Origin of the sequence: Kitasatospora sp. NPDC006697 (assembly GCF_042869935.1) — a bacterium.
Lineage (GTDB): Bacteria > Actinomycetota > Actinomycetes > Streptomycetales > Streptomycetaceae > Kitasatospora.
The window spans coordinates 1-55,460 of sequence record NZ_JBIAGU010000032.1 but is presented as its reverse complement, the minus strand read 5'-3'; the positions used below and the strand labels follow the sequence as shown (position 1 = coordinate 55,460).

Below are 55,460 nucleotides of genomic sequence, written 5' to 3'. Positions count from 1 at the left end.
TTCATCCAGTCGGGCAGCAGGTCGCCGCGTCGGTCGTGGAGCATGGCGGCGAAGTCCCGGACGTGCCGGGCCGCGGCGTCGAGGTGTGGGCAGGCGGCCCGGATCTCCTTGAGTTCCTGGGCATCGTCGGCACGAAGGCGGGCCGGGTCGGTCATGATCCAGCGGACCACTCGGCGGGGCCGCGGGGCGGGTCGGGGTGCCACAGGGGGCGTGTGCTGCTTTGCGTGCCGTAGGTAGCGGCGGACGGTCTGGACGCCCCCGCGAAAACCGAGTTCTTCATCCCGCTGCGAGCACTCGACCTGCCGGTCGGCCACATCGTCACGGTCCTGGAGGAGATGGGGATCTACGAGGACAACAGCGAGCCCTCCTTCGAGCGCTGGCTCGCCGAGCGACTGGAGGGTCTCGCGCCCGGCATCCGCTCGGAGGCCGAACGCTGGACCCGCGTCCTGCACGACGGCGGCCCGCGCAGCCTCCCGCGACGAGAGGGAACGGTCTGGCTCTACCTCAACCGGGTCCGTCCGGCACTGCTGGAGTGGTCGGATCGCTACGACCACTTGCGGGAGGTAACCCGCGGCGACGTCCACACCTACCTCAAGGCTCTTCACGGCCATCACCGCCGCGATCAACTCGTCGCTCTGCGTTCGCTGTTCAGCTGGGCCAAGCGGAACGGGGTCGTCTTCTGCAACCCCACCAGCCGGATCAAGGTCGGTCAGTACGAGTACGCCGTGCTGCAACCACTCGTCCCCGAACAGGTCGACCGGGCGGTCGCAGCGGCCACGACGCCGGCGACACGGCTCATCCTCGTTCTCGCCGCGGTCCACGCGGCCAGGGTCGCCCAGATCGGCACCCTCATGCTCGACGACGTCGACATCGGCAACCGGCGGCTGACCGTCGCCGGCCGCGTGCGGCCGCTCGACGACCTCACCCTGAAGCTGCTGCTGGACTGGCTGGAGCACCGGCGCAGCCGCTGGCCGAACACGGCGAACCTCCACCTACTGATCAACAACCAAACCGCGAACAGGACCACCCGGGCTAGCAACCACTGGATCAGCGCGGCGATGCGCGGACAGGCCGCAACGCTGGAGCGGCTCCGCGTCGACCGACAGCTCGAAGAAGCGATGACCCAGGGCCCGGACCCGCTTCACCTCGCCGAGGTCTTCGGACTCGCCGAGAAGACCGCCATGCGTTACGCAGACTCCGCACGCACCCTGCTGGAAACAGCCGCTGAGCAGCAACCGTAGTGAAACCTGCTCGACCCGACCGCCCCATGCGGAGATCATGGGCAGATGTCGTCCACCGAATCAGCAGCCCACGAGCTTCAGGACCGCGCCGTTCTCTGGAGTATCGGCGAGATCCGTGCAGGCGATGTGGTCACCGCAGCCTGTGATGCACTCGTTGCCGGACTCGACAGTCCTGCCCTGCGGGCCCTGGCAGCCTGCACACGCGCTGAAGCGGACTACGACGTCCCCGAGATTCTCCCCTCCGCGCTCGACGAGCTCGGCCTCGCCTTCTACGCAGTCGGCAGCGTCGCCGGCCAGGAAGCCGCCGCGCGGGCACTCGCGGGCCAGATGCTGGCCGGCGAACTGACTCCTCCGGAGCTTGCCTTCCGGATCCACCAGCGTTTTGGACATGAGCTGCCTCTTGCGGAACGGCTCGCCGAGCTCGACGACGAGTACGACATGCTCGACTACGGGGGCGGCCGGGCACCGTCGGAGGTCGACGCAGAGGTCACGGCCGAAGCTCGCCGACTGGCTCAGCAGCCTCGTGTTTCACTCGAACCCATGGATGCACCAATCTGAGGCACACCGCTCGACCCGCGAGTTCACGCTGAACGAGCTTCAGTTTCCCTGAACCCACGGGGCTCTTGGGAGTTGAGGAACATCTGTGCCTGATCGTGCACCCGTTGCCAGTGGGGATGATCAGGTCGGGGGGGGGGGATCGGCTCGACGGACTCGCCGGCCGCCCGGCGCCGCAGCACGGTGGCAGCATGTCGTCGGTGTCAGTTGGCCCTTCGCCGGAGTGCGCGGATGCCGAGGTCGTAGGCCATGGAGCCGAGGGCCAGGACCACCAGCGGCCACACCAGCGGCGAGGTCGGCGGCACCGCGCCGGAGAGCAGCGCGGTGCCGACCGTGCCGGTGCTCAGCACAGCGGTACAGGTCTGCGCGGTCGGCGTCCGGACCAGCAGGCCGGGCTCGGGGTCCTGGACGGGCGCGGTGGTCATCGAGTCACCGCCACTGCGTGGGCGCGGGCGGTATGCCGCTCGCCGAGGCGCTTGAGCTTGCGGCGCACCCGATCCCCGAAGGCCTCGGGCGCCGGGTGACCGGCCGCGGCCGCGGCCTCGGTCCAGCTGGCCTTCGGGTCCGCCGCATACGCCGCGGCGACCGCGGCCTCGACCGGCGCGAGGCCGCTGAGCACGGCGGCCAAGCGACTGTCGGCCAGCTCGGCGGCGAAGATCGTGTCTTCGAAACGCCGAGGGTCGGCGATCAGATCGGCGAGGACCAGGCCCTCCGCGACCGGGTCCTGCAGCAGCCGCAGCCGGCGGCCGCGCACCCGCCGCTCCCAGAGCGGCTGCAGGTGCCGGTGCTCGATCCGCGTGTGGCGGTGCAGCAGCCCGAGCAGATCCGGGTCGCGGAGCAGACCCCGGCCCAGGTGCTGGACCCAGTCGCCGAGAAGGGCGTTCTCCACCGCCTCGCGCCACCGGGCGGGGTCCGACAGCCCAAGCCAGTCCCGGCTGAACGCGTCCACGGTCGCGGTGTCGCCCTCGATGGCCGCATTCCGGGCGGTGAGCACGGCCATCAGCGCCAAGCGCTGCGGACCGCGGGGTTCCCGGGCGGTGTGGATGAAATATTTCGCGAGGTCAAGAAGGAGGGAGCTGAGGCGTTCGACTGCGCCGCCGACGGGCCTGGGGCCGCCATATTCCAGCGCCCTGAGGAGCCTCCCGATCAGGTCCCTGGTGAAATCACCTGCGTCGACCACCTCAGCGGGCCGGGGCCCCTCGATGTTGGGGTCGGCGAAGACGAGAAGGAACGCCCGCGGGGCCTCGGACCGTTCTCCGCAGCGCAGGGCCTGGTCCGGCGGCCACCAGGTGACGCAGGCACCGATGAGGAGCCCCGGGCAGCGGGCGGTCCCGAGTGTGTCGGGGAGCGTGGTCCTGGCGGACGTCATCGTGGCCTCTCCTTGCCTTCGTGGTTAGAGGGTCTTTCACCTCCGGGCGTGGGAGAGACCCTGACCGACAAAGAATCTTGAAACCTATCCTGTGACGGCTGTCACATCTGCGTCCTGGTGGCGGACCTCGTGCCCGTCGGCGCGCAGCCGCTCCAGGGCGGCGTCCATGTAGCGGGTGTTGAAGAGCACCAGGGCGTTGAGGACCAGGCCGAGCGCGCCGATCTGGTCCTCCATGCGCCGGTGTGTCGGATGTCGAGCCGGGCGCGCTCGCCGATCCGGGTGATGATCCGGCTGCAGCTGTCCGGGGTGAGCCGGGCGGTGCCCAGGTGCCCCCACTGGTCGACCTCGCAGAAGGCCGGCCTGTCAGCGATGCCGGACGCCGCCTCCAGGCGAGCCAGCACCGCACCGGGCAGCTGTCCTCGTGCTCGCCGTATACGACGACCACGGTCCGCTCCTCCTCCCCCTTGACCGGGGGAACGACCACCCGCAGCCCCCGGGACTCCAGCGTGATGCCGAGGACGTCCAAGGCGCTCACGTGCGAGGCCCGGCCGGCGATGGCGAACGACAGGGTGCTCAGCGCGCGGTCGCGTAGCCGGTCCAGCTCCGGCTGCTCGTACTCGCGGCGCCGGCGGCGCGACCCGGGCGCCGCGCGGAACGAGTCGCGGGGCGGTGTTCATCGCCCGCAGGTGCTCGGGCGTGGTGGCAGGCGCCTTGCCACGGCCCCGGGCCCGGCGGGCCGCGCCGAGCTCGGGGTCGGTGCGCAGCTGCTTCAGCCTCTCCCGAGCGGCGGTGGTAGCCACCTTCGGGACCTCGACCTGGTGCTCCCATCGGCAGGTGACGGTGACTCCGGTGATCCGGCGGTCGATGCTGGACATCGCAGCCTGCTTCTCCGCGTCCAGCCAGATGACGAAGCCAACCAGGGTGCCGATGGTGACCGCGGTGTCGGGCAGCCGGTGACCTGTGCGTGGCACCAGCCAGTCCAGGTACTCCTGCCACAGGGCCCAGTCCCGGGCGTACCCGGTGCGGGTCTTCTTCGGCCGTGCTCGGCGAGGTGTTCCTCGGCGGCCTGGTCGAGCGCCTCCAGCACCGCCGTGGTGACCGGGTCCGGCCCGGCCGGCTGCGGCAGCGCGACAGCCGGGTCATCACCAGGGGGCAGGACCTCGGCCCCCAGCACCGGCGCGGTCTCGATCGCCTCGGCGGTCATCGCGGAGGTCCTCCTCTACGCCGCCGGTCAGTTCCCGCTACGGATCATGTCGTACTCGCAGCTGGCACAGGAGACGTCGCCGTTGGTCGGGTCGAACTGCGTGCCGCAGCGCCCGCACTCCTCCAGGTCCGAGAATGCCTCGCCGCAGTGGAAGCACAGGTCGACCGGGCTGTCGGGGGCCGCAGCGGTGAGCGCACCGGTGACCAGGGTGTTGAGGTCGCAGGTCGGGCAGCATGCGACCGGATCCGGTCCGCCCTGGGCCACCGAGTGCCAGTTGCGACCAAGGACATCCTCCGCGTAGGACATCGCCGCCTCATCGGCCTCCCGCTGGTAGTGGCAGTACAGGCAGTGGGCGGCCTCTTCGTCCCCGACGACCAGGGCGAGCTGGTCGCAGGACGGGCACTGGACGGTACGGGGCCTCACCAAATCCAGCTGGGGGCGGAGTCGGCGCATCCGGCCTGTCACGTAGCCGCGGACCTCGTTGAGCCCCTCCTCCAGCGCTGCCATGTCCAGGAGAGTGTCCGCGTCGGGAAGCGGGATGCGGGGCACCAGCTCCGTGTTCAGGAAGTGGATCAGGAACTCCAGCACATACGCGGCGTTCGCCTCGATCACGTACCGGTTGACCTTGGCGTCGTGGTGCCGGCCGTAGTGCTGGAGCCGGTTGCGGAGTTCGGCGAGCTGCGCGAGCTTGGTCTTCTCCAACTCGCTGATGGTGACGCCGGCGATGTCGGTGAGCCGGGTGAGGGTCTGGTCCACTGTGCAGGTGGTCAGGCTGCCGTCGTCCAGCTCGCTGCACCTGGCCTCGCCCGGGTTCTTGAACACCAGGGTCCAGTGCTCCAGTTCGAGCCGATACTTGAGCAGGCACTCGACGGCGGCCTGGAGGTGCACCACGGCGTACTTGAGGTTCCGGCGGCCGACCTTGTCGCCGCGCACGGCTGGACGCTCGGCACCGCAGGCGGAGGCCTGCGCGACCGGTGGCCCACGATCGTCGGACGCGATGCTGCCGCCCGCTGGCACCTGGCCTAGGCAGCCTGGACGAGTGCGCAAATGTTCAGCAGGTCGGCGGCATCGGTCAGACGGTAGAGCGGCATCCGCTTCCAGTCCCGGGAGTGGGGTTGGGAGTGGCTCAGGACTTCTTGCAGGTTGTCCATGGCCTCGGAAACCAGGTCACGGATGGCGCGGCGCAGGGGCTCGGGCATCAGGTCGTTCTCGAACATGGCTGGACTGTGCCGCACCCAGGAGCTGCGGGCGCAGGCCGCGCCGCCACGCAGGCCGGCGGGTTCCCCGAACGGGTGAGCCGCGCCCGCTGCGGCGGCGGCCTGGGCGAGTCGCCTTGATCCAGCCCACGACACTGCGATTCCATCGGCTTGGGCCCCATGGGCGCCCGGCCGCGCAACCGAGGAAACCCCCGTATCCGGTTGCCGAGGACCGGCCAGAAGCTCAGCATCATCCAGCGCAACAGCGCAGCGGCACGTGACTCACACAGCGTCGGCATTCCGGGGGCCTGGCCAACGCGGAGAAGTCGACGATGCGCGATGCGACCAGCGAACTCTTCCCGACGGGCCGTCGGAAGTGCACCGGGGAGTCCCACCAGGCGCTGCGGTCCTTGCAACGCGAGGGCGTGGACGCGAGCGGGATCCCGGCCGCCGACTCACCAGAGCAGGAAGCCCTGGAGGCTGCGGTCTTCTACCGCGTTTGCAAGATGGGCGGACTGTCCGCCCACCCCCTCGGAATCATGAAGGTGTCCCCCGAGCCCGAGCGCCTGACCGTCCGACTGCTCGACGAGCCATACGTCGTGCGGCACTGGGCCGAACGGCTCCTGCCGCAGCAGGCCGACGAGCTGACCGGCGACAGGGATCCACGTGACTGCATCCACGGCGTGCCGGGTCTGCGTAGCCGCGTCGGCGCGGGCGGCGTCGCGCTCTACCGACCGGGCACGTCCGCACAGGTGCTGTTGACCGGATTCAACACCCGCTGGTGGGAACGCATCACCGCGCTGCTGAACGGCAGCAGGCCGCAGCTGTTCACCAACACCGCATGGGCTCCACTGGAACGCGCCGCCCACGTGGCCGGGCACAAGAGCGAACTCGAGGAATCTCTGATCGGATCGGCCATCCTGCGGCGCATCCGCGCGACCGCAGGGCCCGGAGAGATCAACAGCACCGACGCCTGGTCCTGCGGCGCGGAGGGCTTGCGGCTGGAGACCACCGACGGCCCACCGTGCCCGGAGCTGATCAGGTCACTGTGCGAGCGCCCCTGGGGCCTGGGCTGGCGGGTGGAACACGCCTGGTGCACCTGCCGCCAGCCAGTACCGGAGGGCTGCACGATCGACTTCCGCCTGCCCACCGGCCAGCAGCGCGTGTACTACTCCAACCTTCACTGGGGCCGGACCAGCGACGAACGGCGCCAGGCCACGGTCAGGGAACTGAACCAGTCCGCGTTCGCCGTCTGACCGCGCCGGACGGGTCGGCGGCCGACCGTTCCGAGACGGCTGGCCCAGCAACCGGTGGGGGAGCCCCGCCGGGATGGCTAGCTGTGATGTCTCAGGACGTTGGTTCCACGGCGTCCTCGAACGTGAGCTGCTGCGGGACGATCAGCAGTGGTGCGGGTGGTTGGTCGGCGGTGACGCGGTAGTCGCTACCGGAGGTGCGGCTGACCGGTGGCCGGCCGTCTAGGGCTGAGTGCGGGCGCTCGTGGTTGTAGTAGTTGAGGAAGTCGGCGAGCGCCGCGCGGCGCTCGTGCTCGGAGGTGTAGTCGCGGATGTACGCCCACTCGCGGGCGAGCGTGCACTTGTACCGCTCGACCTTCCCGTTGGTCTTCGGGGTGTAGGGCCGGGTGCGTTTGTGCCTGGTGTTGGTGGTGGTGAGCGCGTCGGCCCAGGTCTGGGAGCGGTAGCAGGCCCCGTTGTCGGTGAGGACGCGGTGGATCGGGGTGATGCCGTGTTCGGCGAAGAACGCCATCGCGCGGTTCCAGCATGATCCACCATCACCAGATCAGCTTTGAAGACGACTCCTAGCGGGTGGCCGCGTTGTGCAGGTCGACCATCGTCCGCACCGGGAGGGGCAGCCAGTCCCCAGCGGCCGGGCGGGTTCGGGAGAGTACCTCGACGATCCAGGTGGGTGTCGGACGGCGCTGGGGGTCGTGGTCGAGACAGCGGACGACCAGATCGGCGAGCGGGGCCGGCAGCAGACTGGGGAGGGAATCCAGGAAGTCGCTCTCGTCCTGCGGCACCGCCCCTCCGGCGTGGCACAGCACCATCCCGAAGGCGTAGACGTCCGTGGCGAACGTGACCGGCCCCCCGATGTACTGCTCCGGGGCCAGGAATCCCCGCGTGCCGATCAGGTGGCCGGAGCGGGTGAGCACGGTGTCGTCGAGCGCCCGGGCGATGCCGAAGTCGATGACGCGGGGCCCGGCGCCGGAGATGATGATGTTGCTCGGCTTGAGGTCGCGGTGGACGATGTTGCAGGCGTGGATGCCCTCGAGTGCCTCGGCGACACCGACGGCCAGGGTGTGCAGACTCCGGCTCGGCAACGCACCGTAGTGCTTCAGGACTTCGTGCAGCGGGAGGCCGGGGATGTACTCGGTGACCAGCCACGGCGGATCGCCCTCGGGGTCGGCGGCGACCACCGGCGCGGTGTGGAATCCACCGACCCGGCGCACGGCCTCGACCTCGCGGCCGAACCGCCGGCGGAACTCGGCGTCCGCGGCCAGCTCCGGCCTGATGACCTTGACCGCGACCAGGCGCTCGCCGGCGGATCGCCCGAGGAAGACCGTCCCCATGCCGCCCTCGCCCAGCCGGGCCGTCAACTGGTAACGGCCGATGCTGCGCGGATCATTCGGCCTCAACGGCTGGCGGCCGGGGCCGAGCGGTGCCCGCGGCGGCAGGAGCGGCGAGGCCGGTGCTCCGCCGCCCGCCGTGAGGGCGGCTCCCGCGACCGCCCCTGCGTCGGCGCGCAGCGCCGCGGCCTTGGCGTCACCCTCGGCCTTGATGAGCTCGGCCTGCTTCTCGCCCTCGGCCCTGAGGATCTGCGCCTGCCGGTGGCCCTCGGCGGTGAGGATCGCCGAGCGCTTGTCCCGCTCGGCGCGCAGCTGCTTCTCCATCGAGTCCTGGATGGAGACCGGCGGCTCGATCGTCCTGAGCTCGGCGCGGTTGACCCGGATGCCCCACCGGCCGGTGACCTCGTTCAGGACCCCGCGCAGGCCCGTGTTGAGAGCCTCGCGGGACGCCAGGACGGATTCCAGGTCCATCGGGCCGACGAGGTTGCGCAGCGTGGTGACGGTCAGGTGCTCGATCGCCTCGGCGTAGTCGGCGACCTCGTAGGTGGCGGCGCGCGGGTCGACGACCTGGTAGTGGACCACCGAGTCGATGGTGAGGACCACGCTGTCCCGGGTGATCACCGGTTGCGGCGCGAACGGCACGACCTGCTCGCGCAGGTCGATCCGGACGCGGACGCGCTCGACGAACGGGATGATGACGTTCAGCCCGGCGTAGAGGGTGCGCCTGTAGCGGCCGAAGCGCATCACGACCGCCGCGTGGCCCTGCGGGACCACCCGGATCGGCCGGGCCAGGAGCGGCAGGATCACCACCAGGATGAGAAGTATCAGCACCGGCTCCATGTGCGGCCCCCTCGCCTCTCAGCACACCGGCCGTCCGATCCGGCGGACGTCCGGCAGTGTCCGGCCACAAGCCTGACAGACGTGCCTCGTCGTGCCTATAGGGGTCGTCGACGAAGCGCGTGCGCAGATCGTGCGGCTACAGGGGGGGTTGACATCGGGTCGGACGGCGATTGACGGGATCGACAGGGCCTTTCAAGACTCGAAACCCGGACCCGAATCGGCGAGAAATGGCCAGCTCCGGCCCCCGGCCGGCTGACCGGCGACCCCCGCACTCGCCTGCGACGGACGTGGGCGCCCGCTCTCCTTCAGCTGCACGCCGCGCTGTCCGTTCCGGTCCCGGTCCTGCTGACTGCACGCGACGCCCAGTCCGTCGAATCCGCCCAGCAGCGCCGCGAGCAGCTGCTGGCCAGGGTGGAGGGCGTCTACGAATCCCTCGCCGACCTGATGTTGCCCTCGCCGTTGAACCGGGAGCAGGCCGCCGTCAGCCGGCTGACCGAGGCGCAGCCCGAGGGCACCGACGCGCTCTGGGAGGGGCTGCTGGAGCCTCTCTTGCTCCTGGCCGGCCAGACGCCCTCGGACGTCGCCTTCCACCTTCGCCAGCGCGGCTGAGCGTCGTCCGCACTGCGGCTGGGCTGGCGCGGTTCCGCTGCGCGGCTCCCGCGCGTCGGCGAGGGCCAGGCCGTCGCCGTGAGGCGCAGCGCTCCCGGCGGGCGATTTCCGCATTGCCCCGCCCACGAGCCCGGCTCGGTGGCACGATGAGATGTCCATGGTCAGACGCCTGTTGGGGGGTTGTCGTTGCCGGGTGACAAGCGGCGGATCCAGACAGCGGTGCTGGGCGGCGCGGAGTCGGAGGAGCCGACCTATGCGGTGACGGAGCGTCGGCTGCACCGCTGGAACTGCCCCACCCTGGGCCGCGCCGACGACCGCCGGGCCGCGTTCGAGGAACCTCTCGAGGAGACCGGTGGCCGCGGCGACGGACCACGCTCCCTACCCTCCGCACCCCGGACGAACTGCGCCGCACAGGCAACCGGTCCTGGCGCTGTGCGACCTGCGGCGCGGACCCGCTGTAGGCCGGCGCAGACCGGGGAGTGTGTGGGTTCGTCGGGGTGGCTCGGGTTCATTCGGGAGGGTCGCGGCAAGGCATGGCTTAGCACGAATCTGATGATTCATCAGATCTTTGGGGGTAAATCACCGCACCGGGTGAACCCGGGGTGCCAGTGGGGGCACGGGTGGTGCGGGTTTCCTGCGATGTTCGGGAGAACGTCGCATAAGCCTGATTTGTGGGATTTGTAGGCCGGGGCTGGCCGGTGTGGGGTGTGGGCACGCGCGGTGTGCAGGTCAGGCATGGGTTGACGGCCTACCCGGCCCTGCACACCGCTGCGCTCATTCCCATTCGACCAAGGAGTTCAGCTTGGCTGAGTCCCTGTGGCCAGCGGGTGCCGTGATGGCGGCGCCCGACGATGTCCACCGTAGCGATCCGGGTGACGAGTCCCGGAATATGTCCCGGGAGGCCAACACCACTGGACGGGGCCGACACCGCCGGCCGCCGGTGAGGCCGGTCCTCATCGTGATCCCGGGCCGGGAACACGACACCGTGCTCAGCGCAGTGCTGTCGGTGCTGGCCACGGTGCTGCCGCCCCTGCTGCGGTGGGCCTGGCAGTACCGCCGCTGACCCAGCCGGGCGGGGCCGCCGCGCACCGCGCTGCCGCCCCGCCCGGCCCGGCCCCGGATTTCCGCGAGCGGCATTCCTGCCCGCTCGCGTGACGGTTTCCGGCGCCCGAGCGGGCTTTCGTCACGCATACACCCGGACTTGGAGGACGGCGATGACACTCCATGCAACTGGATACCCCGGCACAGCTGCCGTGCCCGACAGTGCATATACGGCTGCCGACTGGACGCAGGAGCGGGCGTGCGTGCAGTGCGGCATCCTCCTGCCCGCCAGCCGGGGACACCGGGCGGCGGACTACTGCGGCAGGGCCTGCCGCCAGCGCGCCTACCGGCGCCGGCAGGTCGGCCGCCGCACGGTGCACGCCCCAGCTCCGGCTCCGGCCGACGAACTCGCCATCACCCAGGAGATCGCCCAGGACCTGGCCGAACTCCTGGACGACCTGCGCCGGGAGCTGGCCGACGCGCCCGGCGCCGACGGCCGGGCGCTGAGCACGGCCGCGCAGATGCAGGACCACCTGGAGACCCTGACCGCGGGACTGGTCGGCCTGGAGCGCAGCCATCGCACGACCTGGCGCCGGATCGGCGAGCTGCTGGGCACCAGCGAGGAGGCGGTGCGCCGCCGCTTCCACCCCGATCGCGTCGAGCGCCGGCTGCACCCGTACACCCGAGTCCGCACCTCGGCAGCAGCGCTCCCCGCCCCATCCGGTGTCCTGTCATCGCCGCGGCAGCCCGGCGCGGTGCCGTCGCCGCAGCCCGCGGTGCCGGAGCTGGCGGCGGGCCCGCCGCCGCTGGCCTCCTCCCGGCCGGCTGGCAACAGGCTGTCGGGGATGCTCTCGGTCTTGGTCCGCGCCACCGGCCGGCCCCAGTACGAGATCGCCCGCGCGGCCGGCTGCTCGCCCTCTCACCTATCGAAGATCCTCTCCGGGACGAAGGTGCCCACCTGGCGGCTGACCGAGGCGCTGGCCCGCGCCTGCGGGGGAGACCCAGCACCGCTCTATACCCCCTGGTCGCGGGAACGGCTGCGGGAGTTCCGTGGCCAAGGCCCGGCGCTGAGCGTTCCGGTCGGCCTCACCGCCAAGGAGGCGCACAACGTGCTCACCGCAGCCGTGGCCACCCTGCACGTGCGCGCGGGCAGTCCCAACGCCTACGAACTCGCTGTCGCCTCCAAATGGAAGCTGTCGATCGAGCGCATCCTCCGGATCCTGAAGGAACACGACTACGGCGACTGGGCCAAGTTCTCCCAGGTCGTGTACCTGCTGGGGTCCGAGGGCGACTACATCCGCCAGCTGTGGCGAGTGGCCTACCCCGCCGCACCGCTGCAGCCCCCCACACCGCCAGAGCCCGCCGCCCCGCTGCCCGCCGCGCCGCAGCCGGCGAGCGGTCCAATGCACCAGGCGGGGCAGGCCTCCCCGCCACTGGTGGGGGCGCTGCGCGACGGGGTCGCAGCCCGCATCCGCCGCGCCCAGAAGCCCCCCACAGACCCCGAACCCGAACCCGCCCCCGAGCAACCGCTCCCCCCGCCTGCGCCCACTCGAATTCCCGCATTCGTCACCTCTGCGGCGCCGCAGCAACTGGTGTCGTGAAAAGGAACGGCCAGGTCGCGGCCGTCGTGACGTCCACTGACGGCCCGCGCCCCCGGTCACGCCGATCGACGGCCACTGGCTCCGCAAAGCCTGGCCCGACCCGACCATGAGCCGGCGGACATCGCCGTGCGAGCGGGGGTCAGCGACCCGACGCTGCTCGGCCAGCGGTTCGCCGGTGCGGAACTGAGCGGCCGTCACGTGACCGTCGCTCGGGTCTGCCGACTGCGACGAAGTGAGCCCTCGGCGCAGGCAAGCCCCCGCGCACGCATGGACCGGTCCCGCCTGAATGCGAAACTTCTGCGCAACACCTCCTGACACCGCGTGACCGTCGACAGCCGGGAAAGGCGAGCCGAAGCCCGTCTACGCCATCGTGCTGGAGCGGGCGGTGTGCGCGGCCTGGCAGCCCGGCGTGCGGGCCCGTCAGCGCAGGGCCGCCACCAGCCGCGGGCTGGTGCTCCACACCTCCGCCCGGATCGGCTACAGCGCCGCCGGCGGCTCCACCGACGACCCGCGCGAGCGCCACCTCACCCAGCACCTGCCCGCCAGCGTCGGCCGGGACCTGTTCGCCGCGATCGACACAGGTGCCACCGAGGGCGAGTAGCAGCTGCTCGCGGCCGCGCTCGGCGAGCACTACTTCCGCCTCGGCGGCCGCGCCCAGGGGCTGGCCGTTGAGCTCACCGACATCTCCTGGATGGACCTGACCATCCTGTAGAGCTAGCTCGGGCCTCGTGGACAGAGCGCGTTCGGCGCGGGCGCTCGGGCGCGCCGGGGGTCAGGGCTTCGACTTGGGGCGCTGGTCGATGATGATGCGGGTTCGGGGCCGGCCAGCGTTCTCGGCCTCGAACACCGCGAAGGCGGGGTCGGTCTTGCGGACCTCGTGGGCGATGGCGGTGTAGTAGGCCAGCGCCAGGGCCCGGTCCTCGATGGCGACCGATCCCGTCAGGCCGGACGAGAAGTACGTGTCGTAGAGCGACTTGATGACGGCCATCAGGCTGGGGCCGGGCAACAGCACGGTCACCAGGTCGTCGTCCTTGTCCACCGAGATGGAGGCGGACAACTGGAAGTGAGGGCTGGCCGCGGTGGCGCCGGCGCCGATGAACTGCCAGACGTGCGGGTGGCAGACCAGTTCGGCGGTGCCGATGCAGGCGGCGCTCGTCAGCAGGTGGAACAAGTCCCCGTGCACTTCCGCCTTGACCCGGGCGCCGTCGGGCCGCGCGTGGGCCGCAGTCGCCGCCTCGAGAGCGGCAGGGGCGGGCTGCGGTCCGCTGTCCGGCGCAGTGTCGGGGAACGTGAGGTTCATCGCGGCCGCGAGCTCGGCGGCCGCGACATCCTCGGGAATGCGGCCAACAGACTCGTCGTCGGACCGGGCAGGCTCGGACGCATCGGACACGGTGGTCTCCTCCATAGCTGCGATGTGGACAGGCTCAGGGACGGGGACTGGTGCCGGCTCGGCCGGAGCCGGGCCGTCGGCCGCCCGCACGGGCGGCTGCGGGTGAGGCTGCTCGGCGACGGGCACCCGGCCGTCGCCGGCTGCGCCCGCAGGCGGTTCCGCCAGGTCCTGCTGTTCCGGCGCTTCGGACAGCACCCGCTCCGGTACCGGCAGCGGATCCGGTGCAGCTGAGGCATCGGCCGCGGTCAAGCCGACACGGGCCTGGTCGAGTTCGCGCCGCAGGTCCCGGTTCTCCGCCAGCGTCTCGCTGAGCGCCCGCTGCTCCCGGGCCAGGGCCTTCTGCAGCTCGCTGCGGACCTCTCGCAACCCGTCGATGAGCGTCGTGGTCAACTCCGTGCGCAGGGCGGTCGTGTCGGCGCGCACCTCCTGCAGGCCGTTCTGCAGGATCCGCCCGACCTCGTCGCGCAGCAGCTCGACCTGCCGACTGGTGCCCATCATCTGACCCCCTGGATGGCACTGCAGTGACTGTGGCGTGTCAAGAATCCGCTGGGGGATGCGGGAGGACCGGGTGATTCGGTGCAGGTGACCATTTCCTGTTGACTACTGTCCGAAATCACATCGTCACACTGTTCGATTCTGTGGGGCTGGACGGTCACGTGGCGAGCAGCAGTCCTGACCCCGGGAACCCCAAGCTGGCTTGCCGACTGCCTCCGAGCCGAACCCACCCGGCGCAGGCAGCCGCCCCTCGCACCCCTCGGCCTGACGTCGCGTCACCACCTTCCCTGCCGAATGATGGGGACGATTTCGACGGCCTGCCGATCGGGCATCGTTCCCACCTACCTGACTGTGCGCTGACGGTCTAACGGCTTGGCCAGGGACTGAGACCATTCGAGCACTGTCGATTCGGCGTCGTTCGACCGCTGGTTGCGTTCGAGCGGCGACGAGCATGCCGTCATCCGGCTCGAAGCGAGTGAAGGAGATCGACACCGGCCTCCTGGGACCGTCGCGGTCCGGGGGCCACAGGGCTGACGGGACCGGGTTACTGGAGGGTCGGACTCCTGATGACCTGGGAGAACTCCTGCCCGCATTTTCCGAAGCGGACTTTCTCGATCAAGGCGCCATGATCCATATCCCGGAAATGCTGACGGCGAACCAAGATCAGCCTAATGAAACTGTGTCGTGCATCACTTCGCACGCGTTTTCGGCATCGGGGGGCTCATGACTCCGCTGGTCAGAACGCTGTGTGCATATCCGATCACATCAAGTCGTCAATTGATCGGCTTTTCGGGTTAACAAACACCCCCCTCGGAACGGTTTTCCAGGTGCGCCCCCAGGGGCGCCAGCGCACCGCCGGTGCGCCGAAAGCGAACTCACGAGAGAGGGGGGAGCACGTGCAGCAGCCTCTGAGGCCCTGGCCGGCTCCGGTGAACTCCGGCGCGGCCAGGACGATCCGGGAGGACGACGCCACCGCGGTCGGCCACGCCGACCGCACCGCTTCCCAGGCACCGGGCGGTTCCGGTGCCGGCCGTCTCGGCAGTAGCCACAGCCAGGAGGAACGGTGACGCAGTTCTCGGGTGACGAGCCGGGCCAGAACCCGCTGCTCGACGCGACGGGCCCCGGCCAGGACCCGGTCGAGGCCCTCCCGCTGGACTTCACCACGCTGGTCATGGCCGAGCACGAGAAGTGGTTGCGGTACGCCTACAGCCGCCTGCTCCACAGGCAGGACGCCGAGGACGCCATCCAGAACGCCGGCTTCACGCTCCACCAGAAGTGGGAGCAGGCGCTCGGATGCTCGGACCGGCAGGCCGTCGAGGCCTTCGCCTGGAAAATCGTCAAGGACGCGGTCACCGACATTGCCCGCGGGCGCGGCCGGCACGAGGCCAGGGTGCGCAGGCTGCGCGAGAGCGGCGCGCCCGAGGCCACCGGCCACGAGGACGTCGACCTCCTGGTCGAGCTCGACGCGGTGCGCTGGGCGCGGGACGAGCTGGCGAAGGCCTACCCGACCCAGGCGGAAGTCGTGCGCCTGCGCCAGCAGGGGATGAGCTACCCGCAGATCGGCCAGGTGCTGCAGATCGCCGCGGGAACGGCCAAGACCTACGCGAGCCAGGGGTGGCGCCACATGCAGTACCTGCTCGACCCCCGAACGGAACATGGAGAGGGGAACTGATGGACGTCCACGAGCTGCTGCAGCTGGAGTCGGCAGAGATCGAGAGGGTGTTTGAGGATCATGATCCGTGGGCGTTCGTGGGCCGCCTCGCCCAGCGCATCGCAGACGGGGACGGATCGCCCGCCGCCCGCGCCGTCATCCGGTCCGAGCGGGCCCCGGCGTCCACCCGGCCGGCCCCGGCGGCCCGGGCCCCGCAAAAGCGTGCCCAGCACGATCCGGTGACCGCCGCCGCGCGCGGCGACCTGCGCCGCGACCTGGAGCACCTGTGCGCCTCGGTCGCGGGCGAGGCGGAGGCGGCCGAGCTGGCCGGCTTCCTGGACGGCATCGACCAGGTGGTGGAGGGCGCGACCGTGTTCGGCTGCGTGATGTACGCGATCGGCCGCCCGGAGGCCGCCGAGCTCTGGTGGGGGGTGGCCGCCGGCGCCGAGGACGAACTCGCCGCGCACTGCCTCGCAGTCCACTACGCGGCCACCGGGCAGCCGGACCGGGCCGAGGTGTGGCGCAGCCAGGCGGCTGAGGAAATCACCCCAGGTCGGCTTCCGATGCCGGTCCGGCTCCCCGGCGACCCGGCCGAGATCGCCCGGGCGTTGGCCAGCGAGATCGACGACCTGGCGCTGGCGGAGTTCGTCTCGCCCGACCCGCAGTCGCCCCCGGGGCCGATGCCCCCCGGCGGGAAGGTCGTCCGCGCCCGCAATAGCCCGCGAAGGCGCCGCCCGGTGAACAGGCCCGCGTGAGCACGGTGCCCGCCTGGGACCGGGCGGGCACCACGCATGCAGCTCCTGCTCTTCGCCGGGGTGACGTTCGCCGCCTGGGAAGCCTGTATGGATGCCGAGGCGCTACTACGGGGCCGACCACGACGACCCTGACCTCGGCCCCCGAATCGGCCACGTCTACCGCGAGCTGTGCGGCGGCCCGCTGGACGGGCTGCTGGACGTGACCAGTACTGCCCGGAGGCGCCCCGCCGCCGCAACACCCGCTGGTGGCCGACCGTCCGGACCTGGCCCTCGCGTTCTCCCCGGACAACTGGAAGCCCCACAAAGCGCTCTGGAAGGCCCATGGTGAGCGCGAGGGCACCCGCGCGCTGATCGAGGTCCTGCTACTGGCTCGCCATCTGCCCCACGAGCATCTTCCGAGCTGGACAGCAGCAGGCGGTCAGCTGACCCATCACCACCTGATCAGGCCCTCGATCCGCCCTGACGGACGTGTGCGGCAGGATGACGCCATGCCGCAGCAGACACTGCCCCCATCGGAGTCATGGCGCCGGATCGAATCCTGGCTGGCGACGCACTCGGCCTCCGGCCTGGCGTTGCTGAACCCGCCGGCTACACCCGGCGAGCTTCGAGACGCCGAACAGGCCCTCGGCATCCGGTTGCCCAGCGATCTCGCTGATTCCTTGCGCTGCCACAACGGGCTGACCACTTGGGCGACCCTCGTGCCTGAGCAGTCGCCCCTCCCGGTGGGCGAAATCGTGGACCGCTGGAAGACCTGCATGGACGTCGCGACCGAGAACGACGGTCTGACCAGCCGGCCGTGGGATGACGAACCCTGGTGGCACCCGCTCTGGGTGCCCTGGGCCGAGAGCGCCGACGGCGGCGCACAGGTGATCGACCAGCGTCCCGGCCCGAGCGAGGGGCGTCTCGGCTGGGCGGGCCACAGCGGTGGGGGCGATTTCACCGACTCCTGGCCCGGCTTGGCAGATCTACTTCACGCCGTCGCGCTCGCGCTTCACGACGGTGGAGGGGTCCGCGGGCTGCACCCTTACCTCGCCACGCAGGGCGAGCTGTGGTGGGACGAAGTGGACTGCCAGGAACTGGACGGGCAGCCGCTGACACCCGCACCGATCGGACTGTCCTGACTGTCAGCCACAGACTCAAATTCAGCCGACCGTTCTTACTTCTCACCAACATCGAGCGGCGATCGCAGCACCTCGCGCTGCCAGCTCTCACCAACAATCCCTCTTCGTTCTCACCTACGCAGCCAGTCCCGGGATCACGGAGCTGCTGGAATGGCGTAGGGGCCTCCAGCTCACAGCAGCTGGAGGCCCCTCGGTCATTCGCCGACGCTGGCGTCCAGCTTGTACAGCCGGACGGCTTCCATCGTCAGCAGGTCCCTCAGTTCACCGGCCGACAACACCCCCGCCCCGATGGCGTGGGCCCTCGCTCGGACGTTGTGGAAGGCGGTGCTCGCCTCTTCGGTGGAGCGGAACTCGACAACGTGGTGGATGGTGGCGCCCCGGTCCTGGAGGATGCTGAGCCCTGAACTCGGGGCCCCTGGTGGGAGAAGGTACAGCTGCGGCGGGTCGTCGGGGAGGCTGGCCACGCATACCGAGGCGGGGGAGTCGAGCAGCTCCTGCCGATCCTCGCCGGTCCAACCGTTCTCCGGCTCCTCCTGCTCTTGGAGGAAGAGAGCGGAAGGGTCGCGCAGGTGGATCTCCCGGTACTTGGTGTCGATGACGCCGGCCTTCCTGAGGGACCTGAGGTGGTTCTCCACGGCCGGACGGCTGAGCCTGAGCACGCGGGCGATATCGCCCTGCGAGATATGGATGGGTTGCCGTTCAGGGTGAGGTCGCCCGCTGAAGAGGTCCTGCAGCAGCAGGTTGATCCGCTCTGCCACGGGCCGGTTCAGGTTCTGGTAGTCCCGCTGGGTCTTGTGGAGCCTGTTGCTGATGACCGAGCAGAACGCGGCCATGTTGGTGGGATGGTTGTGCAGGAAGCCGCGGAACGACTTCGTGGACATCGCCGCGAGGGTGACGATCCCCGTGGTGCGGACCCCCTGGGGCATCCTCGCCCCGAAGAGGGAGCTGTCGCCGATGATGTCGCCGGGGCCGCGGAGGGTGAGGAAGAGGTTGCCGTCGGGCTGCTCGATCTCATGGGTGACCCACCCGTCCAGGAGGAGCAGGATGGCGGCACCGATGCTCAGGGTGGCGCCCGGGGAGGCCCCGCGGAGGTTGGCTGAGTTCAAGAAGGCGGCGCACTGGTCTTCGCGGAGCAGGCGCAGGAAGCTGTTCTTCGGGACCCGCTCGAGAAGGTCGCCGGTTCCGGGAGGGCGACGCCAGCGGGTGGGCGGGAGCGTGTTCGGGGGCTGGGTCACGGCTGGGGCCGTCCTTCGGGCGGGAGGCCTGGCTGGGGTGTGGCGGTGGCCGTGGTCGGTGTGCTGGCCACAGCGGGTGCAGCCGTCGATCCGGTGAGGGCGGTGATCACGGGGGGCAGTGCCCCAAGGAGTGCGCCGATGGCCCCGATGACCAGCACGATCGTGGCTGGGGTGGTGATGGAGAGCTTCTTGATGGCATAGACCGATGCCGCCACCGCACTGAAGAAGATCAGCACGGCGGCGAGCACGGCCGGCTCCTGGCCGGTCAACACGGTGGGGGTGTACCTCTTTCTGACGGAGTTGCAGTTTTTGGCGGGTTCTGAAAGTCCGTCACACTGGTTCCTGTGCAGCCTTGGTAGGGCTGGAACGCAGTGCTTCGGGTCGTGCAAGGATACGCCAGACGCGGGTGTCACATTTGCGCGTGCCGGACTCATCTCCAGCATGACAATGGCCTAGCACGTAGTCAAAAGTGCTCCGCACAACGGAAACGGTGGGGAGTCCTCACTTCGAAGAGAATGAACTCCCTACTGGTATGGAGGCAGAGGGGGTATTCCTGTCCGAAGTCCCGCCGAATAGGGAATTTCCACTCCCTCGCCCTGCTTCAATAGACACAGCTGACGGAGTTGCAACCTTGGCGGGTTCGACACGGAGCACGGTCGGTGACCGCTCGGGGGTGGTACCCCGGGAAGCCCGGCCACGACGTGGACCATAGATTCCACGGCAGATTGAGCCCTGACCCTTCGGGTCGGGGCTCTTTTGCATTCTCGCCCGGCAAGTCAGTCGGAGGCAGAGGTGATCGGCGGGTAGTTCCGGAAGTTCAGCACGATCAGCGCGAGCGACCGGTCGGTCACACGGCTTCCCGGGGAAGTGCCCCTGGCGCACTGCCAGTGCCCCGTGTCACGGTCTGTATATGACCGAGATCACTTCCGCCACCGTGACCAAGACGCCCAGCAGGCCGCTGCGGCCGGCGGACCTGCCGATCCACGTCCCGTTGATTGGCGGCGAGACCACCCTCTCCTTCCTGCAGCGCACGGCAGCACTCCGGTATTCGCCGACCGCCTGGGCTGGCCGCGGCGCGCTCCGCTACCGCACCCTGGCCAGCGCCCGAATGCGCTGGACCATCCCTGCAGGGAGGGAAGGATAACCGTGATTATCCTTCCCTTCGCTGGGCTTCGTCCGAACGGGGGAGGGGCCGGCCGGGTCGGCTCCGCAGGCACCGCGGCACGGCCTACCGTGCCGCCATGACGCCCGTTCCCGTGACCCCCAGCCCGCTGCTGACGGACTGGATCACCGCCGGGGCGACTGGCTTCGCGGCGCTCGGCACCGTCGGCGCGTTCATCGTTGGCCTGTGCCTGTATCGGAGGGAAGCTGCCCGGGATGAGAAGCAGCGGGAGCGCGAGCGACGAAGCCAAGCCCGGCTGGTCTACGGCTACGCAATGATCCGCGAGAGACCCCAGCCCGAGGGGGCGGAAACCAGCCGAACATCGCCAGCGTTCGTGATCATCAACAGCAGCGATCAGCCGATCTACGAGGTCACGCTGGTCAAGCCCGGCACTCGCACTGACAGTCACTACACAGTGATCCACCCCGGGGGCGAGCGGATCGAGTGGATGGGCAGCTCGGACGCCAGGCACCTGGGGGTAGGAGGCCGACTCATCGTCCCGGTGTCCTTCGACTTCACCGACTCCGATACCGTCCGCTGGCATCGCGGCCCGCAGGGTGAACTCGTCGAAGTACCGCCGCAGGCATCGGGCTTGTGATCCCCGAGGGGAGAGGATTGATCATTATCCTTCCCTTTTTCTGCGCCATCCGCCGCCGAATAAACCGGCCGTCCCAGGGTTCACCGAGTGAACAGCACCGCGCCAGACGGTGCGCCGCGGGCCGCCGCCGGGCCACCCTCGGCGACCATGGCGCCATGACCGACGAGACGACCGAGCCGACCGCGATCACCCTCGACGAGGCCCAACTCGTTCCGGGCTGCCGCCCGGCCATGGATGTGGTGTTCGAGGCGTTCCGCCTCTACCTCGCCTCCGGCGTGGACCGCGCGGCCCCTTGTACCGACCCGGACGCCGCCCGTACCCTCCCGGCCGCCCTCGTCCAGGCGTCCGCCGCCCTCGAGCAGGCGCGCGCCGCACTCGAAGCGCGCACCCTCGACATCGGCTGACCCTCCACCATCGAACCCACCTGTTCGGCGACCTGGCGGCCCCTCTGATCAGGACTGTCACCCGCGAGAGGTCCCTCCCATACCGCCTTCGGCACGCCAATTCGGTGCGTCTCGGCGACAAAGCCGACGGCAAGCGAGGGGGGTGTGCTAGGGGCAGACACGCTATGGTCGTGCGCGCGGGTCACACCCATAAAATTTATCTTCACTGGCTGGACTCGCACTGGCACTGGCTGAGCTGGCCGTCCGACCGGGGGCGCGCCTCCCCTTGGTCGACCGGACGACCAGCTCAACTCACGCCCTCGCAGGTGCAGTACCGACGGTCCGACCGTTCCCGCGGTCGGGCCGTCCTGCTGCCCAGGGCCTATCGCTCGCCGTCCTCCAGGCGGTCGATCAGGTCCCACACCTTGACGATGAGCGGAGCCAGCCGAGAAGCCGTCTCCACCCAGTCCGTCCAGTTCCTGCGACGCTCCCCGGGCCTCGCGGGCCCGTCGGCCGGCTCCATCTGCTGGGGCTCGTCCACAGAGCGCCCCCTCCCTGGTTCCAGGTCCGAAGACCGCACCGACCGCCCATGCGGCCGGCTGCCCGAGGGGAGCTAACGCTCCGCCAGGGCGGGAGAGGCGACAACACTGTAGCGAGACACGCGGCCAACCCCGCCCCGCACGTGACTGGCTTTGGATAGCCCAGCCCCACCAACAACTGCAACCACCAAGACCACGGCCGCAAGCACAAACCCGCCCACACACAGGTGATCGACTGCTCGGGGTCGGGCAGCAGCGTGCGGGCGGCCTGGATGATCTCGGTGGTGGCAACGGTGGGCCGGCCGCCGACCCGGCCGCGGGCGGCGTCCAGGCCCTCGCGGGGCGCCGGAGACGATCAGCTCGCGGATGAACTGGGCGAGGGTGGCGAAGACGTGGAAGACGAGCCGGCCGCCGGGGTCGTGGTGTCCAGGCGCTCGTGCAGCGAACAGAAACCGATCTCGCGGCGCCGCAGGTCGCCGACCTGTTCACCAGATCCTTCAGCGAGCGGCCGTAGCGGTCGAGCGCGGGGACCACCAGGGTGTCGCCCGGGGCGAGGAAGGCGTGGCAGGCCTTCAGCTCGGGCCGCAGGTCGTCCTTGCCGGACTTCTTGTCGGCGAAGATGTGGCGGCACCCGGCGGCGGTGAGGGCGTCGAGCTGGCGGTCGAGCTTCTGCCCGCCGGTGGAGGCCCGGGCGTAGCCGATGAGGATCTCGGTGCGGTGGGCGGGTTCGGCGCCCAGGAGGTCGAGGGCGCGCTGGTGATCAGCTTCAAAAAACCATCGTTGATCCAGCTCTCCGGCGGTCGGTTCCTGCACGCCGCGCTGCCCGAGCTCCTCGCCGGCCTCGCCACCGCGGTGACCGTGGCCGCCGCCACCGCCGTGCTCCGTGCGGTGCTACCCGGCCGAAGCGGTCGCGTACCTCCACCGCACACCGGGGACACTGACCGGGCCGGAGCACAGGTAGCAACTGTTCCCGCGGCTTGCGAGACGTTGTCAGCGCCGGTTGGGACGCTGGCCTGCATGGATGACGAGGCGCTGCTGCGGGGCCGGGTGTCGGGGGCCGACCATGACGATCCCGACCCCGGGCCCAGGCCCGGCCACGCCTACCGCGAGCTGTGCGGTGGCCCGCTGGACGGCCTGCTGCTGGACGTGACCGGCTGGGACACCGAGCAGTTGGCCGACGGCGCGGCGCTGGCCACCGAGGTCGGGAGGTTCGGGCCGGGCGGGCGCGCTCACTACGAGCCGCGCCCGGCCGATCCGCTCCGCTGGGACTGGGCCGGCGACACTCCCTGAGCCTGCGGGTCGGTCCGGCGGCTCCGGGGAGTGGGCGCAGCCCTTCAGCGCCGTCGCAGCGGGGTGTTACGGTCGGGAGCTGGACGGGCATGCCGAGGGGGGCCGATGGGGTCGAACGCTGTTCAGGGCGGTTCGGGGTTCCGGGTGGATCCGGGGACGGTCTTCCAGGCGTCGGTGCAGTTCCTCGACACCCGCGACTTCGTGTTCAACATCGCCAGCGGCGTTGTCGGCGACTTGGCCTCCACCGCCGGGATGGCCGGCGACGACAGCACCGCGCACTCCTTCGCCTCGAAGTACGAGCCGGCGGCGAAGGCGATCGTGGACGCGATCGACAAGTCCGGCATGGGGATGGCCGCGATCTCCAGCCGGCTGCTGACGATGGCCACCAACTACCTGGCGACCGAGGACTCCATCGCCGCTGCGCTCACTGGGAAGATCGACACCCAGTCCGGGTTGCAGCCCACCGGCGACCAGTGCGATCCGACGAACGCTTCCGCTTCCCTGCCGATGGTGACTGGTTCCAAGCAGGTCCACGAGATCCCCGTCATCGGGAAGTTCTGGCCCCAGGGCGACCCCGACAAGCTTCGGCATGCCGCCCAGGTCTGGGCGAAGTGCGCCTCCCTGATCGATACCGCGCAGAGCAACGCGGCCGGCCACGCCTCGGTGATCAAGGCGGAGTGCGACGGGCAGGCGTTCGAGGCGTTCCACGCCTATGCCGCCACGATCTACGCCGACCGGCCGCAGGGCGGCACAACCACCTCCGCCGGCCTGCCGCTGATGGAGAACCTGTCCGCGGCCTGCCGGGTCATGCACGACACCTGCCAGAAGTACGCCGACGCGATCGACACCTGCCGCGACACCCTGATCGGCCTGGCCACCACCGCCGGCCTCGTCACCGCCGGCGGCATCCTGCTCACCGTCTTCACCTTCGGCGGCTCCGACGCCGCCGCGGCGGCCGCGGACGCTGGGATCGCGGCCGAGGCCGCTGCCGCGGCGGATGCGCTCGCGACCGCCGAAGCCGACGCCGCGGCGGCCGCAGCCGTCGCCGAAGCCGAGCAGATCGTGGCGCAGCTGGCGGCGAAGCTGGCCGTGACCGCCGGCGTCACGACCGCGGCGCTCGCCACCTCGGCGGTAGGTGCGGACGCCGCGACCCCGCCCGGGATGAACCTGGCCGCGGCCTCCGCGCCCCCGCCCACGCCGGTCACGGCGAAAGGAAACGCGATCCTGCCGCCGATCGGCCCGCCCGACCCGCCGCCCTACCCGCTGTTCACGCCGGCCCAGCAGGCCGCAGCCGCCGCCTGGGCAGCCGGCCTGCCGGACCGCGGCCCGCACTACGGCACCCCCGCCGACCGCGCCTACCAGGTGCAGGTCGCCGGCAGCCCGGAACGCCAGGTCCCCGGCGCCAACGGCGAGACCGTGTGGGCCGACGGCTACCGGCCGGCAGACGGAGCGCTGATTGACGCGAAGAACGTCCGCAAGATGGGCTGCAGCCCGCGAACCCTGGAAGGCCTGCGGGAGGAGAAGTTCATGAGCAAGAAACTCTCCATGGACGACTCCGACGAGTTCAGCCGCTACCAGGCCGCGATCAACAACCCGGCCAACCACGCCCAGTACCTCGAGGTCGACACCCCCGACCCCTCCACCGTCGGATACTGGCAGTTCATCCTCGCCGCGAACCACGTCACCAAGAGCAACGTCCGCGTCGTCCCCTGACCACCGGCCAGAACCCAGAACCGGGAGCCCACTTCATGGACCGAGTCCTCATCGCCGCCGCCCCCGGCACGACCTGGCCGCTGCGCCGCGAGGAGTTCCACGCCAGCCTCGTGGAGCGCTTCCCCGAAGCCCGCTGCTACGAGAAGCACGAGCCGGTCAACCGGGTTGACTACCTCGGCTTCTACGTCGACCTCGACGGGACCGAGCGCCACGGCAACTACTTCGAGGGCAGCCACCTGACCCTTGAGGATGCTGAGCCGCAGGAGTGGGCGCCGACCATCGAGTGGTTCCTGACGCTTCTGCCGGTGGCCGCACCGGTGGTGGCCGTCCTCGAATCGAACCCCGACGCACTGGCACCCCTGCCCCCGCGCGCCACCGCCGAGGAGATCCGCGCGGCCCTGGCCGAACTCATCACCGAGTAGCGCCTGCGGGCGCTTCTTCTGGCCTCCGGGCACCACCTCGTGCTGCTGCTCATCCGGCTGACGAGAAGTGACCGCCAGGCCGCCCGGGCGTTGATCGGGCACCGGGCCCCCGCAGCGTTGCGCTGGCCCGGTTCACCGTGAGGGAGCCGCAATGCACAGCAGCCTGAGAATCGACGGGCACACGATCGAGGGCATCGTCCTGCGCGGTGGCCAGTTCCCCGAGGACTGGGCCGAGCAGCGCCGGCATCTGCCCGCCTGGGGCACCCTGGTCGAGATCCCCGCGGTGCTGGAACTCCTCGACTTGGTCGCGGCCGGACACCTCGACGCTTCCCTGGCTCGCTGGTTCATGGCCCGCATGGGCGAGAGCGTCATCCGCACAGTGGATCCGCACGGCTGCGGAACGAAGGGCTGCGTCGAGGGGAATCACTGCCGAGGCGAGTTCAAGGAGGAGCGCCTGGAGGAGCTTCTTCGCCGGGAGCGGGTCGCCTCCTACCTCGCCGCCCGGCCCGCCCCGCCGCAGCAGCCTGTCTCCCATCCCTGCCAGCCGTGTGGAGACTGCTCCGCGTGCTCCTGCTACGACGGCGCCCCGGGCCGCTGCCAGAAGTGCCGATGGATCCGCTCCGCTCGCACCCGCGCCCGTCAGGACGTCAGCCGCTGGAACGATGGCGTCGCGGCCGGGTGCACCTATGCGGTGACGGAGCGTCGGCTTCACCGCTGGAACTGCCCCACCCTGGGCAGCGCCGACGAACGCCTGGCCGCGTTCGAGGAACTTCTCGAGGAGACCGGCGGCCGCGTCGACTGGACCAGGCTCCCTACCCTCCACACCCCGGACGAACTGCGCCGCACGGGCAACCAGACCAGGCGCTGCGCGACCTGCGGCCCAGACCCGTTGTAGGCCGGTGCAGACCAGAAAGTGAGTGGTTCCTCGGGGCGGCTCGGTTCGGGCGGGCGGCCCGCCCGTCCTCGATCGCAGTGCGCAGATGCTTGCTCAACTCCGGGGGCTCCCACGCGCGGCCCGACCCGTCCTCGGCCCCCGCTCCCACACCCGGGCGCAGGCGGCCAGCTGCGCCGAGGTGAACCGCCCCGGGTTCGGTAGAGATCTCAGGTTGTGGCTGTGACCAGGGGTTTCGTGGTCGACAGGTAGTAGTTCTGCTCGTACTCGGCAGGCGGGACGTGGCCTATCTCACCGTGGAGTCGGCGGCGGTTGTACCAGTCGGCCCACTCGGCGGTGGCGAGCTCGACGTGGGAGAGGGTCTTCCAGGGCCGCTGGGGCTTGATCAACTCCGTCTTGAACAGTCCGATCGTGCTTTCCATGAGGGCGTTGTCGTAGGCGTCGCCGACGGATCCGATCGAGGCTGCGATGCCGGCGGCGTCCAGGTGCTCGGCGAGCCGGAAGCTCGTGTACTGCGACCCGGCGTCCGAGTGATGTATCAACTCGCCTCGCTGATGGGGGAATCCGTCACGGTCGCGCTGCCACAGCGCCATGTCCAGCGCGTCCAGGACGAGCCGGGTCTCCTTGGAGGTCGCGGCCGACCAGCCGACGATGCGGCGGGAGAAGGTGTCCACGACGAAGGCGACGTAGACGACTCCGGACCAGGTGGCGATGTGGGTGAAGTCGGCGACCCAGCAGCGGTTCGGCGCGCTGGCGACGAACTGGCGGTCGACCAGGTCCGGGGCGCGTTCGGCGGCCGGGTCCGCGATGGTGGTGATGACCTTCTTGCCGCGCACGGCGCCGGTGGCTGCGTAGGTGACAACGGAGAGCAGTTGTCGACGGGTTTCGAGAGCGGGCGATGTCCTGGCGCCGGGAAAATATTGTTGAGATCTAGCAGCACCGGCGCGTCGGCACTCAGGCTTCCTGGAGGTGGCCGAGGAAGCAGGTCGAGCGGTCATCCGGCGACTTCGCGGGAGCTGACTCCCGCAGAGCCTGGCCTGTGAGGCATGATCTCGAACATGAGCGAACCGGAACTGGACCTGCTCTCACGGCTGTGGGAAGAGCACATGCGCGCGCCGTTCCCACCACACATTCGCGGCCGGGAGATCGAAGGCGAAGACATGGTGCTACTGGACGCGGACATCGCCGGCTGCGTCTCCTCGTCGCTGTCGGGACCTCTTGACGAGAAGCGCCGCAGGACCCTTCTCAGCTGCCTCGCGGCCGTTGAGAAGGTCCTGCCGTCGGTCGATGAGGACGGCGCGGTCGAGTACTACAGGCGCCTGCGGGAAATGGCCGCGCTGGCGGTCGAACTCGGGAACGCCAACGCCCGGTAGCGTCTAGCGATGCGGGCGGTGGATCAGCCGACGGCTTGCTGTTCGGCGCGGGCGCGGGTGCTGGCGAGCCGGTAGGAGTCGGTGCCGGTCTCGATGATGGTGCCGTTGAAGGTCAGGCGGTCGACGATGGCCGCGCAGAGGCGAGGGTCGGTGAAGGTCTTGGTCCAGCCGGCGAACGATTCGTTCGAGGCGATGGCCACGCTGTTCTTCTCCTCACGTTCGGTCAGAACCTGGAAGAGCAACTCAGCGCCGCGGCGGTCGAGTTCCATGTAGCCCAGCTCATCGATGCAGAGCAGGTCGACGCGGCCGTAGCGGGCGATGGTCTTGGCGAGCTGCTTCTCGTCGGCGGCTTCCACGAGCTCGTTGACGAGTTTGGTGGCCAGCACGTACTTGACTCGGAAGCCGGCCATCGCGGCCTCGGTGCCGAGCGCGATCAGCAGGTGGGACTTGCCGGTGCCGGAGTCTCCGATCAGGCAGAGCGGCAGGCTCTTCTTGATCCACTCGCAGGCCGCGAGGGTATGGATCGTCGCGGGGTCGATGTTCGGGTTCGCATCGAAGTCGAACTTCCGCAGCGACTTGTCCCGGGGGAAGCCGGCGGCCTTGATCCGCCGTTCCGACCGTCGCCGGGCCCGGTCGTCGCACTCGGCCATCAGCAGCTCGGAGAGGAAGCCGAGGTAGGACATCTGCTCGCGGGCCGCGGTGTCTGCGAGCTCGGGGAACTGGGCTCGGATGGTGGGCAGCCGCAGCATCCGGCAGGCCTGGTCGATCGCGGCGGTGGCGGCCTGCTCGGTGATTCCTCGCTGACGGGGGAAGGTCACGGCGTTCTCCTTCAAGGGGTCGGGCGGTCCGGTCGGCGGTGTCGCAGCAGTTGGTCGTAGTGGGCCACTGAGGGCAGCGGCCTCGTGTCGGGCGGAAGCTGGGCCAGGCGCCGCTCGGTGAGCGAGGTCACCGTGGCCCGGTCGGTGGCGGGCGGTTCCGGTTCTGCGGGAGTCCTTGTGTCGGCCTCGGCGGCCTTGCGGGCCTCCAGCGCGACCGCGTCGGCGGTCAGCGCGCCCGATCGGAGGGCTGCGGCGAGACCTGCGACGAGGTGTTCGTGGGGCAGATGCCGGCCCAGCAGCAGGACCTCGATCAGCGCCCGGGTGCCCTCGCGCTCGCCGTGGGCCTTGCGGGCGGCCGCCCACCAGGCGTCGTGGACCGGGGTAAACCGCCCGGCCGAGCGGGCCTGGTCGAGCGCGGTCGCCCCGGGCAGTGCACCGGGCTTGCGAACCAGGGCCTCCAGGTAGTGGTCCAGATCGAGCCGGGTGCCGCCCTTGGCGATCAACCGCTCGTGCCGGGCGACCTCCTCCCGGCCGTCGTAGACGACCAGCTCGGAGGCGTGCAGCATCACCCTCACCGTCCGGCCGATCAGCCGCACCGGCACCGAGTAGCGGTTGTTGCGCACCCCGATCTGGCTGTAGCGGTCAACCCTCGGGGTGAACAGCCGGCCCGTTTCGAACGGTTCGTCCGGCAGCGGCGCCAGCAGCGGCCGCTCGACGGCGAAGTACTCGCCGATGGTGCGGGGACGGGATCGGATCCGCCTGGCCTCGTCCTCCTCGTCCCACCGGTCGATCATCGCGTTGAGCTCGGCTAGCGTGGCCACTTCCGGGACGGGGACCAGGTGGTTGCGGCGGAACCAGCCGATCTGTCCCTCGACACCACCCTTCTCGTGGGCACCGCCGATGCCGGGCTGGCAGTAGAGGACATCCAGGCCGTAGTGCGAGCGGAACGCGGTCCACCGCTCGGCCTCCACCCGCTGCCGGGAGAAGCCCAGCACCCGGGCAACAGCAGCCCTAAGGTTGTCATAGCGGACCCTCCCGGTCGGCACCCCGCCCAGCACGTTGAGAGCGTGGACGTGGCCCTCGAAGAACGCCTCCTGCCCGCAGGACGCGAAGATGCGGTGCACCGCCTTGCCCGAGTAGGACAGCCGGAACGCGAACAGGTAGCAGGTCACCAACTCGCCGGCCAGACGCACCGTCACATCCCCGAAGTCGACCTCCGCCTCCGCCCCGGGCTTGTGCGTCTGCGGGACGAACGCGTCCACCACACCCCGGCCCGCCTGCAGGCGGATCTCCCCGCGCCGCTCGACCACGTAGCCGCGGACCATCTGGTACGAGATCTCGTCGGCACCGTGCTCGTCCACCAGCCGGTCGAAGATCCGCTTCACGGTGTGGCGCTGTTTGCGCGGGGCATCGAGATCTGTTCGCAGCATCTGGTCGATCAGCGGCTTGAACGGATCCAGCCTCGTCGCCCTGGGCGCCTGCTTTTTGCGCGGCTCCGGCCAAGCCGACTCCAGGGCCTTCTTCACCGTCAGGAAGCCGACCCCGTACTTCCGCTGCAGGGCACGCTGCGACAGGCCGGCGCGCGAGTCACGGCGGATCGCCGCGTACAGATCGACCTTGGACTTCGGCAGCACCCGGGCCCCCTCGCCGTGCAGAGCACAACCATGGTCCCGAAGCAAGCACCGGGGTGCTCTCAAAACTCGGCGACATCACTCTCCCGTGGCATCGGGTGCTCTCGCCGCCGAGCGACAGGTGCTCTCACAACTCACCTATAAAGCCACGCCGGTGATGCCGAGTTCGCGCATGAGGCGTTCGACGGTGCAGCGGGCAACCGCGTGGCCTTGCCGGCCCAGCTCCCGCCAGACCTTCCGGGCCCCGGAGACGCGGTAGTTGGCGTTGTAGACCTCCTTGATCAGCGGCTTGAGTTCCTCGTCGCGAACGGTGCGGACGGAGGGCGAGGCCACGCGCTGGTGGTGGGCGTAGTAGGTGGAGGGGGCGATGCTGCAGCCGTGCTCGGTCAGTACGCGGCAGATCGGCTCGACGCCGCCGAAGCGGCCCCGGTGCTCGTCGATGAACGCTACGAGCGAAGGTGTGGCCGGTCGAGCTCGGCCGCGAAGAAACTCGCTGCGGCCTTGAGGATCTCGTTGGCGCGCTTGAGCTCGGCGATCTCCTTCTTCATCGCCTTGATCTGCGCGGATTCCTCCGTGGTCGTGCCCGGGCGCTGCCCGGAGTCGACCTGGTCCCGTCGCACCCAGTTGCGCAGGGTCTCGGCGGAGCCGATGCCCAGCTTCTCCGCGACGGTCCGCAGCGCGGCCGACTCGTTCGGGTAGTCGCCGAGGACCTCGGCGACCATGCGCACCGCACGACGGCGCAGCTCAGGCGGGTAGGAGGAAGGACGTGCCATGACTCGAATCCTCACACGAAATCGAGTCCCCATCGAACCCGGGGCGGTTCAGTAGCGCCCGGGCCAGAGCCGAATGACGCGCGGCGAAGCTTGGTGGCCACCTGAACGGAGTGGTTCATCGAGTCCTGATCACGGGATCAGCCGACAGCGGGAAGCACGCGGATATTGCCGGCCTGGCGGGTCTTCGCCTTCGCCTTCTTCTTGCGCTGCTCGGCGAGCTGGTCCCTGTAGGCCGCGGCGGCCCGCTGGTAGGCCGCCACGTAGTCGGGGTGATCGAGGCGGTGCTCGGCCGGCATGACCGCGATGGCGGCGACGCACTCCTCAGGGCTGCGATAGGGCGCGATCATGGCGTTGAGCTGGTACGTGCCGTTCTTGACCCGCTTCACGAGATGGGCGAGTTCGAGGTCGCGCATGCCGGTGATGACGGTCGCGCGCGAGATCTTGACCAGCTTGGCGATCTCGTCCTGGTTCTGGACGAGGCGTCCGCCCGGCTCGCTGTACGCACGGAGCTTGAGCAGGATCCGATAGGCCGCGGGGCCCATCTCCAGGTCGGCGACGACGCCGTCCGCGTTCACCGCTGCGAAGTGCAGAGTCACGAGGTCCTCCCCTTGTCCTGTCGGGCCTTGCGTCGCGCGGCCCGTTCCTCGGCCCGCGCCCTGCGCAGTTCCTCGATCGCGGTCCGCATCGCCTCCAAGGACGGGAAGCGAACCCGGTCCGGTAGGCCGGTGTTGCCCCGGATCTCGGAGATCCTATCGGCCTGCTCCACTCGAATGACCTTGGCCGGCTGACCCTCGCTCGCGGGGACGAACTCGGCCACCCGGTACGAGTACGGGGGATTGAACTGATAGAGGCCGGGCTTCACCTTGTAGACGATCCCGTGCTCCATGATCTCCTGGAGAGCATCGTTGATCTTGGGGCGGGTGATGTCCAGAACGGTGCCCATCTCCTCCTGCGTCAGCTCGATCCGTCCGCCCGCCCGCTGACAGGCGATCATCAGGATGATGATCCGCAAGGGGAGGGCCTCCCGGAAGAACTGGGCGATGACCAGAAAGAACTCCTGGCTGTCCAGCGAGAAGGAGCCTTGCTGGTTTGGCTTGCCCGAGTAGATCTCCAGCGGCCTCTGCCGGGCACTCACGGAGACCTTGCGGTCCGGGTAGCGCTCGGCCAGGTCGTCAAGGCCGGACACCGAGGGAACCGGAGCCAGAGGCGAGCTGAAGGCGCTCACTGGATCTGCGAGAGGCAGCGGGGGCTGCTGCGGGTTGGCGCGCGGTGAACTGCGGCGGCGCGTGGGCTCGGTCGGCACGGGCTGGGTCTCCCACGGTCGCGGTCAGGTTGATCACTGCGGGACCAGCAGTATGTCAGAACCCTTTGACAGGAATGTCGGACCCTTGCGACATTCCGCGTGTCGCGTGTCCCCTCAGCGGGGACATCGATCCCAACCGTGTTCCCTCTGAGGGGACACACGCGGATCCGGCCGAAGCCTCCCAGAATGTCAAAGGGTTTTGACCATTCGACCGGCACCGAGTCAGGATCTTTGACATTCCGACTCTCGGGTGTCCCCTCAGTCGATACACGCCGAGGTCATGGCGTACCGGCTGAGGAGACAGATACGCATACGCTCCATGTACTCTGACCTGGCGTTTTACCCTCGTCGTACCTTCTAAGGTGACTGTCCGTTGTACCCGCGGACCTCCGACACCTTGCGGGGCCCGGTCCGCACGATTGGTGCGGACCATATGGTGTACAGCGCCGCGGCCGTGCGGGGGTGATCGCAGGGACGGAGCAAACAACAGGAGTGGGTACTCGGGTCGCCACCTGTAGCACCATGTCGCTCGATGCTGCGCATCCTCCAGTCCTCGGGGGTGACCCTGCTGCGGTGACCGCTGAAGCGAACTGACAGTCCCCCTCAACCATGAGGCGATCATCTCCACCAGCAGGTCCAGGAGGGGGACGACCACCAACAGTCGATCCGCGAGGAGCCAGCTTCTGGGGACGGCCTCCCTCGCCGTTCCTTTGCCTGCGGCGAGCCTGCTCAGCGCGCCGGGCGAGGGGCTACGCCCCAGCCGTCGCCGTGCAGCTCGGTGTCTTCCATCGCACTGTGCAGGGCTGGGCCGCTGACGGAGGAGAGCCTAAGCCCGCCAGCGCGGCTGTCCTGCAGCGGTCCAACTTCAGTGGCAATCGGTCAAGGCCAGCGGCAAAGGACAGCGGGAAAAGCGGGTGCTGCTTGCAGGATGCGCCTGGAACTATGGGGAACGAACGCTGACAGGGGCGAGCACGAGCCTAAGGATGAGGACGTCACGGACGACATCACCGACCCCGACGAGCCGCAGGACGAGGGCAGCGCGGACCCCGTAATGCTGAGGAAGGGGTTCGGCGCAGCAGATCTGCCAGTAACACCACCACCGCTGGATCTGGGTTTCGGCAGGGAGGTGCGCGAGACAGCCGCAGCCCTGGCGGGACTGGGCACATGGCAGCCCCCGACGCTCGGGCTCGCGTCCGGGCTCACCGAGTTCACCCGGAACCTGTCCGTGCTGGACGAGTCGGCCAGGCAGATACGCGCGCTTACGGCGAGCCTCGACTCCGTGATTCGGCCCGCGTTGTGGGTCGGCGGGCAGCTGAAGCACCGCACGGCGCTCGACGGGATCGCCAGAGGCCTACTCGAGTTGGCCTCCGTCCACGATACGGTCCGGCGGTCGCTCGATCCGTTCTTCCAGAACTACAAGGCCCAGTGGCAGAGCATCTTCGAAACCCTGGCCGAGATGGTCAGGCGGGCCTTTCCCGCGAATCTGCGCGAGGCGGAAGCGACGCTTGCCGAACTGGAGCCGCTGCTGTTGGACGAGGGCATCCCCCTCATGTGGGTGCCGCGAGCTGCGACGGTAAGCGCGCTGCTGGACGCCCCTGATGCCGGAACACGACGCCGGATCATCGGACAGCGCTGGCGAGGAATCATCACCGACTGCGAAGCCGTCCTCGACAACGTCACTCACCCCGACCTTCGGGACGATCGCGGCTTCGCCCGCGACGTCGCCAGCGCGCTGAAGGCCGGCCACACCAATGCGGCCCAAGCCTTGGCCGCCAACCTCCTCGACTCGATCCTTCAGCATCACCTCGACGATGCCCTTCGCGTTCAACTGACCAAGAACGACTTCAAGACCAAGGGCGTCAAGTTCAAGATGGACGACCACCTGTTCATGACCGCTTGCACCTTCGCCCCGGTCTGGTACGCCCACGCAAAGTACTTCCCGAAGAACAACGACCGGATCCCGCGAACCTTTGGTCGGCACCCCAGTGTGCACGGCGTCTCGAGGACGCAGTACTCCCGCATCAACGCCGTGTACGCCCTCATGCTGGTTACCTCGGTCATCAAGTACCTGGACGGCGAGCTGCTGTAGAACCCGCTCCCCGACGACGCAAACCACCTGGTCCAGGCTTCGACACCTAGTGTCCCAGTCTGCCGACAAGAACTTGCGGACACCTCGAAGTCTTCTTGCTTCGACCCTGAAGTTTTCGTGCGACACAGTCCCGAGCCGGCAGCTCCATGCAGCCGTCAGAAACCGTGGGGAATCGATAAGTTCGGCCCCTTCCCGGGATCAGCCACCGGCAGAGGGACCCCCGTCCCGGCCTCGCGGACGTCGCATCCTGCGAACAAGACTGCGACTCGGCGGTGTGGACTGCCTGGGGCCACGCAGTCCGGGACGCCTACGTTCCCGTTGCCCTGGGCGCGGGTTGGTCGGCCTCTTGCGGGGGCTGGTTGGCGGTTGTGGCGGTGAGGCGGGCCGGGGTGCTTCCGGTAGGGCGTTCGCGGCGGATGCGGTGGTAGCTGCGGCTGGTGCTGGCGCCGGTGAGCATTTCGAGCCGGAAGGCGGCCTCGATGGCGTCGAGGTTGGAGGTGGTGGCGGGCACGGTCCAGGTCCTGCTGCCGGGCCCGGGCACTGCCTGGGCGAGCGCGTCGGCGAGTTCCCGGGTGCGGGCGCCGGGCAGCAGGGGTGCGAGGGCGGTGAAGTGCCGCAGCGTGTCCAGCTCTGAGGCGGACAGTTCGATCCCGGCCGGTACCGGCGGCCGGTGGGGTAGTTCGCCGGTGGCGGAGGCGGTGTGGAGTTCGCGGTAGCGCAGGGCCAGTAGTCCGTCGGGCAGGATCCGCGCGGCCCAGCCGGGGCTTCGCCCGTCGGACTTGCGCAGGTTGAGCTGCTCGTCGGGTGCGAGTTCGCACAGGCCTTCGTCGGCCAGGGCGCGGACGATGGTGGCTCTGCGGCGTCGGTCCGGGGCGGCGGGGTTGTCGACGAGCCAGCCGCCGGTGACGGCGGCGATCCGGGCGAGCAGGTCCCACTGGTCGGGCTGCAGAGCGGTCATGAGGTGTGCTCCGTGCGGGAGGCGGGGTGTTGGCGGCCGGTGACGGTGGCTCGCCAGCGGGCGCGGACGGTGTCCTCGGTGTCGAGCCAGCGGGTGCTGGTGGGGTGCGGGAGGGGCTGGCCGGCCATGTAGTGGGCGATGTCGAGGTAGTAGGCGAAGTCGCCGCCGGCGGTCGCTGCGGTCAGCCGCTCGAGGGCGGTCGCGTGGGCGTCGTGTTCGTCGCGGATGGCGTGGTGGAAGGCGAGGGCGGTCTCCAGTAGCGGGGTGAGCCAGGGCAGGCCGGCGACGTCGATCCGGGTGCGCAGGACGGCGGCCTGGTCGTGGATTCCGTTGTCGTCGGTGCCGGCGTCGCGGACCAGGCCCGCTACGTCGGCCAGGAGCGCGGTGGCGCGCTGGGCCAGCGGCTCGAGCAGCTGGTGGGCGAGGGCGAGTTCCTCGCCGGCCCGGTCGGGGTCGGTGAAGGCGGTGACCAGGGCCAGGCGGGTCTGGGCGATGGCCCGTTCGCCGGCGGCGTCGTGCTGTTCGGCTTCGGTGCGCGAGTCCAGGATGGTGGCGATGGCGGCGGTGAAGTCGCCTTGCGGCCACAGGATGTCGCCCAGGACGCGGTGCTGGCGGCCCTTCCAGCCGAGCCCGGGGACGGCTTCCAGGGCGGTGGGGAAGTCGCCGCGGATGCGGGCGAGGTTGGCGATGCCGCGGCGCGCCTGCGGGGCGAGGCGCCCGCCCGCGGCGGCGACGTGGCGCATGCCGGTCAGGCTCTGGGCGGTGTGGCCGAGGTCCTTGTCGGCCTTGGCCCGGTAGTACCAGGCGAGCTCGGCCAGTTCCTCGGTGAGCAGGCCGGTGTCGAGGACGGCGGTCAGCCGTTGGGCGGTGCGGGCGCGGTGCTCGTGCTGGCGCCGGCTGATCGCGGTCAGCAGTTCGGCGAGCGCGTCGGCTGGCGTGTCCGCGCTTTCGCCGCTGCCGCCGTCGGGGCCTGGTGCGGGGGCGGGTGGGGCGATGGGCTCCCACACGGAGTCGGCGATGTAGGCGAAGGCCGCCTCGGTGAGCCAGTCGAGCTGATCGAGGCGGTGGGTGCGGGCCAGCCGCAGGCCCTGGCGCAGGCAGGCCACGAGGAACCCGCGGCCGCGCCCCGCCCCGGCGGCCCCGTCGCCTTCACCGTGTTGCCACTGGCGGCCGAGGGCGGCCAGGGCCCGCTCGGCGGCCTGGTGCCAGTCGGCGGGTGTCCAGCGGTCGGGGGTGTGGGTGTCGTCGCTCTGCAGGGCGGTGCGGATCGCGCCGTGCAGGTGGTAGGGCCAGATCGCGTACGGGTCTTCGCCGATCATCGGGCGCTCCACCAGGCGGCGGGCGGCTGCCTGGTGGGTGAGGCCGGCGGCCTGGGTGGCCAGGTCGACGTCGAAGGCGTCCAGCAGGGAGGCGCTGCGCAGGACGTGGCGTTCGTCGTCAGTCAGGTCGGACAGGGTGCGGGCGATCAGGGCGGGGAAGGTGTGGTCGAAGTCGGCCGGGGCGGGGGTGCGGGTGCGGCGGATCTCCAGGAAGCGGGCCACCGCCAGGTCCAGGTGCAGCGGCAGGCCGTGGGAGCGCTCGGTGATGACGTTCCGGATCTCCGCGTTGATGAGGGGCTGGCCGTCGTGGGTGAGGCGGCGGGCCAGGTAGTCGTCGCAGTCGTCGAGGGAGAAGTCGCCGAGCAGGTGCTGGCCGGTCCCGCCCGCTGCGTGCGCGGGCTGGCCGGCGCGCGGGGCGAGGTGCGGCCAGGCGGTGGGGCCGGTGTGGTCGAGCTGGCCCTGCAGCGCACGGTCGCCCCAGGGCAGGCGGTTGCGGCCGGCGATGACGAAGAACGCGGTGGGCATCAGCCAGACCAGTCGCTGCAGCAGCCGTTCGAAGTCGCGGTGCCGGTCGGCGGTGTCCTCGAAGGTGTCCAGCAACACCACCGGGGTGATCTGCTTGCCGGCGGGCAGGTGCTGGAGCTCCCAGGCGAGCAGGTGCGGGTAGTAGGAGAGCGCCTCCAGGTCCGGGTCGGCCTCCAGCAGCGCCGCGGTGCGGGCGGCCCCGGCCAGAGCCCGGGACCGCTCGCGGTGCTGACGCAGCGCCTTCACCAGCGCGGCGGCGACCTGGCCGGCGGCCGAGCCGACGATGCCGGGCAGCTGCAGCGAGCCGGCGACCTCGCCGACCGCCGCCTGCAGCTGCTCGGGCAGCAGTCGGCCGGCCCGGCCCGCCAGCCCGGTGCGCTTGACGTACTCCTCCAGCGGCTCCCCGGGGTGCTGGGCGTCCCAGTACCGGCGCAGCGCCAGGTCGAAGCCGGGCAGCGGGCGCCCGAGGGCGCCGGCCAGGGCCAGGCGGATCGTCAGCACGACCCGCTCGAAGTCGCTGCCGGTGGAGGCGGAGCGGGCCAGGTCGATCCGCACCGGCAGCAGCCGCTCGCCCGCCCCGATCCCAGCCCCCCACTGCCGGGGCCGCTGGTCGGCGGCGGTGAGGACCGCCTCCAGCTTGCGCAGCAGCGTGGACTTGCCGACGCCGCCGACCCCGTAGAAGACGATCAGGTTGGTGCGGGCGGCCTCCAGGTCTTCCACGTTGAACCCGGGGGCGGCGATGCGGCGCAGGTGTTCCTCGATGGCGGCGGCGACCAGGTCCCACTGGTGCTGGCGGTTGGTGAACGCCTCCGCGCTCTCTACTCCTGACGGGTCGTTGGAGCTGAACAGTGCGCGCAGGTCGGCCACGGAAAGTCCCCCCAGGACAGGATCACCTGACGACCAATCTATGCCGTTCGCTCGGCCAGGCGGCAGGATCAGCGGAAACAGGCCAGGCCGTAGCCGGTGACCAGCCCGACCGGGCAGCCGCCGGCATCCGCCCCGGCCGTCCCGTTCCCTGCCCTGAAGGTGGTCTGCCGTGCACAACCCGTCCGCACCGTTCCCGTCGCCAGAAGGCGGCGGTGGCGCCTCTGTCGAGGAGGTCGACGAGGCCATTGGCGCCGTCATCGCGCAGTACGGCCGCCAGCTGCTGGCCGCCCGGCGCGGCGGCGACCAGCAGCACCAGGAGGAGCTGGCCGCGCGGATCCAGGCCTGCAGCCAGGATCGCGAGCGCCTCGGCCAGGCCACCGCGGAGGAAGTCGACAGGATCGCCGGCCGTTACGCCGAGCTGCTGAAGTCCCTGGAGGCGGAGAAGGACTAGTGTCGGAGCAGGCTGCGCTCGCGCGGTCGTGACGCGCCTGACGCAGTGGCCCCCGACCGCGCCTCAGCCCCCGGCGGCGGGCCGTTGACACCGCGCCCGACCACCGGGCGTGGGGCGCCTGTTCGCCGTTGACGAGCGACTACGCGACGTCGTCACTCGGGTGAGGTGAGCCTGCCTGATACGGCGCCAGGAGTACTCGGCGGCACCATCCGAGACGGCCGTCCTCAGCAGGGCGCGACCGAAAGCTCCTCGGCCCGTATCGGCGCCCGATTTCGGCGCGAACAGAAGGTGAGTCGGCCCAGGGCCCATTCAAATCCGCTGAGAAAGACGGGGTACTGATCATGAGGCGGGGGAGATAGTCTGGGCACAGCCGTTGAGCGGTCTCAACCAGTTGGGAGCCAGCGGTGATTGAGCACGGTGCCACGATCGCTGTTGCGCGCGCCAGCGCGTCAGCCAATATCTGATCATCGAGCTGGGGGGATTCATGCGACTTACCCGCTTTGCAGGCCTATTAGCTCCAGCATTCGCGGCAATGCTGACTTTTGGGGCCCCCGCGAACGCCACGGGAGCCGAACCCGTACCACCGCATGCTGGTCACAGCACTGTGTCCGTAGGATCGAGCGGCCCGATCAAGAACAGCCCAGCGGACACTATTCTGTGTTCCGCACACGCGAACACGCCTCAACTCGCCTACACCGGCGGTGGGAACTACGTGGTGGTCGGGTCCGGAGGCATCGACAGCTGCTCGCCCCACCCGCCGTCTTCCTGTTCCTCGCAAGCCGACCTGTATGTATATGACCTCTACGCCGAACGGTGGGCGGTAGCGGCGTCCGGGAGCACCAACTACAGCTGCCCGCCTCCCGCAACGACTGCGTCGGCCTCGGTGTCGTGCAGCCCGGGCTCCACGGCCTACGACTACTACACGTCGGTCGTGGTCACGGAGACTTGGGGCAGCACCTCGGTTGGAGACCCTCAAAGCCCCGTAGCGGAGATCTACTGCTACTAGGCGAGAAATCCGCGCGGGAGTATGTATCTATGACAGGAACGGTCGCAACCATCAGTCACAGGGGTGACGGTCCGCCTAATGTGAAGCCGCCCGGCAACGAGGTCGGAGGACAAGTTTCGAGTCCGTCGTTTGTCGCCGAGGGTCCGGCTGCGGCCGTGATCGTCACCCAGATCATGGCGTTCTCAACGGGTCTGACTTTCGACCTGGAGATTCGGTTCAACGCGAGTGATACCTCTCCGGAGGCACTTGTCGAGTTGAAACGGCTCATGCGCAATCAGCTGGGTACGGCGGGTGGCCTTCAGATCTCCCTTGAGTATCCGGGAGGACCGATCACTCACCTCGCGATGGGGACCGAGGACCGCGTGAGCGCTGCGGGACCCCATCGCAGTGGGCTCGTCAGGCACGCCTCCTCCAGCGGCCCGATCTGGCGGCTAGGCTACTGGGTCCGCTCCCTGCCGGCGGAGGGGGATTCCATCCTCTCGCTCGTGTGGTTGGACCAGGGCATCGAACCCACGCAGTTCATCGTTCCCAGCGCACTGGTCAGGCTTGCCGAGGCACAGATCCGCCGTCTATGGGAGACGGCCGTCCCCGGGTGACCGCCCTTACCGGGCCGGGACAGGCAGCGTAGGAGCAGGGGCTGCGGGCGCCTGCAGCTGACGCGGCCGCAGGCCGTGGGGCATGAGGGGCAGCGCCAGGGCGCCGATGGCGACCAGGTCGTCTCGGTACTGCGGCATCGCCGTGTGCAGGTCCCGCTGGACGGCCCAGAACGCGGCCGCTTCCTGTTCGGTGTAGGGGCGGGCTTGCTCGGCGAGCAGTGCCAGTGCCCCGGCTCCGTAACCTCCGCCACCGTCGGCGGCGGCCCGGCCTCGGTGGAGGGCGCTGGTGTCGCGCCGCATCACGGTGACCTCGTCGACCGCTCCCTGTTCTTCGGCGGTGGCGACGACATCGGCCAGTCTCCGGAAGCAGGCGTCGTGGCCGGCGGCGGTGGTGTACCGGGCGGGCAGTCCGCGCCAGGTGAGGCGGGCGTAGCGGTGGGCGGTGCCCTGGCGGGAGTCGGCTGCGCGCACGGCCAGCACCAGCAGCTCCACCCGGTAGCCGGCCCGCCGGTAGATCTGCGCGGCGGCGGCGAACTGCTCGGGGCTGGCCGGGGTGGTCTCGATGACGAGGTTCCCGCGGCGCTCGCGTACGTAGGCCTCCGCGCGGGCCTGCCAGGCCCGGTAGTCGGTGCGGATCGGCTCCGAGGCCCGGCGCGGGTCGGCGCGCAGCAGCACCAGGTAGTCCGGGTGCAGGATTTTGAAGTAGTCGCCCGACAGGTGAACCGGCCGGTGCACGCTTCGGGTCACCAGGTGGGCGGCCCGGGTCTTGCCCGCTCCGGGCTGGCCGGCCACGAAGACCACGACCGGCTTCTCCTGGGCGGTGACCGTGCTCAGCATGGACGGCACGACTACCGCGTCGAAGACGAACTCGTGCTCGTCGGCACAGAGCCGGTGGTAGTCGACCCCGGGGGAGCGGGGGAGTGCCTGGGCGGTGCGGCGTACCGGTTCGGCCAGCGCTGCGGCCCGCTCGGCGTCCCGGCCAGCGGCCAGGGCCCAGTCCGCCGGGATGCGGGGGTCGGTGACGCGGCGTTCGCTGGCGGCGAGCTGGCGGCGGAACCGGCCGGTCGTCGCGGCGTCCCAGGGGCGGCCCCGCTCGGCGAGCACCGCCCGGGCCGCCCGCGCCGGCCGCACCCAGCATCCGTCGGCACCGAGCTCGTTGCCGTACACGCTCTCCAGCACCATGCCGGTGCCGCGCCGCACGACGAAGACCCGCTCGGCCAGGCGTTTCTCCTCCACCTCGGCGAGCACGGCGGGCAGCGCCGCGGCGCAGGCGTCGTGGTTGTCCCAGCCCACGTAGCGGGCCCGCCCCTCCACGGCCAGCTGTAGGTAGCGCTCCAGGACGCTCAGCTGGCTGAGCGCCTCCGGCACGGCCAGCGCCACGATCTCGACCCGGTAGCCGGCCCGCCGGTAGGCGGCCAGCTGCGCCAGGAACTCCTCGGGGCGGCCCAGCGCTGCCTCCACCACCGCGTCCAGCCGCCGCCAGCGCAGCTGCTCCTCCACCTCGGCCTGCCACGCGTAGGTGTCGGTGCGCACCCGCACCCCGGCGGTGCGCACGTCCTCGGCCAGGAACCGCTCGTAGGAAGGGTGGACGGCCTTGTAGGCGTCGCGGTCCACCCGCACCGCACCACCCCGCCGCCCGAGAGCGGCGTGCACCAGGTCCACCACGGCCGTCTTGCCGCTACCGGCCTGCCCGGCCACGAACACCACCACCGGCCGCCGCTGCGCCACCGCCCCTCCCAGCACCGCCGGCAGAACTTCCTGCTGCAGGATGCGTCCGCCCTCGCCGGAACCGAGCTGCCCGGCTAACCCTTCCAGCGGCACCTACAGCTCCAGGCGGGGGTCGTCGATCGAGACGGTCGCGACCCCCGGCGGGTACAGCTCCTGGCGGGCCGTCAGGATCAGGTGCTGCGCCGGCCGCAGCGGGGTCGGCAGGCTGGTGGCGATGGTGTGCGCCACGTCCTGGCCGCCGTACCCGTCGCGCACCATCGACGCCACCAGCACCGCAGTGCTCGCGTCCAGCGGCTCGAACTCCAACGACGGAAGCGCCAGGACCGCGTTCGCAACGCCCTCGTCCTTGATCTCCGCCTCCACCAGGCACAGCACCGGCACCAGCAGGTGCTGGAACGGGCTGCGCAGAGCCGCGTCCACCACCCGGTGCAGACGCGGATGCCCCTCGGCCAGCGCGGCCAGGGCGCTCGAATCCAGGATGATCACGCGCTGCGCCTCGGGGCGAGGTGGGCGCGCGCGTCGTCGGCGGCGATGTTGTAGATCCGCTGCAGCAGGTCCGGCCCTTGGTCCAGCTCGGCGTCGGTGAGCTGCATCCCGAAGTGCTCCCGCAGCATCCGGCGCCCCTCAGCGACGCGTTCGGCGATCTGCTCCGCGGTGGGCTGCCGCTCCACCAGCAGCGCCACCTGCGCGCCGATCGTCGTGCCCTGGGCCGCCGCGAGCGCGGCCAAGCGGTCCCGCGTCTCCGGGGAAACCTTGATCGTTGCATCAGCCATACCGCGATCGTACACCGCTGGTACACCAATGGTGTACGGGTGGGTGCGCGCCTTTCGACGGACGGTTCACTTCGTCGAAGGAGGGTGCTGGCCCCCGAAATTTCGGGGATGGGGTCATCGGGTCAGCGTGACGGGCTGAGCGGCTCCGGTGCCGGCGGGCGCGTGACGATGACGTCTGGCCGGCCGACGGGAGAACCGCCCAGGTGCCGGTGGCAGTAGACGCGAGGTGTGGCGGGGCCCGGCAAGAAAAGCCTGGCCCCGCCACTGGGTCGGGTGCCTTGCGCCACAAGGCTCCCGGGGGGTGCGCCCTGAGACCGGTGGCAGCGGCTGACGCCGGGCACCGAGGAACGCCGCAGTACAGAGTCGGGGGTCGGCGGCGGCCGTGCAAGGCCGGTGACAGCCGCTGGAACAGGGCCCGGTCCGCTCCAGCCCGGTCCGGTGCTGTCATCTGGGCGATCGCCCAGGGGTGCTCGGGTTGTCCTTTTCGGACGGGTGTTGTGCGCGGTTGTCCCTGTTGCGGTTCGGTACAACCCGCTGGCGTGCGGGAACCGGCGGGGATGTGCACAGCACCGGTCATCCGCTGGCGCTGACATCTGATGCTCCATCAGGGTGAATCCCACGGAGCGGACCAGCGGGGTCCACGCGGCGCCACTGCGCCCGTCAAGGGCCGCTCCCTGCCCTGAGACCTTCTACGAGCACAAACACGGGATCCGCCACGGCGCCGTCAACACGCTTCCCACCCTGCGCGAGGACACCGGGGACGCCGAGGCCGGGCACCCGGTCCAAGAGGACGACGGCGCCTGATCTCCCCGGGGCGCACCGGCCGTGCTGCGGACGATCGCCCCGGCCGGTGCCCGGGGACGACGGGAACAGCGGCGGCCACGGCGCAATCACGCCGCGCCGTGCCGACGCGTTCCACGCCTTCGCCTCCGACAGCCGGCGACGACGAGACGGATGAGAAAGGGGAGCGCTCCGATGGAGCTTCGGTACCACCAGCACGAGGCGGTCGAGGTCGCCGGCCGGGCGCTCGCCGACGGCGGTCGCGCTCAGCTGTCCGTGGCGTGCGGGAGCGGGAAGACCCTGACCGCGCCGGCCGCCGCCGAGCGCCTGGCGCCCGCCCAGGGCGGCATCGTCCAGCTCACCCCCACCATCGCCCTGGTTGCGCAGACCGCGCAGTTCTGGGCCCAGCACGCCGACCTGGACGGGATGCCTGAGCAGGACCCAAGGACCGCCGCCGCCGGCTACCAGTGGACCGCTGCTGCGCTCGCCGTCGCGGATGGCGCGGACGGGGCCCACCGGTGAGCGGTGTCCAGCCGCAGGAGGACGGCCGGTTGGAGTGCCTGGAGTGCGGTCGCTGGTTCCGGCTGCTGCCCCCGCACCTGGGCTCCGCCCACCAGATGTCCGCCGCCGAGTACCGGGAGGCGCACCAGCTGCCCCGCCGGCTGGGTCTGCGCGCGTCGGACTTGGCCGAGCGGGCCCGGGAGCAGGGCCGCGAGCGCTACGCCGGCCGGCCCGACATCCGGGCGCAGATGGAGCGGGGCCGCATGATCGCCCCGGCCACGTCCGCGGTGCGCAGTAGTCAGGAGACCGCCCGGCGCCCCGGCGTGGTGGCGGCCCGCCGCCGCGGCGGAGCGGGCAAGGCCGCCGCTGAACGGGCCCGGGTGGACGAGGCCGCCCACCGGCTCGGGTTCGCCGATGTGGCGGACTTCCTCGCGGTGCGGTGCGCGTTAGGCCGCCAGGTCACCGAAATGGCCAAGGAATTGGGCCTGCCGCGCGGCACGGTCTCGGGCTGGCTGCACCGCCTGCGGGCCGACGGCGGCCCCGAACAGCTCGAACAGGCCGCCGCCGAGGCGCGGCGCCCGCGTCAGATCGCCTACCTGCAGGCGCTGCTGGTACCGGGTACCACCCGCTACGGCGCCCTGGCCGCCGCCGGTATCAGCGAGGCGGCGGCCACGGCCTGGCGCCGTGCCGACCCGCGTTTCGCCGCGGCGGCCGACGCGATCGCGCGTGCCCTCGCCGACGACCGCCAGCCCGGCACCGACCCGGTCGTGCGCGAGGGCGACCCGGGCTGGGAGCTGGTCGGGCAAGCGCTGAAGGACGACGCACACCGGACCCGCCACGCCGCCTACCTGCGGGAGCTGCTGACCCGCGGGCCCCTCCACAAGCACGCCCTGGCAGCCGTCGGCATCGACCGTTCGACCCTCAGCCAGTGGCGCCGGGCCGACCCCGCTTTCGATGCGGCCGTCGGGGCGGTCCGCGAGTTCCACGGCAGGAAGGCCACACACATACGCCGCGGACCCACGGCCGAGGACCAGTACGAGGCGTACCTGGCCGCGCTGGCGCAGGGCATGAGCCCCAAGGAGGCAGGCGCAGTCAGCGGTGCCAGCCGCTTTGCCGTGCGCTACCGGGCCCAGCATGACCCGCAGTTCGCCGCCCGACTGGAAGCGCTGCGCCCGCCGGGGGGATGGCAGGTCAAGCCGATCGACGAGCAGTGGCTCCGTACCGTCTGGGTCGACCCGTCCATCAGCCAGGCGGACATCGCCGTCCAGGCCGGCGTCAGCTACCCGACTCTGCTCGCCAGGGCCCGCGAACTCGGGCTGGGTCCGCGCCGCCCGCCGCGCGGTCCCGAGCCCAGGCCGTTGGACGAGCCATGGCTGCGCGGGGCCTGGGCCGACCCCGCCATCAGCACCGCGCAGATCGCCGCCCAAGCAGGGCTGAGCCCAGCCCAGATCCACAACCGAGCCCGCGACCTCGGGCTGGGAAAGCGCGCAGCACGCAACTCCGGCTGAGCGGAAGCGCCCGCTGTGGGTGACCGCACAGCGCACGCTTCGGCCGCGGCCTCGGCTTCCCGCTGCGCGGAGAAGTCCGTGACGCCACCTGGTGGCTGCAGGAGGCACGCACCAAGACACCGGACTTCCTCGGGACACCGCCGAGCCTGCCGGACCTGCACGGCTACACGCCCACGGCCCTGGACCTGACGTTCGGCTGCGGGGAAGAACCCGCCGTCGTACGGGCAGCCGAAGTCGACAACCTGGTCGTCCACGGTGGCCCCGGCGACCTCGTGGATGGCGTGGCGGGCCGCCCCGGCCCCAGCCTGGCGAGTCGACTTGAGGAACTGGCCAGCCGCTGACGTGCCACGACGCCACGCGCAAGCGCTGATCCGTCAACTGGGCGAAGAGGAAGGTACCGCGGCGTCCAGCTCTCACCGCGGCGTCAAGCAAAACGGGGCGCGGCCGGGCATGCCGGCGAGGAAGATGGAACGGGCTGAGCGTACTTCGACAAGGAGAGGGCGCCGTAGCTGAGTTCGGAGGCGCGTTGAACACCTTGTTGGAACCCCTGGACGGACCGCAACAACTGCTCCTGGAGACCGTCTGGAAGCCCTTCCTGGACGGCAAGAAGTTCCCGGTTTTCGCTTACGTCGAGTACGTCATGCGCCTCGCCGGACACGATGCTGCGGTAGTGCTGAACGGCTTTCCACGGATCGGCACGCACCTGCGAGAGCAGGGCTACGGGGCGGTCGGCTGGCACGCCCAAGGCAGCTGGATCCCGGCCAAGGCCCAAGTGTGGCCGACCATCGCGGGTCTGCATCACATCAACCACAGCATCGCCTCCGCGGCCGCCGAGGACCTACTCGCCTTCATGCGTGCTCTGACCAAGCAGCAGCAGCGCATTCTCGAGAGCCCCTTCCAGGTCCTCAACCTCCACATGGATCTGGCGGAAGCAGTCCGGCAGTCCAGCATCGATCGCAACCTCACCTTCCTGGCGTGGGCTGCGCCGGTGGCGGAACACGAGTGGCCGGGGCTGAGCTTCAACCAGAGGGCCGGAACCTCCACCGGAAACGGCACGCTGGGCTTTCTCGATGCAGCCGACTTCCAGGACACCAACGAGTACCTAGTGACGATCGAGGCTGTCCTTGCCCGGCCGGAGCCGCTGGCCACGCTGACCTACGGGGAACCGAGGGCGCTGCTGCGCGCGGCCAACTTCCTGGACATTACCTACGAGCTGGTCACCGGAGGCCGCCTGGTGGAGCGGCCGCCCGTGGACCGCTCCAGCCTGCTGGCCCTGTCTGTGAGCTCCGAGGCCGACTTCCACACTGGCGTGGCCGTGCTGGCCGAGCTGCTCAACCGCCTGAAGGTGCCAGGCAAGAATCCGTCCCATCCGCTTGGACGGATCGAGCAGCACTTGGCCGACACCATGCCCGGGATCGACCAGGACGCGGTCCGAGACGCTGTACACACCCTTGACCAGATCCGCGTCCTTCGGAACTCCGCGATCCACACCAAGCCGGCCCCTGAACTGCTCGAGGCACACAAGGACCTCGGCCTGACCTTCCCGATCAACGACTTCGCCACCGCATGGGACAGCCTCCGGGCCCACGCCGAGCAGGCCTTCGGCACGCTGCAGGAAGCGATCCAGGCCACCCGCCCTTGACGGACGAGCGCCCTGCTCACTGGTGAGCGATTGCGGTCAGCCGTGCAGCGGCCGGGGCCTGACCGGGTGTTTCGGGTAGGCGGTGTTCGCCAGGTTCGATGGTGCGGATCCGGCCGTCGGGGTCGGGGAGCCAGATCTCGGTGGTGCGGGCGGGGCCGCCGGCGCGGCCGCGGCCGGTCGCCTCCACTTGTACCTGGCGGCTGTGGATCAGGCCGTGGCCTTGGCCGAGTCCGAGCCAGGCGCTGCCGGCGACGGCCAGGCGCAGGGTGGAGCCGGGCCAGGGGGCGGGGGTGAGGAGGGCGGCGCGGCCGCGGCGCAGCACGGCGCCCAGGCGGCGGGCCGTCTCGGCGGTGACCGGGGTGGGCGGGCGCAGGACGAGGATGTCGACGGCGCCGGCGAGGGCGGCGGCGATGTCGGCCCAGTGCCGGCCGGGGCGGTCGGCCAGCAGCAGCCGGTCTGGGTCGGCGCCGGTCTCCGTCAGCGCGAGCAGGCCGGCTTCGGGGATGCCGACGATGGCGATCCACCGGTGTGCGGGGGTGTGGTGGGGGTCGCGGGCGGCGGTGCCGGCGAGCGCCCACAGCAGCCCCATGCCGGTGTCGGCCACCTCGGTGACCGCCCCGCGGGCCAGGCCGGCGCCGGGGACGAGTGGGGCGAGCGCCTCGGGCACGGGCAGCAGCCGGTCCTCGTCCGGCGCGCCTGCGGGCGGCGCGGTGGCGGGGTGCGGGGCGGTGGCCTCGAGCGCGGCGGCCAGGCGCAGCGCGCCGCCCGGTTCCGGGGCCGGGCGTCGGGCCGGGCCGAGCGGGCTCACCCGTTCCTCCCGGTGCGGCGGGCGCTGCGGGACAGGTCGGTGAGGTCGCCGGGCGGCAGGCCTTGTTCGATCGGCAGGATCGGCTGGAGGGAGGCGCCGCGGTGGCGCAGCCAGACCGGCTCGGCGTCGGGCCCGTGCTGGACCCGGGCAGCCCAGCGGCCGGCGCCGAGCGCGCACCAGCCGGTCAGCACGCTGGGCAGCCACCGCCGGCCGTAGCGCACCCACACCGGCCGCAGCTGCTCCACCACCGGGTGCCGGGCGACCTGTTCGAGTTCGGCGGGGGACAGGCGCTGGACGTCCAGCCACGCGCTGCCCAGCTCGCTGACGAACGTGATCGGCTCGGCCGGCCGGCGGGCCGGGTGTTCGGGGCGGCCGGTCTGCGGGTGGGTCGGGGGTGGGGACGGGTGGGGTTGCACACTTCCGATACTCTCGTACAAGCGTTCGAACATCCAGTCGCGTGACGCTGCTGACCCGCACAGGCATGTCTCCCGTGCGGTCGGCTTGCGGCACCGGACGATCGAATCCCCCCGGCCCGTGAGGAAGGACAACACGGTGAGCACGACGGACCTGCCCGACGACCTGATCGCCCTTGAGGAGCAGCGGATGCAGGCCCGCCTCGACCTCGACTCCTACGTCGCCGAGGTCGAGGTCGAGCGCCGCGCCGCCTACCCGGACCCGGAGCAGATCGTGGAGCGGCGTACCTGGACGCCGCAGGAGGACGGGCGCTGGTTCGAGCTGCGCGCCGCCTACGCCGAGGCTGCCGCCGCGGTCCTGGATCACCCGGTGATCGCCCAGGCCGCGGCGGACGGGAAGCGGTGGCAGGTCGAGGAGCGGCTGCGCTCGCTCGTGCCCCGCAGCCAGGTCGTGATCCGCAAGGACGCAGCGGGGGTGGAGAGGGTGGTGGTCCTGCACAACGGCGAGGAGCCGGCCGCCGAGGTGCAGGCGGCCTGAGAAGCCGGCTGCTGCGGCCGTGGATCAGCGGGCGAGGTCGCTGCGGGCGGCGAGCCGGCTGTGGTCGGGTAGCCGGGTCACGTTGCCGTGACCCGGCCCCCTCAGAACCGTGCGTGCCCGATTTCCAGGCACACGGCTCAAGCAAGCCCCAAGGGCTTCGCAGGTCAGCAGGGTTGTATGGTCCGTTTGCTGTCGCCCGCGTGGTGCTGGCGGTGGCATTCGGAGTGCACGAGGCGGAGGTTGTTCCGCTCGTCCGTGCCGCCGTCTCGCCGGTAGGTGAAGTGATGCTTGTGGAGCATCTTCTTCGAGGCCGCGAACCAGTTGATCCACTCGCGTGGGCTGTCCGGTTCGTACTCGGCCCCGGCGATCAGCGCCTGCTTGCAGAGGGGACAGGGCCCTTGCTGCCGCACTGCCAGGACGAGACTGGTCTTGTCCATCGGCGGTGGCGCTTTGCGTCGGCGACGGTCCCGCCAGTACTCGACCAAGGTCGGGTCGTCCAGGGACGCTCCGCCCTTGACGAGCTGGTGGCGGACGATGCCGGTCCTGGAGAACTTGGGCAGGAAGGCGCCGCTGTCGCGGTCACCGAACACCCACCGGTCCCGCCTGGACGGGTGGAACCTGCCGAAGTACCGGGCCACGACCCAGTGCCTCGACTTGTTGCGGTGGCGACGCCTGGCCCACTTGAAGGTCAGCCGCCACATGTAGTGGTCCAGCGACGAGAACGTCGTCGTGGACGCCACCGCCCGGTAGTAGGCCGCCCAACCGCGAACGATCGGGATCAGTCTGCGCAATACGGCCTCGGCGTTGGTCCCATGCAGGGCCCTCACTTCGGTCCGCAGTCGCGCCCGGAGCCTCTTGCAGGCCGTCGTGCTCGGCTTGATGATCAGCTGGTTGACGGCCCAGGCCGGCTGGGTCGGGCGGCGCAGCGCGGCGATCGTCCGGGCGGCCTCGCGCCGGCCGCCGGCCCGGGCGGTGCGCGCCGCCCGGTCGCGGGCCGCGGTGAAGTCCCGCGGGGCCAGGGCGAACAGGTCGCCGATCACCTCGTCGTCCCCGGCATCGGTCTCGGCCATGGAGCCCAGCCTGGCACCGGGCGGGGCCGGGCGCTCGCAGGGTTGTACCGGTCCGCCTGCCATGTCGGCCGGGCGCGGTCGGGTCGGCCGGGGCAGGATCGCAGGTATGGAGTCGGCTCGGCGGTTCGCGCCGCACCTGCCCCCCGCGCCGGGGTGTACCTGGCCGGCGCGGACGGTGGTGGTGCACCGCACCGGCGCGCTGGTGGACGGGGTGCCGGTGTACGAGGACGCGGACGGTACGGTGCGGGCGGCGGTCACCGGCGAGGGCGTGGCCGGGGGCACCGCGGTTCTGGTCGGCGCGGGGGTGTCGGGCACCGGCGTGGCGGCGGAGGCGGTGGCGCGGGTGGGGGCGACGGGCGCCCGGGTGGTGGGGCCGCCGGGGTGGTCGGAACGACTCCCAACCTCAGATACAAAGCCAACCGCCCGCCGGCCAGCGGGTCGTTCGTTGTCCGCTCTCCGCGATGGCCCCGCTCATCGCGTCCGCCACCTCGGCCGGACTCATACCAAGCGCAAAGGCCCAACAGCCACGAACGGCGGGTCCAGGGCCCACTGCTGCCGCTCGTCATCTGGCAGCACATGCCACCACCCCTTGAACATGATCACGGAGTTAGGCCAGTCGTGTCGGAGGTTAATTAAACTGCAAGCTCAGTAAACGGTGATGAGGCTCTTTGAAAACGGCCTCACCCTTTTGTGCGGCTTGCTCGTGAGATTTCGGCATCAATAGTTTGTGTGAGACGAATGATGGTGTCTGAGAGCTGAAATAGGCTGTCGATCGGCTAGGAGAATTGCTTGAGTGTGAACCACAACAGGGCCATCCCGCCCGCGCCGCGTGCGTATAGAAGGAGCCCCTTTGGTGGAGAAACGGGCAGGTCAGATTGGCTCGGATGGGCGGGGTCGATATGGATGACTTCGGGCACCTGCAAGGTATCCGCCCGTTGGGTGTACGGCTTGCCTTCGAACCACCAGGTATAGGCGCACTCGCTATCATCGCGCTTGCAGGAGACGCTTGCGGGTACTGTCGTCGTGTCCGCGTGCCGTTGGGCGAGATAGCTGACAGGAGCGGATCCGACAAAGACCGCTAGGGCCAGCAGCACGGCTGCCCGGAGCACGGGACCCGCGCTCTCGGTTAGCCAGCCTCGATCCAGCAGTACTCCAAGGATGCCAAGCGCCGCGGCGGTGCAAACGCCGATGCCGAGACACCACGCCGCGGTACCTTTCCAGGAGGAGGTTCCGACAAACTGTGCCGCCCAGGCAAAAGAAACGCCTGCCAGGTTTCTCACACCCAGGAAAGCCCCGAATGCGGCTAGCAGAAACAGGCTGAGCATCAAGAGCCCGAAAGTGAACTTAAGCCCTGCCAAGTTGGCGTCCATCACCAGCATGCGCGTGAGCTTTCGAGACAAGGGATATCCCTTGCTGCGCAGGGTCCGCGCGGCCCTGCGGCGGAGGAACTCGTAGAGGTCAGGGTTGATGGCGACTGTCGCGAGGAGTGCCAGGCCCTGGCGGTCGCCGAGCTTGGCCCTGTCGGTGGCTGTTTCGTAGACGTCTGCTGGGGACTGTGCGCTGGTGGCGATCGCGATCATGGCCTTGAGTCCTTGGGAGTCGCCAAGTCTGACCAGGCGGTTAGCTGCGTCGCGTCGGGCTGGCCCGCCGTATTCAGGGTCGGTGGCGATCGCGGCAAGAACCTCGGGGCCTTGGGGGTCGCCTAGCTCGGCCAGGTCGCTGGCGGCTTCGCACCGGGTGGGGCCGTCGTGTTCGGGGTTGGTGGCGATCGCGGCGAGAACCTGCTGCCCACGAGGGTCACCGAGGTCGCCCAGGTCACGGGCGGCTCTGCACCGGTCGAGGCCCTTGTGCTCGGGGTTGGTGGCGAGCGCTGCGAGGATCTTCCGCCCCCGAGGGTCGGGGGGCCGGGTGCCGTCCGCCGAGGGGAGAGCGAGTTCTTTCGCGGCGCGCCGCCGTGAGTCGACTGTCAGGTTGTCGTCGGTGGCGATCGTGGCGAGGATTCTCCCGCCGCGGGGGTCACCGAGCTCGTCAAGATCCCGTGCGGCCAGACAGCAGTAGGTGACGTCCCGCTTGTCGTCGGCGACGGCCAGCAGAGCGTTGCGGCCCTGCCGCTCGTCGATCTTCCACAGGGCGTGGGCGGCCGCATAGCGGTCCTCGGCCGAGTGCGCCTTCTTGGCCAGCTCGGTCAGGGGGTTCCTGAATGAGTGTGCCTGGTGGACGAGCCTTCTCAGGCCGGCGACGGCCTGCTCGATGACCTCGGGTGGCAGGACCGTGCCGAGTTCGACTTGGCCGGCGATGAACTGCCGGCCTTTCAGACCCCGCCTTGCGGCGAGTCGGCGCAATGCCCGGGCCACGGGAGTGAAGTCCTGGCCAGCCCAGGCGTCGATCAGGAATCCGGCGAAGGAGTAGTCGTCCGACGGCCACCACGACCCGCGTCCCCACCCCATCTGCCTGATGACACCGGCCGGGTTCTCACTGGCCATGGCTTCCTTGACGACGTGACGGGCGGCCAGGTACTCGAGCAGGGTCTGGTGGAGGAAGATGTAGTCTGCGGCCCGCTTCACCAGCAGCCCGCTGCCGCGCAGCACGGTGGCCAGGAACTCGGTCCAGATGTCCTCGGGCACCCGGTCGGGGCACACGCAGGCGGGATGGGCGGCGATGATCGCGATGGCCGGCCGGGTCTCTCCCGCATGGCGCTGGGCTGCGAGATGGCCGATCAGATCCAGAGCCCGGTCAAGGACATGGTTCGCGCGTTCGAGGGCGGCAGGGCCGTACCGCCCCAGGGCGGACTCGGTTTGGACGGTGATCCCGCCTTCGCCGCGGGCGTGCTGGCGCTCCCGGAGTAGATCGGTGAAGCGCCGGTAGACCGCGCTGCGCCCGACGGGCAGGTCACGCTGCCGGTCGAGGGCGTACAGCTGGCACAGCATGGTGCACATCAGCGGTGTCCGGCTCAGCTCGGACAGCCCGGTTCGGGCCACAGCCCGGGCGAACTCGGTAGCGGCCGAGGCTGGTTCGGCGACATTGAGGGCTTCGAACCAGCGTTGTGCGAAGCCGGGGATGCTCTCGCGGGTGAACGGCTGCAGCTCGTAGTGCGGGACACCGGCCCCGAGGGCATCGAGTTCACCTTCAGGCAAGTGGCGGCTCGCGATGGCGAAGCGGTACGGGCCCTCGCTCCTGCCGTGCTCGGCGATGCTCGTGAGGACCTCGTGTCTGGTATGCGGGTCGGCGATCTCGTCGAGTCCGTCGACCATGACCAGCCAGCGCGAGCCGGGATGCGGGGCGCCGAGGAAGAAGTCGCGGGGAAACCCGATCTCCAGGCCGTGCGGCGTGAGATCGGCGGTGGCCGCACGGGCCAGGGCCTCGGGCAGCGGCCGGCCGCCTGCCAGGGCTGCCGCGTTGACCAGCACCGGTACCGGGCCGGACACCGGTGCCGGTGCGGGCGCCCCTTGCCTTCGCCCGCTGGCGAGCCAGTTGCTCAGGTGGGTGCGCAGCGCGCTGGACTTGCCGGCACCAGGGCCGCCGAGGACGACGCACAGCGGATGGTGCGTCAGGACCTGCTCTGCGGGCTGAGGCGGTCCCATGTCCGGCGCCTTTCGTTGCCCTGCGGCGTCGTCATGCTGCTCGCTCAGGTAGGCCCGTACGTGCTGGCGCAGGTAGACGGCGGCGAGCGGCGGAGTAGCGCCTGGCAGGACACCCGGGTAGGGGTGCTGCTCGGCTGCCCGCCTGGCGGCGGCCAGATACCCCGTCAGCTCCGGCGAGGCCTCCTGTACGACTTGGTTGATGCTGAAGTTGCCGCCGACGGCGATGCTGCCGTTAATCGCCGTGATCGAGCCCGGGGTCTGCGCGAGCTGCTCCGCCGTGTGTGCATCGGCCGCCGGCCTGGCAGTCGGTGACAGCGGTACGCGAAGTGGTGGCGGAGTGGTGCCCGGGTCGGTCAGCGGTTGTTCGGCCCGGGCACCTGAGGGTTTCCCAGCGTCACGTCCCCGCTGATGTGCACGTCCACGCCGGCGATCGAGTGGTCGGTGGCCTCGATCGTGACGTCCCCGTCGACGTGCAAGCGGTAGCCGCTGAGAGCAGCCGGACCGGCGGCCTTCTTGGCCTCCTCCAGGGCTTGTAGGGCCTCCTGTAGCTGCGTGGCGAAGCCGGGATCCTGTTCGATGGCCTGGGTGAGTTCTGTGGCGGCTTTGCGGGCGGTCAGTACGCTCGGCTCGTCCATGCCGGCCTCGGCTTCCTCCTCCAGCCGCCCGACGTCCCCGCTGGTGCCGAGCTGGGTGACCACCACCTCGTGGACGCGGTCCATCGCGGCATCCAGGACAGCATCGACCTCGGCATCGGCCCGCCCCGTGATCCGGCGGGCCTTGCGGATCCCCCACGCGAACATGTATCCAACAACGGCCTCGGCCACGATCGTCACCAATGCCCCCACGGCATCACGAAGCCACCAGCCGGTCCACCCGGCCCAACTTGCACCGACCCTACTCCCAACAGCCCAACCAAATGGGGAAACGACCCACAACACCCCCTCGCCAGCTCCTGCCACTCACCATCCACGGACAGGGCGGTGCCATCTCCTGCGCGCCCGGCGCGCACTGGTGTCGCTCGCCCCGCTCCACGTCGCGCGGCGGCTTTGCCAGCTGCTCGCCGGCTTTTCATGTTGTTCAGCCAGACTCCCAGCCCGATGTGGACGGTCTCGGCGCCCTCCACTGCCTCCTGGCCCCCGGCGCCGGTCACCACGGTCTCCAACTGTTCTTTGTGGGGGCGGGGCACCTTGGCGTGGCCTTCGCGGGCGACGTACTGGGCGAGTGCGGCCAGGTGCTGGCCGAACCGGTCCGCGCGCGTGCGGGTCGGCTTCGCCGCCGCCGCGGCCTTCTCGGCGGCCAGCCCCGGGTCCTCATCGATCCCCAGCACCAGCAGAAGGTCGCGCTGATCGTCCGCCAGCTCGGCGAAGCCGGCGCGCTGCTCACGCAACCACCGGCCGAGCGGCTCGCCTTCGAAGACGGTCTCCTCCGGCAGGCTCGGCCAGTCGACGTGGCCGTCGAGGGCGAGTGATGATCGGCGTGTGGTTTTCATCGGGTTCGGCGTGGTGGTTTCACTGGTGTGGGGTGGCGGGTTGTGGCTGGTGGCGGGGGTGGCGTGGGGTGGGTTGTGGTGAAGGGGTGGCCGGGGGAGTGGTGAAGGGTTTCGCTGGATCTCGGTGAAGGGTTGACGCCGATTGCTAACACACCCGCCCGGACCGGCCACCGACGCCCCCTGGCGGTCCGTCAGCGGCCCCGCAGCGCGCCCGTGCCGTCCCTCCGGCACCGGACCGCCAACGCGCTGACGGGCGTTCAGGGGCTGACCGCCGCGCCCGGGGCCCGGCCGCCGTGGCGGTGTGCCGCTGCGAATCTGCGGTGGGGTGTCAGTGGGTTCGGCGGGTGGTGTTGGTGTGGGGTTGTTGGTGGGCGGGTGGGTTTCTGACGTGGTGGTGCGTGGTTGTGGCTGACAGTGGGTGACGATTGGTGGGTCGGCGTGGTGCAGATTCCTAGCTGCCCGCGCTCGACGCTACTCCAACTCTCTTGCAGTAAAGTCGAGTTGCCTTGCTAGGGAGGCTCAATCTGGCAGGATTCCCCCACGAGTCAGAAGTGATACATTCTCCCCGGGTCCACGAGAGGAGCGCGGGCAAGACAGTGCCCGAGGCCAGTCGGACTTGCCTTCCAGGATTGGTTCAGGCCACGGTCTAGACCAATCGGGCTACCCCAGGAACGGGCGGCGAAAACGGCCCCCAGGCACCCCCTCCTCAGTCAGCCCGCCCGGAGCGTAGCGGAGGGCGTTTGGCCGGGCCCGACGGAGCGAAGCGGAGGAGGTCACGGCCTACGTGACCGAAGGTCACGCGCCCTGGTGGAGCGAAGCGGAGCCAGGGCCCGGCCGCAGGCCGGCCGGACCGCGAAGCGGTCCGAGTGGGGGCGAGCGAAGCGATCCCCCACGGTCACGCGGAGCGGGACCAGCGCAGCGCGAAGCGCTGCGCCCGGGGCAGCATGAAGCGAAGCGGAGTGCTGCCCCGGTGATCGCGCGAAGCGCGATCACCGCGAATCGAAGGGCCGAAGGCCCGTAGGGTCCCGCTCCGCGGG

Annotated in this window: 51 protein-coding genes and 7 pseudogenes (1 of these 58 running past the window's edge); 27 read left to right on the top strand and 31 right to left on the bottom strand. The window is 70.4% G+C overall.

The genetic code is table 11. From position 1 onward, the window contains the following. Nucleotides 1-203: the start of a transposase gene (locus ACFYNO_RS32845; protein ID WP_388021226.1), read on the bottom strand. 208 nt of this gene lie to the left of the window's left edge; the window shows 203 of its 411 coding nt (coding positions 1-203); the start codon lies at nucleotides 201-203; the stop codon falls past the left edge of the window. Nucleotides 204-335: 132 nt separating this feature from the next. Here ACFYNO_RS32845 and ACFYNO_RS32840 point away from each other — a divergent pair, with 132 nt between their 5' ends. Beyond that, nucleotides 336-1,241, top strand: coding sequence for a hypothetical protein (locus ACFYNO_RS32840; protein ID WP_388021076.1), 906 nt, complete (start codon nucleotides 336-338; stop codon nucleotides 1,239-1,241). Nucleotides 1,242-1,286: 45 nt separating this feature from the next. Next, entirely contained in the window at nucleotides 1,287-1,799 is a 513-nt protein-coding gene (locus ACFYNO_RS32835) for a hypothetical protein (protein WP_388021074.1), read from the top strand. Nucleotides 1,800-1,999: 200 nt separating this feature from the next. Here the strand turns inward: ACFYNO_RS32835 and ACFYNO_RS32830 are convergent, their stop codons facing one another. The 5 genes and pseudogenes from ACFYNO_RS32830 to ACFYNO_RS32810 form a co-directional block, all read right to left on the bottom strand. After that, complete coding sequence (locus ACFYNO_RS32830; protein ID WP_388021072.1) at nucleotides 2,000-2,221, bottom strand: hypothetical protein; 222 nt, start codon at nucleotides 2,219-2,221, stop codon at nucleotides 2,000-2,002. Beyond that, nucleotides 2,218-2,976 carry a hypothetical protein gene (locus tag ACFYNO_RS32825; RefSeq protein ID WP_388021070.1) on the bottom strand — a complete coding sequence of 253 codons (759 nt, stop codon included), beginning with the start codon at nucleotides 2,974-2,976 and terminating at the stop codon, nucleotides 2,218-2,220. Before ACFYNO_RS32825 ends, ACFYNO_RS32830 begins: the two co-directional genes overlap by 4 nt. Nucleotides 2,977-3,276: 300 nt before the next feature. Further along, nucleotides 3,277-3,501 (bottom strand): annotated as a pseudogene (locus ACFYNO_RS32820) (Tn3 family transposase); the annotation flags it as partial. Between the two features lie 895 nt (nucleotides 3,502-4,396). Next, nucleotides 4,397-5,302: a hypothetical protein gene (locus tag ACFYNO_RS32815; protein WP_388021068.1), complete on the bottom strand. Its 906-nt coding sequence runs from the start codon at nucleotides 5,300-5,302 to the stop codon at nucleotides 4,397-4,399. An 89-nt stretch (nucleotides 5,303-5,391) separates the two neighbouring features. After that, nucleotides 5,392-5,586 (bottom strand): hypothetical protein, encoded by a 195-nt coding sequence (locus ACFYNO_RS32810; protein ID WP_388021066.1) that lies wholly within the window; start codon nucleotides 5,584-5,586, stop codon nucleotides 5,392-5,394. Nucleotides 5,587-5,897: 311 nt separating this feature from the next. On the opposite strand from ACFYNO_RS32810, the gene ACFYNO_RS32805 reads away from it, so the two are divergent. Continuing rightward, the gene (locus ACFYNO_RS32805) at nucleotides 5,898-6,821 is read left to right on the top strand and encodes a hypothetical protein (RefSeq protein ID WP_388021064.1); all 924 of its coding nucleotides are present in this window, start codon (nucleotides 5,898-5,900) and stop codon (nucleotides 6,819-6,821) included. A 190-nt stretch (nucleotides 6,822-7,011) separates the two neighbouring features. Here the strand turns inward: ACFYNO_RS32805 and ACFYNO_RS32800 are convergent. The 3 pseudogenes from ACFYNO_RS32800 to ACFYNO_RS32790 all read right to left on the bottom strand — a co-directional run. After that, nucleotides 7,012-7,347 (bottom strand): annotated as a pseudogene (locus ACFYNO_RS32800) (integrase core domain-containing protein); the annotation flags it as partial. Between the two features lie 34 nt (nucleotides 7,348-7,381). Beyond that, nucleotides 7,382-8,170 (bottom strand): annotated as a pseudogene (locus ACFYNO_RS32795) (serine/threonine-protein kinase); the annotation flags it as partial. A gap of 129 nt (nucleotides 8,171-8,299) precedes the next feature. Further along, nucleotides 8,300-8,986: pseudogene (locus ACFYNO_RS32790) on the bottom strand (SPFH domain-containing protein); the annotation flags it as partial. Nucleotides 8,987-9,397: 411 nt separating this feature from the next. Between ACFYNO_RS32790 and ACFYNO_RS32785 the strand changes: the two are divergent. The 3 genes and pseudogenes from ACFYNO_RS32785 to ACFYNO_RS32775 all read left to right on the top strand — a co-directional run. After that, nucleotides 9,398-9,595 (top strand): hypothetical protein, encoded by a 198-nt coding sequence (locus ACFYNO_RS32785; protein ID WP_388021062.1) that lies wholly within the window; start codon nucleotides 9,398-9,400, stop codon nucleotides 9,593-9,595. A 1,304-nt stretch (nucleotides 9,596-10,899) separates the two neighbouring features. Continuing rightward, complete coding sequence (locus ACFYNO_RS32780) at nucleotides 10,900-12,237, top strand: helix-turn-helix domain-containing protein (RefSeq protein ID WP_388021060.1); 1,338 nt, start codon at nucleotides 10,900-10,902, stop codon at nucleotides 12,235-12,237. A 358-nt stretch (nucleotides 12,238-12,595) separates the two neighbouring features. Continuing rightward, nucleotides 12,596-12,838, top strand: a pseudogene (locus ACFYNO_RS32775) (XRE family transcriptional regulator); the annotation flags it as partial. Nucleotides 12,839-13,009: 171 nt separating this feature from the next. Here ACFYNO_RS32775 and ACFYNO_RS32770 read toward each other — a convergent pair. Then, entirely contained in the window at nucleotides 13,010-14,125 is a 1,116-nt protein-coding gene (locus ACFYNO_RS32770; RefSeq protein ID WP_388021059.1) for a hypothetical protein, read from the bottom strand. A 1,060-nt stretch (nucleotides 14,126-15,185) separates the two neighbouring features. Here ACFYNO_RS32770 and ACFYNO_RS32765 point away from each other — a divergent pair. The 4 genes from ACFYNO_RS32765 to ACFYNO_RS32750 all read left to right on the top strand — a co-directional run bounded on the left by ACFYNO_RS32765 (nucleotide 15,186) and on the right by ACFYNO_RS32750 (nucleotide 17,649). Then, nucleotides 15,186-15,794: an RNA polymerase sigma factor gene (locus ACFYNO_RS32765; protein ID WP_388021057.1), complete on the top strand. Its 609-nt coding sequence runs from the start codon at nucleotides 15,186-15,188 to the stop codon at nucleotides 15,792-15,794. Beyond that, the gene (locus ACFYNO_RS32760) at nucleotides 15,794-16,528 is read left to right on the top strand and encodes a hypothetical protein (protein WP_388021055.1); all 735 of its coding nucleotides are present in this window, start codon (nucleotides 15,794-15,796) and stop codon (nucleotides 16,526-16,528) included. The genes ACFYNO_RS32765 and ACFYNO_RS32760 overlap by 1 nt, the downstream gene beginning before the upstream one ends. A 91-nt stretch (nucleotides 16,529-16,619) precedes the next feature. Further along, the gene (locus tag ACFYNO_RS32755; protein ID WP_388021053.1) at nucleotides 16,620-16,856 is read left to right on the top strand and encodes a hypothetical protein; all 237 of its coding nucleotides are present in this window, start codon (nucleotides 16,620-16,622) and stop codon (nucleotides 16,854-16,856) included. Next, a complete protein-coding gene (locus tag ACFYNO_RS32750) occupies nucleotides 16,774-17,649 on the top strand; it encodes an SMI1/KNR4 family protein (RefSeq protein WP_388021051.1) in 876 nt (291 codons plus the stop codon). The genes ACFYNO_RS32755 and ACFYNO_RS32750 overlap by 83 nt, the downstream gene beginning before the upstream one ends. Nucleotides 17,650-17,843: 194 nt before the next feature. Here the strand turns inward: ACFYNO_RS32750 and ACFYNO_RS32745 are convergent, their stop codons facing one another. Together ACFYNO_RS32745 and ACFYNO_RS32740 are read right to left on the bottom strand one after the other, a co-directional pair. Further along, entirely contained in the window at nucleotides 17,844-18,884 is a 1,041-nt protein-coding gene (locus ACFYNO_RS32745; RefSeq protein ID WP_388021049.1) for a Crp/Fnr family transcriptional regulator, read from the bottom strand. Then, on the bottom strand, nucleotides 18,881-19,156 hold the full coding sequence (locus ACFYNO_RS32740) for a hypothetical protein (RefSeq protein ID WP_388021047.1): 276 nt from the start codon (nucleotides 19,154-19,156) through the stop codon (nucleotides 18,881-18,883). The genes ACFYNO_RS32745 and ACFYNO_RS32740 overlap by 4 nt, the downstream gene beginning before the upstream one ends. 638 nt (nucleotides 19,157-19,794) lie before the next feature. On the opposite strand from ACFYNO_RS32740, the gene ACFYNO_RS32735 reads away from it, so the two are divergent. The 3 genes from ACFYNO_RS32735 to ACFYNO_RS32725 all read left to right on the top strand — a co-directional run bounded on the left by ACFYNO_RS32735 (nucleotide 19,795) and on the right by ACFYNO_RS32725 (nucleotide 21,048). Then, nucleotides 19,795-20,028, top strand: coding sequence for a hypothetical protein (locus tag ACFYNO_RS32735; RefSeq protein ID WP_388021045.1), 234 nt, complete (start codon nucleotides 19,795-19,797; stop codon nucleotides 20,026-20,028). A gap of 97 nt (nucleotides 20,029-20,125) precedes the next feature. Next, nucleotides 20,126-20,644: a hypothetical protein gene (locus ACFYNO_RS32730; RefSeq protein ID WP_388021043.1), complete on the top strand. Its 519-nt coding sequence runs from the start codon at nucleotides 20,126-20,128 to the stop codon at nucleotides 20,642-20,644. A gap of 155 nt (nucleotides 20,645-20,799) precedes the next feature. Then, nucleotides 20,800-21,048: a hypothetical protein gene (locus ACFYNO_RS32725; RefSeq protein WP_388021041.1), complete on the top strand. Its 249-nt coding sequence runs from the start codon at nucleotides 20,800-20,802 to the stop codon at nucleotides 21,046-21,048. A gap of 361 nt (nucleotides 21,049-21,409) precedes the next feature. On the opposite strand, the gene ACFYNO_RS32720 is transcribed toward ACFYNO_RS32725, so the two are convergent. After that, complete coding sequence (locus ACFYNO_RS32720; protein ID WP_388021039.1) at nucleotides 21,410-21,568, bottom strand: hypothetical protein; 159 nt, start codon at nucleotides 21,566-21,568, stop codon at nucleotides 21,410-21,412. A 490-nt stretch (nucleotides 21,569-22,058) separates the two neighbouring features. After that, a pseudogene (locus ACFYNO_RS32715) lies at nucleotides 22,059-22,379 on the bottom strand (recombinase family protein); the annotation flags it as partial. Nucleotides 22,380-22,583: 204 nt separating this feature from the next. Here ACFYNO_RS32715 and ACFYNO_RS32710 point away from each other — a divergent pair. The 4 genes from ACFYNO_RS32710 (at nucleotide 22,584) to ACFYNO_RS32695 (ending at nucleotide 25,886) form a co-directional block, all read left to right on the top strand. Then, entirely contained in the window at nucleotides 22,584-22,856 is a 273-nt protein-coding gene (locus ACFYNO_RS32710; RefSeq protein WP_388021224.1) for a hypothetical protein, read from the top strand. Nucleotides 22,857-22,961: 105 nt separating this feature from the next. Beyond that, nucleotides 22,962-24,569, top strand: coding sequence for a restriction endonuclease fold toxin-2 domain-containing protein (locus ACFYNO_RS32705; protein WP_388021037.1), 1,608 nt, complete (start codon nucleotides 22,962-22,964; stop codon nucleotides 24,567-24,569). A 35-nt stretch (nucleotides 24,570-24,604) separates the two neighbouring features. Further along, nucleotides 24,605-24,991 (top strand): hypothetical protein, encoded by a 387-nt coding sequence (locus tag ACFYNO_RS32700; RefSeq protein WP_388021035.1) that lies wholly within the window; start codon nucleotides 24,605-24,607, stop codon nucleotides 24,989-24,991. Nucleotides 24,992-25,142: 151 nt separating this feature from the next. Beyond that, entirely contained in the window at nucleotides 25,143-25,886 is a 744-nt protein-coding gene (locus ACFYNO_RS32695; protein WP_388021033.1) for a hypothetical protein, read from the top strand. A 206-nt stretch (nucleotides 25,887-26,092) separates the two neighbouring features. On the opposite strand, the gene ACFYNO_RS32690 is transcribed toward ACFYNO_RS32695, so the two are convergent. Continuing rightward, the gene (locus tag ACFYNO_RS32690) at nucleotides 26,093-26,719 is read right to left on the bottom strand and encodes an IS3 family transposase (RefSeq protein ID WP_388021031.1); all 627 of its coding nucleotides are present in this window, start codon (nucleotides 26,717-26,719) and stop codon (nucleotides 26,093-26,095) included. Nucleotides 26,720-26,941: 222 nt separating this feature from the next. Here ACFYNO_RS32690 and ACFYNO_RS32685 point away from each other — a divergent pair, with 222 nt between their 5' ends. Beyond that, complete coding sequence (locus ACFYNO_RS32685) at nucleotides 26,942-27,256, top strand: hypothetical protein (RefSeq protein ID WP_388021029.1); 315 nt, start codon at nucleotides 26,942-26,944, stop codon at nucleotides 27,254-27,256. Between the two features lie 23 nt (nucleotides 27,257-27,279). On the opposite strand, the gene istB is transcribed toward ACFYNO_RS32685, so the two are convergent. The 5 genes and pseudogenes from istB to ACFYNO_RS32660 all read right to left on the bottom strand — a co-directional run bounded on the left by istB (nucleotide 27,280) and on the right by ACFYNO_RS32660 (nucleotide 31,781). Further along, nucleotides 27,280-28,074: an IS21-like element helper ATPase IstB gene (gene istB / locus ACFYNO_RS32680; RefSeq protein ID WP_388021027.1), complete on the bottom strand. Its 795-nt coding sequence runs from the start codon at nucleotides 28,072-28,074 to the stop codon at nucleotides 27,280-27,282. Nucleotides 28,075-28,085: 11 nt separating this feature from the next. After that, entirely contained in the window at nucleotides 28,086-29,705 is a 1,620-nt protein-coding gene (istA, locus tag ACFYNO_RS32675; RefSeq protein ID WP_388021222.1) for an IS21 family transposase, read from the bottom strand. 150 nt (nucleotides 29,706-29,855) lie between these two features. Next, nucleotides 29,856-30,478 (bottom strand): annotated as a pseudogene (locus ACFYNO_RS32670) (IS3 family transposase); the annotation flags it as partial. A 137-nt stretch (nucleotides 30,479-30,615) separates the two neighbouring features. Further along, complete coding sequence (locus ACFYNO_RS32665; protein ID WP_388021025.1) at nucleotides 30,616-31,074, bottom strand: MarR family transcriptional regulator; 459 nt, start codon at nucleotides 31,072-31,074, stop codon at nucleotides 30,616-30,618. Beyond that, nucleotides 31,071-31,781 (bottom strand): hypothetical protein, encoded by a 711-nt coding sequence (locus tag ACFYNO_RS32660; RefSeq protein WP_388021023.1) that lies wholly within the window; start codon nucleotides 31,779-31,781, stop codon nucleotides 31,071-31,073. Before ACFYNO_RS32660 ends, ACFYNO_RS32665 begins: the two co-directional genes overlap by 4 nt. A 928-nt stretch (nucleotides 31,782-32,709) precedes the next feature. Between ACFYNO_RS32660 and ACFYNO_RS32655 the strand changes: the two genes are divergently transcribed. Further along, on the top strand, nucleotides 32,710-33,870 hold the full coding sequence (locus ACFYNO_RS32655; protein ID WP_388021021.1) for a hypothetical protein: 1,161 nt from the start codon (nucleotides 32,710-32,712) through the stop codon (nucleotides 33,868-33,870). 307 nt (nucleotides 33,871-34,177) lie between these two features. Here the strand turns inward: ACFYNO_RS32655 and ACFYNO_RS32650 are convergent, their stop codons facing one another. Beyond that, nucleotides 34,178-34,828: a hypothetical protein gene (locus tag ACFYNO_RS32650; protein WP_388021019.1), complete on the bottom strand. Its 651-nt coding sequence runs from the start codon at nucleotides 34,826-34,828 to the stop codon at nucleotides 34,178-34,180. After that, nucleotides 34,825-37,539, bottom strand: a complete 2,715-nt coding sequence (locus ACFYNO_RS32645; RefSeq protein ID WP_388021017.1) for an ATP/GTP-binding protein — start codon at nucleotides 37,537-37,539, stop codon at nucleotides 34,825-34,827. The genes ACFYNO_RS32650 and ACFYNO_RS32645 overlap by 4 nt, the downstream gene beginning before the upstream one ends. Nucleotides 37,540-37,708: 169 nt before the next feature. On the opposite strand from ACFYNO_RS32645, the gene ACFYNO_RS32640 reads away from it, so the two are divergent. Continuing rightward, nucleotides 37,709-37,990 (top strand): hypothetical protein, encoded by a 282-nt coding sequence (locus ACFYNO_RS32640; RefSeq protein WP_388021015.1) that lies wholly within the window; start codon nucleotides 37,709-37,711, stop codon nucleotides 37,988-37,990. 1,161 nt (nucleotides 37,991-39,151) lie between these two features. Then, nucleotides 39,152-39,592: a hypothetical protein gene (locus ACFYNO_RS32635; protein WP_388021013.1), complete on the top strand. Its 441-nt coding sequence runs from the start codon at nucleotides 39,152-39,154 to the stop codon at nucleotides 39,590-39,592. A gap of 6 nt (nucleotides 39,593-39,598) precedes the next feature. Here the strand turns inward: ACFYNO_RS32635 and ACFYNO_RS32630 are convergent, their stop codons facing one another. Genes ACFYNO_RS32630 through ACFYNO_RS32620 form a run of 3 tightly spaced genes read right to left on the bottom strand, consistent with a single transcriptional unit; the run spans nucleotide 39,599 to nucleotide 42,093 of the window. After that, entirely contained in the window at nucleotides 39,599-41,413 is a 1,815-nt protein-coding gene (locus tag ACFYNO_RS32630) for a zeta toxin family protein (RefSeq protein ID WP_388021011.1), read from the bottom strand. Next, complete coding sequence (locus ACFYNO_RS32625) at nucleotides 41,414-41,806, bottom strand: hypothetical protein (RefSeq protein WP_388021009.1); 393 nt, start codon at nucleotides 41,804-41,806, stop codon at nucleotides 41,414-41,416. Next, nucleotides 41,803-42,093 (bottom strand): hypothetical protein, encoded by a 291-nt coding sequence (locus ACFYNO_RS32620; RefSeq protein WP_388021007.1) that lies wholly within the window; start codon nucleotides 42,091-42,093, stop codon nucleotides 41,803-41,805. The genes ACFYNO_RS32625 and ACFYNO_RS32620 overlap by 4 nt, the downstream gene beginning before the upstream one ends. Nucleotides 42,094-42,702: 609 nt before the next feature. Here ACFYNO_RS32620 and ACFYNO_RS32615 point away from each other — a divergent pair. From ACFYNO_RS32615 to ACFYNO_RS32600, 4 genes are all read left to right on the top strand, one after another. Further along, a complete protein-coding gene (locus ACFYNO_RS32615; protein WP_388021005.1) occupies nucleotides 42,703-42,897 on the top strand; it encodes a hypothetical protein in 195 nt (64 codons plus the stop codon). Between the two features lie 171 nt (nucleotides 42,898-43,068). Continuing rightward, complete coding sequence (locus ACFYNO_RS32610; protein WP_388021003.1) at nucleotides 43,069-43,395, top strand: DEAD/DEAH box helicase family protein; 327 nt, start codon at nucleotides 43,069-43,071, stop codon at nucleotides 43,393-43,395. Then, nucleotides 43,392-44,882 carry a MucR family transcriptional regulator gene (locus ACFYNO_RS32605; protein WP_388021001.1) on the top strand — a complete coding sequence of 497 codons (1,491 nt, stop codon included), beginning with the start codon at nucleotides 43,392-43,394 and terminating at the stop codon, nucleotides 44,880-44,882. Before ACFYNO_RS32610 ends, ACFYNO_RS32605 begins: the two co-directional genes overlap by 4 nt. Before the next feature lie 526 nt (nucleotides 44,883-45,408). Continuing rightward, complete coding sequence (locus ACFYNO_RS32600) at nucleotides 45,409-46,524, top strand: hypothetical protein (protein WP_388020999.1); 1,116 nt, start codon at nucleotides 45,409-45,411, stop codon at nucleotides 46,522-46,524. Nucleotides 46,525-46,540: 16 nt separating this feature from the next. On the opposite strand, the gene ACFYNO_RS32595 is transcribed toward ACFYNO_RS32600, so the two are convergent. Then, entirely contained in the window at nucleotides 46,541-47,332 is a 792-nt protein-coding gene (locus tag ACFYNO_RS32595) for a hypothetical protein (RefSeq protein WP_388020997.1), read from the bottom strand. Then, nucleotides 47,329-47,748 carry a hypothetical protein gene (locus ACFYNO_RS32590; protein ID WP_388020995.1) on the bottom strand — a complete coding sequence of 140 codons (420 nt, stop codon included), beginning with the start codon at nucleotides 47,746-47,748 and terminating at the stop codon, nucleotides 47,329-47,331. The genes ACFYNO_RS32595 and ACFYNO_RS32590 overlap by 4 nt, the downstream gene beginning before the upstream one ends. Nucleotides 47,749-47,884: 136 nt before the next feature. Here ACFYNO_RS32590 and ACFYNO_RS32585 point away from each other — a divergent pair, with 136 nt between their 5' ends. Beyond that, nucleotides 47,885-48,283, top strand: coding sequence for a hypothetical protein (locus ACFYNO_RS32585; protein ID WP_388020994.1), 399 nt, complete (start codon nucleotides 47,885-47,887; stop codon nucleotides 48,281-48,283). A gap of 164 nt (nucleotides 48,284-48,447) precedes the next feature. Here ACFYNO_RS32585 and ACFYNO_RS32580 read toward each other — a convergent pair whose 3' ends face one another. Next, nucleotides 48,448-49,353, bottom strand: a complete 906-nt coding sequence (locus ACFYNO_RS32580; protein ID WP_388020992.1) for a group II intron maturase-specific domain-containing protein — start codon at nucleotides 49,351-49,353, stop codon at nucleotides 48,448-48,450. Here ACFYNO_RS32580 and ACFYNO_RS32575 point away from each other — a divergent pair. Beyond that, on the top strand, nucleotides 49,352-50,005 hold the full coding sequence (locus ACFYNO_RS32575; protein WP_388020990.1) for a DUF6296 family protein: 654 nt from the start codon (nucleotides 49,352-49,354) through the stop codon (nucleotides 50,003-50,005). The genes ACFYNO_RS32580 and ACFYNO_RS32575 overlap by 2 nt on opposite strands. Before the next feature lie 124 nt (nucleotides 50,006-50,129). On the opposite strand, the gene ACFYNO_RS32570 is transcribed toward ACFYNO_RS32575, so the two are convergent. From ACFYNO_RS32570 to ACFYNO_RS32560, 3 genes are all read right to left on the bottom strand, one after another. Next, nucleotides 50,130-52,934: an NACHT domain-containing protein gene (locus ACFYNO_RS32570; RefSeq protein ID WP_388020987.1), complete on the bottom strand. Its 2,805-nt coding sequence runs from the start codon at nucleotides 52,932-52,934 to the stop codon at nucleotides 50,130-50,132. Nucleotides 52,935-53,287: 353 nt separating this feature from the next. Beyond that, nucleotides 53,288-53,767 carry a hypothetical protein gene (locus tag ACFYNO_RS32565; protein ID WP_388020984.1) on the bottom strand — a complete coding sequence of 160 codons (480 nt, stop codon included), beginning with the start codon at nucleotides 53,765-53,767 and terminating at the stop codon, nucleotides 53,288-53,290. After that, a complete protein-coding gene (locus tag ACFYNO_RS32560; RefSeq protein ID WP_388020981.1) occupies nucleotides 53,764-54,423 on the bottom strand; it encodes a Helicase associated domain protein in 660 nt (219 codons plus the stop codon). The genes ACFYNO_RS32565 and ACFYNO_RS32560 overlap by 4 nt, the downstream gene beginning before the upstream one ends. Between the last annotated feature and the right edge of the window lie 1,037 nt (nucleotides 54,424-55,460).

Bases quoted from the DNA above. Each gene is read 5' to 3' on its own strand.
- ACFYNO_RS32840 (WP_388021076.1), top strand. From the start codon at position 336: ATGGGGATCTACGAGGACAACAGCGAGCCCTCCTTCGAGCGCTGGCTC.
- ACFYNO_RS32835 (WP_388021074.1), top strand. From the start codon at position 1,287: ATGTCGTCCACCGAATCAGCAGCCCACGAGCTTCAGGACCGCGCCGTT.
- ACFYNO_RS32830 (WP_388021072.1), bottom strand. From the start codon at position 2,221: ATGACCACCGCGCCCGTCCAGGACCCCGAGCCCGGCCTGCTGGTCCGG.
- ACFYNO_RS32810 (WP_388021066.1), bottom strand. From the start codon at position 5,586: ATGTTCGAGAACGACCTGATGCCCGAGCCCCTGCGCCGCGCCATCCGT.
- ACFYNO_RS32805 (WP_388021064.1), top strand. From the start codon at position 5,898: ATGCGCGATGCGACCAGCGAACTCTTCCCGACGGGCCGTCGGAAGTGC.
- ACFYNO_RS32770 (WP_388021059.1), bottom strand. From the start codon at position 14,125: ATGATGGGCACCAGTCGGCAGGTCGAGCTGCTGCGCGACGAGGTCGGG.
- ACFYNO_RS32760 (WP_388021055.1), top strand. From the start codon at position 15,794: ATGGACGTCCACGAGCTGCTGCAGCTGGAGTCGGCAGAGATCGAGAGG.
- ACFYNO_RS32755 (WP_388021053.1), top strand. From the start codon at position 16,620: ATGCCGAGGCGCTACTACGGGGCCGACCACGACGACCCTGACCTCGGC.
- ACFYNO_RS32735 (WP_388021045.1), top strand. From the start codon at position 19,795: ATGACCGAGATCACTTCCGCCACCGTGACCAAGACGCCCAGCAGGCCG.
- ACFYNO_RS32730 (WP_388021043.1), top strand. From the start codon at position 20,126: ATGACGCCCGTTCCCGTGACCCCCAGCCCGCTGCTGACGGACTGGATC.
- ACFYNO_RS32725 (WP_388021041.1), top strand. From the start codon at position 20,800: ATGACCGACGAGACGACCGAGCCGACCGCGATCACCCTCGACGAGGCC.
- ACFYNO_RS32710 (WP_388021224.1), top strand. From the start codon at position 22,584: ATGGATGACGAGGCGCTGCTGCGGGGCCGGGTGTCGGGGGCCGACCAT.
- ACFYNO_RS32705 (WP_388021037.1), top strand. From the start codon at position 22,962: ATGGGGTCGAACGCTGTTCAGGGCGGTTCGGGGTTCCGGGTGGATCCG.
- ACFYNO_RS32700 (WP_388021035.1), top strand. From the start codon at position 24,605: ATGGACCGAGTCCTCATCGCCGCCGCCCCCGGCACGACCTGGCCGCTG.
- ACFYNO_RS32695 (WP_388021033.1), top strand. From the start codon at position 25,143: ATGCACAGCAGCCTGAGAATCGACGGGCACACGATCGAGGGCATCGTC.
- ACFYNO_RS32685 (WP_388021029.1), top strand. From the start codon at position 26,942: ATGAGCGAACCGGAACTGGACCTGCTCTCACGGCTGTGGGAAGAGCAC.
- ACFYNO_RS32655 (WP_388021021.1), top strand. From the start codon at position 32,710: ATGCGCCTGGAACTATGGGGAACGAACGCTGACAGGGGCGAGCACGAG.
- ACFYNO_RS32650 (WP_388021019.1), bottom strand. From the start codon at position 34,828: ATGACCGCTCTGCAGCCCGACCAGTGGGACCTGCTCGCCCGGATCGCC.
- ACFYNO_RS32620 (WP_388021007.1), bottom strand. From the start codon at position 42,093: ATGGCTGATGCAACGATCAAGGTTTCCCCGGAGACGCGGGACCGCTTG.
- ACFYNO_RS32610 (WP_388021003.1), top strand. From the start codon at position 43,069: ATGGAGCTTCGGTACCACCAGCACGAGGCGGTCGAGGTCGCCGGCCGG.
- ACFYNO_RS32575 (WP_388020990.1), top strand. From the start codon at position 49,352: ATGGAGCCCAGCCTGGCACCGGGCGGGGCCGGGCGCTCGCAGGGTTGT.
- ACFYNO_RS32580 (WP_388020992.1), bottom strand. From the start codon at position 49,353: ATGGCCGAGACCGATGCCGGGGACGACGAGGTGATCGGCGACCTGTTC.
- ACFYNO_RS32570 (WP_388020987.1), bottom strand. From the start codon at position 52,934: ATGGGACCGCCTCAGCCCGCAGAGCAGGTCCTGACGCACCATCCGCTG.
- ACFYNO_RS32560 (WP_388020981.1), bottom strand. From the start codon at position 54,423: ATGAAAACCACACGCCGATCATCACTCGCCCTCGACGGCCACGTCGAC.